This is a genomic window from Actinomadura violacea, from assembly GCF_017573465.1.
Classification (GTDB): Bacteria; Actinomycetota; Actinomycetes; order Streptosporangiales; family Streptosporangiaceae; genus Spirillospora; species Spirillospora violacea.
Genome location: NZ_JAGEPF010000003.1, coordinates 343693 through 398606, shown reverse-complemented (window position 1 = coordinate 398606; position 54914 = coordinate 343693). Strand labels below are relative to the sequence as shown.

General features: G+C 74.4%; 52 protein-coding genes, 2 tRNA genes and 1 pseudogene (2 of these 55 only partly in view). 23 read left to right on the top strand and 32 right to left on the bottom strand.

Translation table 11 applies throughout. The annotated features are described in order from the left end of the window. The 11 genes from J4709_RS05850 to J4709_RS05800 form a co-directional block, all read right to left on the bottom strand. Positions 1–794, bottom strand: the 5' portion of a protein-coding gene (locus J4709_RS05850; protein WP_208237712.1) for an N-acetylglucosamine kinase. Its footprint begins 214 nt before the window's first position; 794 of the gene's 1008 nt are visible here — the first part of the coding sequence; the start codon lies at positions 792–794; the stop codon falls past the left edge of the window. After that, positions 794–2050, bottom strand: a complete 1257-nt coding sequence (locus J4709_RS05845; protein WP_208237710.1) for a family 4 glycosyl hydrolase — start codon at positions 2048–2050, stop codon at positions 794–796. Before J4709_RS05845 ends, J4709_RS05850 begins: the two co-directional genes overlap by 1 nt. Next, positions 2047–2889 carry a carbohydrate ABC transporter permease gene (locus tag J4709_RS05840; RefSeq protein WP_307801003.1) on the bottom strand — a complete coding sequence of 281 codons (843 nt, stop codon included), beginning with the start codon at positions 2887–2889 and terminating at the stop codon, positions 2047–2049. The genes J4709_RS05845 and J4709_RS05840 overlap by 4 nt, the downstream gene beginning before the upstream one ends. Next, positions 2886–3860 (bottom strand): carbohydrate ABC transporter permease, encoded by a 975-nt coding sequence (locus J4709_RS05835; protein WP_307801002.1) that lies wholly within the window; start codon positions 3858–3860, stop codon positions 2886–2888. Before J4709_RS05835 ends, J4709_RS05840 begins: the two co-directional genes overlap by 4 nt. A 4-nt stretch (positions 3861–3864) precedes the next feature. Beyond that, positions 3865–5193, bottom strand: coding sequence for an ABC transporter substrate-binding protein (locus tag J4709_RS05830; protein WP_208237708.1), 1329 nt, complete (start codon positions 5191–5193; stop codon positions 3865–3867). Between the two features lie 92 nt (positions 5194–5285). Then, the gene (locus J4709_RS05825; RefSeq protein WP_208237707.1) at positions 5286–6524 is read right to left on the bottom strand and encodes an ROK family transcriptional regulator; all 1239 of its coding nucleotides are present in this window, start codon (positions 6522–6524) and stop codon (positions 5286–5288) included. Positions 6525–6674: 150 nt separating this feature from the next. Then, the gene (locus J4709_RS05820; protein ID WP_208237705.1) at positions 6675–7214 is read right to left on the bottom strand and encodes an FHA domain-containing protein; all 540 of its coding nucleotides are present in this window, start codon (positions 7212–7214) and stop codon (positions 6675–6677) included. Between the two features lie 176 nt (positions 7215–7390). Then, complete coding sequence (locus J4709_RS05815; protein ID WP_208237702.1) at positions 7391–8608, bottom strand: acyl-CoA dehydrogenase family protein; 1218 nt, start codon at positions 8606–8608, stop codon at positions 7391–7393. A gap of 67 nt (positions 8609–8675) precedes the next feature. Continuing rightward, positions 8676–9755: a DUF3616 domain-containing protein gene (locus J4709_RS05810; protein WP_208237700.1), complete on the bottom strand. Its 1080-nt coding sequence runs from the start codon at positions 9753–9755 to the stop codon at positions 8676–8678. Between the two features lie 63 nt (positions 9756–9818). Beyond that, a complete protein-coding gene (locus tag J4709_RS05805) occupies positions 9819–11000 on the bottom strand; it encodes a cytochrome P450 (protein WP_208237698.1) in 1182 nt (393 codons plus the stop codon). 64 nt (positions 11001–11064) lie between these two features. Continuing rightward, positions 11065–12465, bottom strand: coding sequence for a KamA family radical SAM protein (locus J4709_RS05800; RefSeq protein ID WP_208237696.1), 1401 nt, complete (start codon positions 12463–12465; stop codon positions 11065–11067). Positions 12466–12623: 158 nt separating this feature from the next. On the opposite strand from J4709_RS05800, the gene kdd reads away from it, so the two are divergent. Both kdd and J4709_RS05790 read left to right on the top strand, forming a co-directional pair. After that, entirely contained in the window at positions 12624–13679 is a 1056-nt protein-coding gene (kdd, locus tag J4709_RS05795; RefSeq protein WP_232383013.1) for an L-erythro-3,5-diaminohexanoate dehydrogenase, read from the top strand. Between the two features lie 52 nt (positions 13680–13731). Beyond that, entirely contained in the window at positions 13732–15063 is a 1332-nt protein-coding gene (locus J4709_RS05790) for a DUF2252 domain-containing protein (RefSeq protein WP_208237694.1), read from the top strand. A gap of 21 nt (positions 15064–15084) precedes the next feature. Here J4709_RS05790 and J4709_RS05785 read toward each other — a convergent pair whose 3' ends face one another. Then, a complete protein-coding gene (locus J4709_RS05785) occupies positions 15085–16698 on the bottom strand; it encodes a PP2C family protein-serine/threonine phosphatase (protein ID WP_208237692.1) in 1614 nt (537 codons plus the stop codon). A 102-nt stretch (positions 16699–16800) separates the two neighbouring features. Between J4709_RS05785 and J4709_RS05780 the strand changes: the two genes are divergently transcribed. Beyond that, positions 16801–17601, top strand: coding sequence for an SAM-dependent methyltransferase (locus J4709_RS05780; RefSeq protein WP_208237690.1), 801 nt, complete (start codon positions 16801–16803; stop codon positions 17599–17601). A gap of 55 nt (positions 17602–17656) precedes the next feature. Then, a complete protein-coding gene (locus tag J4709_RS05775; protein WP_208237688.1) occupies positions 17657–20005 on the top strand; it encodes an ATP-binding cassette domain-containing protein in 2349 nt (782 codons plus the stop codon). Between the two features lie 112 nt (positions 20006–20117). On the opposite strand, the gene J4709_RS05770 is transcribed toward J4709_RS05775, so the two are convergent. Both J4709_RS05770 and J4709_RS05765 read right to left on the bottom strand, forming a co-directional pair. After that, complete coding sequence (locus J4709_RS05770; RefSeq protein WP_208237686.1) at positions 20118–20753, bottom strand: hypothetical protein; 636 nt, start codon at positions 20751–20753, stop codon at positions 20118–20120. A gap of 2 nt (positions 20754–20755) precedes the next feature. Then, positions 20756–21526 (bottom strand): bestrophin-like domain, encoded by a 771-nt coding sequence (locus J4709_RS05765; RefSeq protein ID WP_208237684.1) that lies wholly within the window; start codon positions 21524–21526, stop codon positions 20756–20758. 373 nt (positions 21527–21899) lie between these two features. On the opposite strand from J4709_RS05765, the gene kamD reads away from it, so the two are divergent. The 6 genes from kamD to J4709_RS05735 all read left to right on the top strand — a co-directional run bounded on the left by kamD (position 21900) and on the right by J4709_RS05735 (position 28607). Next, a complete protein-coding gene (kamD, locus tag J4709_RS05760) occupies positions 21900–23525 on the top strand; it encodes a lysine 5,6-aminomutase subunit alpha (protein WP_208237682.1) in 1626 nt (541 codons plus the stop codon). Continuing rightward, the gene (gene kamE, locus J4709_RS05755) at positions 23522–24376 is read left to right on the top strand and encodes a lysine 5,6-aminomutase subunit beta (RefSeq protein WP_208237680.1); all 855 of its coding nucleotides are present in this window, start codon (positions 23522–23524) and stop codon (positions 24374–24376) included. The genes kamD and kamE overlap by 4 nt, the downstream gene beginning before the upstream one ends. Further along, the gene (kal, locus tag J4709_RS05750; RefSeq protein WP_208237678.1) at positions 24373–24768 is read left to right on the top strand and encodes a 3-aminobutyryl-CoA ammonia lyase; all 396 of its coding nucleotides are present in this window, start codon (positions 24373–24375) and stop codon (positions 24766–24768) included. Before kamE ends, kal begins: the two co-directional genes overlap by 4 nt. 695 nt (positions 24769–25463) lie before the next feature. Then, a complete protein-coding gene (gene lnt / locus J4709_RS05745; RefSeq protein ID WP_307801000.1) occupies positions 25464–27182 on the top strand; it encodes an apolipoprotein N-acyltransferase in 1719 nt (572 codons plus the stop codon). Between the two features lie 5 nt (positions 27183–27187). After that, on the top strand, positions 27188–27934 hold the full coding sequence (locus J4709_RS05740) for a polyprenol monophosphomannose synthase (protein ID WP_208237676.1): 747 nt from the start codon (positions 27188–27190) through the stop codon (positions 27932–27934). Positions 27935–28058: 124 nt separating this feature from the next. Next, a complete protein-coding gene (locus J4709_RS05735) occupies positions 28059–28607 on the top strand; it encodes an FxsA family protein (RefSeq protein WP_232383012.1) in 549 nt (182 codons plus the stop codon). A 73-nt stretch (positions 28608–28680) separates the two neighbouring features. On the opposite strand, the gene J4709_RS05730 is transcribed toward J4709_RS05735, so the two are convergent. Continuing rightward, positions 28681–29025, bottom strand: coding sequence for an RNA polymerase-binding protein RbpA (locus J4709_RS05730; protein ID WP_067472838.1), 345 nt, complete (start codon positions 29023–29025; stop codon positions 28681–28683). A gap of 160 nt (positions 29026–29185) precedes the next feature. Next, entirely contained in the window at positions 29186–29830 is a 645-nt protein-coding gene (locus J4709_RS05725) for a ClpP family protease (protein WP_208237674.1), read from the bottom strand. A 95-nt stretch (positions 29831–29925) separates the two neighbouring features. On the opposite strand from J4709_RS05725, the gene J4709_RS05720 reads away from it, so the two are divergent. Beyond that, positions 29926–30222, top strand: a complete 297-nt coding sequence (locus tag J4709_RS05720) for a type II toxin-antitoxin system Phd/YefM family antitoxin (RefSeq protein WP_232383011.1) — start codon at positions 29926–29928, stop codon at positions 30220–30222. Between the two features lie 42 nt (positions 30223–30264). On the opposite strand, the gene J4709_RS05715 is transcribed toward J4709_RS05720, so the two are convergent. Then, positions 30265–31071: a glycerophosphodiester phosphodiesterase family protein gene (locus J4709_RS05715; protein ID WP_208237672.1), complete on the bottom strand. Its 807-nt coding sequence runs from the start codon at positions 31069–31071 to the stop codon at positions 30265–30267. A gap of 117 nt (positions 31072–31188) precedes the next feature. On the opposite strand from J4709_RS05715, the gene J4709_RS05710 reads away from it, so the two are divergent. Next, complete coding sequence (locus J4709_RS05710) at positions 31189–31404, top strand: EF-hand domain-containing protein (protein WP_208237670.1); 216 nt, start codon at positions 31189–31191, stop codon at positions 31402–31404. Positions 31405–31482: 78 nt separating this feature from the next. On the opposite strand, the gene J4709_RS05705 is transcribed toward J4709_RS05710, so the two are convergent. Beyond that, entirely contained in the window at positions 31483–32082 is a 600-nt protein-coding gene (locus tag J4709_RS05705) for a TetR/AcrR family transcriptional regulator (protein ID WP_208237668.1), read from the bottom strand. Between the two features lie 151 nt (positions 32083–32233). Between J4709_RS05705 and J4709_RS05700 the strand changes: the two genes are divergently transcribed. Together J4709_RS05700 and J4709_RS05695 are read left to right on the top strand one after the other, a co-directional pair. After that, positions 32234–33769 (top strand): MDR family MFS transporter, encoded by a 1536-nt coding sequence (locus J4709_RS05700; protein ID WP_208237666.1) that lies wholly within the window; start codon positions 32234–32236, stop codon positions 33767–33769. 113 nt (positions 33770–33882) lie between these two features. Continuing rightward, positions 33883–34242, top strand: a complete 360-nt coding sequence (locus tag J4709_RS05695) for a MerR family transcriptional regulator (protein WP_208237664.1) — start codon at positions 33883–33885, stop codon at positions 34240–34242. Positions 34243–34300: 58 nt separating this feature from the next. On the opposite strand, the gene J4709_RS05690 is transcribed toward J4709_RS05695, so the two are convergent. The 6 genes from J4709_RS05690 to J4709_RS05665 form a co-directional block, all read right to left on the bottom strand. Then, positions 34301–36208 (bottom strand): MFS transporter, encoded by a 1908-nt coding sequence (locus tag J4709_RS05690; RefSeq protein WP_208237662.1) that lies wholly within the window; start codon positions 36206–36208, stop codon positions 34301–34303. 151 nt (positions 36209–36359) lie between these two features. Then, positions 36360–36911: a TrmH family RNA methyltransferase gene (locus J4709_RS05685; RefSeq protein ID WP_208237660.1), complete on the bottom strand. Its 552-nt coding sequence runs from the start codon at positions 36909–36911 to the stop codon at positions 36360–36362. Then, a complete protein-coding gene (locus J4709_RS05680; RefSeq protein WP_208237658.1) occupies positions 36908–37522 on the bottom strand; it encodes a class I SAM-dependent methyltransferase in 615 nt (204 codons plus the stop codon). Before J4709_RS05680 ends, J4709_RS05685 begins: the two co-directional genes overlap by 4 nt. A gap of 64 nt (positions 37523–37586) precedes the next feature. Continuing rightward, complete coding sequence (locus J4709_RS05675; RefSeq protein ID WP_208237657.1) at positions 37587–38534, bottom strand: VWA domain-containing protein; 948 nt, start codon at positions 38532–38534, stop codon at positions 37587–37589. Then, a complete protein-coding gene (locus J4709_RS05670) occupies positions 38531–39559 on the bottom strand; it encodes a DUF58 domain-containing protein (protein ID WP_208237656.1) in 1029 nt (342 codons plus the stop codon). Before J4709_RS05670 ends, J4709_RS05675 begins: the two co-directional genes overlap by 4 nt. Beyond that, positions 39556–40572, bottom strand: coding sequence for an AAA family ATPase (locus J4709_RS05665; RefSeq protein ID WP_208237655.1), 1017 nt, complete (start codon positions 40570–40572; stop codon positions 39556–39558). Before J4709_RS05665 ends, J4709_RS05670 begins: the two co-directional genes overlap by 4 nt. A gap of 184 nt (positions 40573–40756) precedes the next feature. On the opposite strand from J4709_RS05665, the gene J4709_RS05660 reads away from it, so the two are divergent. Together J4709_RS05660 and J4709_RS05655 are read left to right on the top strand one after the other, a co-directional pair. Beyond that, positions 40757–41488: a hypothetical protein gene (locus J4709_RS05660; RefSeq protein WP_208237654.1), complete on the top strand. Its 732-nt coding sequence runs from the start codon at positions 40757–40759 to the stop codon at positions 41486–41488. 52 nt (positions 41489–41540) lie between these two features. Beyond that, positions 41541–43180, top strand: a pseudogene (locus J4709_RS05655) (DUF885 domain-containing protein). A 25-nt stretch (positions 43181–43205) separates the two neighbouring features. On the opposite strand, the gene J4709_RS05650 reads toward J4709_RS05655, so the two are convergent. Together J4709_RS05650 and J4709_RS05645 are read right to left on the bottom strand one after the other, a co-directional pair. After that, complete coding sequence (locus tag J4709_RS05650) at positions 43206–43472, bottom strand: hypothetical protein (protein WP_208237652.1); 267 nt, start codon at positions 43470–43472, stop codon at positions 43206–43208. A gap of 141 nt (positions 43473–43613) precedes the next feature. Beyond that, the gene (locus J4709_RS05645; RefSeq protein WP_208237651.1) at positions 43614–44603 is read right to left on the bottom strand and encodes an alpha/beta hydrolase; all 990 of its coding nucleotides are present in this window, start codon (positions 44601–44603) and stop codon (positions 43614–43616) included. A 420-nt stretch (positions 44604–45023) separates the two neighbouring features. On the opposite strand from J4709_RS05645, the gene erm reads away from it, so the two are divergent. Then, positions 45024–45896: an ErmE/ErmH/ErmO/ErmR family 23S rRNA (adenine(2058)-N(6))-methyltransferase gene (gene erm / locus J4709_RS05640; protein ID WP_208237650.1), complete on the top strand. Its 873-nt coding sequence runs from the start codon at positions 45024–45026 to the stop codon at positions 45894–45896. A 15-nt stretch (positions 45897–45911) separates the two neighbouring features. Here the strand turns inward: erm and J4709_RS05635 are convergent, their stop codons facing one another. After that, the gene (locus J4709_RS05635; protein ID WP_208237649.1) at positions 45912–47114 is read right to left on the bottom strand and encodes an FAD-dependent monooxygenase; all 1203 of its coding nucleotides are present in this window, start codon (positions 47112–47114) and stop codon (positions 45912–45914) included. Positions 47115–47188: 74 nt separating this feature from the next. Here J4709_RS05635 and J4709_RS05630 point away from each other — a divergent pair, with 74 nt between their 5' ends. Further along, the gene (locus tag J4709_RS05630) at positions 47189–47848 is read left to right on the top strand and encodes a TetR/AcrR family transcriptional regulator (RefSeq protein ID WP_208237648.1); all 660 of its coding nucleotides are present in this window, start codon (positions 47189–47191) and stop codon (positions 47846–47848) included. On the opposite strand, the gene J4709_RS05625 is transcribed toward J4709_RS05630, so the two are convergent. Then, positions 47836–49293 carry a benzaldehyde dehydrogenase gene (locus J4709_RS05625; protein ID WP_208237647.1) on the bottom strand — a complete coding sequence of 486 codons (1458 nt, stop codon included), beginning with the start codon at positions 49291–49293 and terminating at the stop codon, positions 47836–47838. The two genes, J4709_RS05630 and J4709_RS05625, sit on opposite strands and share 13 nt — an antisense overlap. 397 nt (positions 49294–49690) lie before the next feature. Between J4709_RS05625 and J4709_RS05620 the strand changes: the two genes are divergently transcribed. From J4709_RS05620 to J4709_RS05610, 3 genes are all read left to right on the top strand, one after another. Then, positions 49691–49765: transfer RNA gene (locus J4709_RS05620), tRNA-Cys, on the top strand. Between the two features lie 37 nt (positions 49766–49802). Further along, positions 49803–49875 (top strand) — tRNA-Arg (locus J4709_RS05615). Between the two features lie 54 nt (positions 49876–49929). Beyond that, positions 49930–50490, top strand: a complete 561-nt coding sequence (locus J4709_RS05610) for a hypothetical protein (protein ID WP_208237646.1) — start codon at positions 49930–49932, stop codon at positions 50488–50490. A gap of 53 nt (positions 50491–50543) precedes the next feature. Here the strand turns inward: J4709_RS05610 and J4709_RS05605 are convergent, their stop codons facing one another. Together J4709_RS05605 and J4709_RS05600 are read right to left on the bottom strand one after the other, a co-directional pair. Beyond that, positions 50544–51320 (bottom strand): class I SAM-dependent methyltransferase, encoded by a 777-nt coding sequence (locus tag J4709_RS05605; RefSeq protein WP_208237645.1) that lies wholly within the window; start codon positions 51318–51320, stop codon positions 50544–50546. Positions 51321–51382: 62 nt separating this feature from the next. Next, positions 51383–51721: an ArsR/SmtB family transcription factor gene (locus J4709_RS05600; protein WP_208237644.1), complete on the bottom strand. Its 339-nt coding sequence runs from the start codon at positions 51719–51721 to the stop codon at positions 51383–51385. Positions 51722–51864: 143 nt separating this feature from the next. On the opposite strand from J4709_RS05600, the gene J4709_RS05595 reads away from it, so the two are divergent. Next, positions 51865–52863 carry a zinc-dependent alcohol dehydrogenase family protein gene (locus tag J4709_RS05595; protein WP_208237643.1) on the top strand — a complete coding sequence of 333 codons (999 nt, stop codon included), beginning with the start codon at positions 51865–51867 and terminating at the stop codon, positions 52861–52863. Positions 52864–52945: 82 nt separating this feature from the next. Here the strand turns inward: J4709_RS05595 and J4709_RS05590 are convergent, their stop codons facing one another. Next, positions 52946–53644 carry an iron-containing redox enzyme family protein gene (locus J4709_RS05590; RefSeq protein ID WP_208237641.1) on the bottom strand — a complete coding sequence of 233 codons (699 nt, stop codon included), beginning with the start codon at positions 53642–53644 and terminating at the stop codon, positions 52946–52948. A gap of 540 nt (positions 53645–54184) precedes the next feature. Between J4709_RS05590 and J4709_RS05585 the strand changes: the two genes are divergently transcribed. Continuing rightward, entirely contained in the window at positions 54185–54733 is a 549-nt protein-coding gene (locus J4709_RS05585) for an AAA family ATPase (protein WP_208237639.1), read from the top strand. Between the two features lie 30 nt (positions 54734–54763). Here the strand turns inward: J4709_RS05585 and J4709_RS05580 are convergent, their stop codons facing one another. Further along, positions 54764–54914, bottom strand: the end of a protein-coding gene (locus J4709_RS05580; RefSeq protein WP_208237637.1) for a TetR/AcrR family transcriptional regulator. Its footprint extends 560 nt past the window's final position; only the last 151 of its 711 coding nucleotides appear in the window; its start codon lies off the right edge, out of view; the stop codon is at positions 54764–54766.

Sequence of the window (54914 nt, the reverse complement as noted above, 5' to 3'; positions counted from 1 at the left end):
ACGTCGGCGGGGGCGTCCAGCAGGCCGAGGCGGCGCAGCGCGACGGAGCCGAGCAGGGCGATCTCCTCGGCGAGGCGCAGCACGACGCCGCGGGCGACCGCGTCGCCCGCCTCGGCGGTGCCGATCAGGACCGGGGCGAGGGCGGTGAGCCGGCCCTCGTCGAACTCGCCGAGGTGGACGCCGAGCCCGACGTCGATGGCACGGTCCACGCCGAAGTGCGCGGCGACCGCCCCGGTCAGCGCGGTGGCGGGGCCGCGGCCGTCCTCGCCGCGGATGGCGTGCCAGAGCGCGGCGCGGCCGAGCGCGCCGCCGCCGCCCCAGTCGCCGGTGTGCTCGCCGAGCGAGGGGAAGCGGGCGGTGCGGCCGTCGGGGGCGACACCGGCGCAGTTGATGCCGGCGCCGCAGACGACCGCGACGCCCCACCCCTCGGTGACCGCGCTGCGCAGCAGCGCGAACGTGTCGTTGCCGACGACCGCGGTGGGCGCGAGCCCCCGGTCCAGCAGCAGCCCTTCGAGCCGCTCTTCCTCGCCCGGCAGATCGACGTTGGCCATGTAGGCGGCGAGGTGGACGACCTCGCCCGGCGGGACGCCGGCCTCGGCGAGCGCGGCGCCGATGACGGCCGCCAGCGCGTCCAGCGCGCCGTCGAGCCCGGCGACGTGCGGCCGGAACCCGGCGCCGCGCACGGTCGCCAGCAGCTCCCCGCCGGTCCCCGCGACGGCCGCGTCGATCTTGCTGTTGCCGCCGTCGACGGCGACCAGCACCCCGTCCCGGCGGCGCGCCGGCGCGGCCGCCATCAGGCGGCCCACGGCAGGTGGGCGCGGTTGGCGGCGACGAGGTCGCGGGCCAGCCGGTCGGCGGTGTCGAGCTGCCCGACGAGCGGGTGCGCCAGCAGCGCGTCCGCGACCCGGCCGACGCCGCCGCGCAGCGCCGCGTCCAGCGCCAGCTCCTCGTAGCCGGCCACGTGCGCGACCAGGCCGGAGAACAGCGGCTCGAGCGGCGGGACGGGCAGCGGGACCGGGCCGGACGAGGTGATCCGCGCGGGCACCTCGATCACGGCCCGGTCGTCCAGGAACGGGAGCGCGCCGTTGTTGCGGACGTTGACGACCTGCGCGTCGCCGCGGCCGGCGAGCAGCGACACCGCGAGCTGCACGGCGGCCTCGGAGTAGTAGGCGCCACCGCGCTCCTCCAGCCGTGCGGGCTTGGTGTCGAGCGCCGGGTCGGCGTACATGGCGAGCAGGTCGCGCTCCAGCGCGGCGACCTCCTCGGCGCGCGTCGGCGCGCCGCGCTGCTCCCGCACGACGCGGTCGTGCTCGTAGAAGTAGCGCAGGTAGTAGGAGGGGAGGGCGCCAAGCCGCCGCAGGAACGGCTCGGGCAGCCCCGCCATCGCGGCCAGCTCGGCGGCGTGCCCGTCCAGCAGGCCGGGCAGGACGTCGCGCCCGTCCAGCTCGAGCGAGCGCACCCAGGTCAGGTGGTTGAGGCCGGCGTGGCCGAGCGCGATCCGCTCGGGCGCCGCGTCCAGCAGCGCGGCGGCGCGGCGCTGCACGCCGATCGCGACGTTGCACAGGCCGACGGCGCGGTGCCCGGCGTCCAGCAGGGCGCGGGTGACGATGCCGACGGGGTTGGTGAAGTCGATGATCCACGCGTCCGGTGCACGGGCGGCGACGCGCTCGGCGATGTCCAGCACCACCGGGACGGTCCGCAGCGCCTTGGCGAGCCCGCCCGCCCCGGTGGTCTCCTGCCCGACGCAGCCGCACTCCAGTGGCAGCGTCTCGTCGACCCGCCGGGCCGCCTGCCCGCCGACCCGCAGCTGGACCAGCACCACCGCGGCGCCGGTGACGGCCTCGTCGAGGTCGCCCGTCGTGACGACCTTCGCCGGATGCCCGGCGCGGGCCAGCATCCGCGCGGCGAGGCCGCCGACGAGCTCCAGCCGCCGCGCGTCCGGGTCGGCGAGGACCAGCTCCGACACCGGCAGCGCGGCGCGCTCGCGGGCGATCCCGTCGACCAGCTCCGGGGTGTAGGTGGACCCGCCCCCGATGACCGTCAGCTTCAACCCTTCACTCCCGTCAACGTCACACCCTGGATGAACACGCGCTGGGCGAGGAAGAACACCACCAGCACCGGCATGATGGTCAGCAGCGTCGCCGCCATCGTGAGGTTCCACTCGACGTGGTGCGCGGCGCGGAACGTCGCCACGCCGATCGCGAGGGTCCAGTTCTCCGGCTTGGCGTACACCAGCGGCCCGTAGTAGTCGTTCCAGCAGTAGAAGAACTGGAACAGCGCTACGGCCGCGAGCGCGGGCTTGGCCATCGGCAGCACGACCCGCAGCATGGTGCGCAGCTCCCCGCAGCCGTCGACCCGCGCCGCGTCGGCGTACTCGCGCGGGATCGTGACGAGGAACTGGCGCAGCAGGAAGATGGAGAACGCGTCCCCGAACGCCTGCGGGATGATCAGCGGCCAGAGCGTCCCGGTCAGGTGGAAGCGGGACCACACGATGTACAGCGGCACCATCGTCACCTGCGGCGGCAGCATCATCGCCGAGATCACGACGACGAGCGCGAGGTTGCGGCCGCGGAACCGGAACCGGGCCAGCGCGTAGGCGACCGGGACGCTCGACACCAGCATCAGCACGGTCGACAGCGCCGCGTACACGGTGCTGTTGACCGTCCAGCGCACCATGTCGCCGCTGAACGCGCGGCGGAAGTTCTCGAAGTGCCACTGCTTCGGCCACAGCGACGTGCTGAGCGCCTGCGAGTCGCTCATCACCGCGGTCAGGAACATGAACGCCAGCGGCGCCAGGAAGATCAGCGCCAGGACGATCGCGGCGGCGTGCGTGGCGATCCACATCAGCGTGCGCCGGGACCGGCCGCCGTAGGCGATGGGGGCGGTCACTGCGCCTCCTCTCCGGCGAACGCGCGGAACCGCCGCAGCAGCAGCAGCGTGAACGCCATCGCGATGACGAACATGACGAGCGCGAGCACGCACGCGTATCCCATGTTGAACTGCCGGAATCCCTCGTCGTAGAGCCACTGCGGGAACGTCAGCGTCGACCCGCCGGGGTAGCCGGGGGCGAACTGGGAGCCGGGCAGGTCCGCCTGCCCGGCGGCGACCTTCCCGGCGACCATCGCCTGAGTGAAGTACTGCAGCGTCTCGATCACGCCGGTGACGGCGGCGAACGCCAGGACGGGCGAGACGGTCGGCAGCGTGATGTGCCGGAACCGCGCCCAGGCACCGGCGCCGTCGATGGCGGCGGCCTCGTACAGCGACCGCGGCACGTTCAGCAGCGCCGCCAGCAGAATGATCATGACGTCGCCGACCGCCCACAGCCCGAGCAGCGACAGGCCGGGCTTGGCCCACGCGGAGTCGTTGAAGAAGTCCGGCAGCGAGAACCCCAGGTGCCGGGCGATCACCGGGAACGGGCCGGTGCCGGGGTTCAGCACGAACACGAACGCGACGGTCGCCGACACCGGCGGGATCAGGTAGGGGACGTAGAACACCGCGCGCAGCAGGTTCCCGCCGCGCCGGATCCTGGTGAGCAGCTGCGCGACGCCGAGGCCGAACAGCACCCGCAGCGGGACGAGCACCGCGACCAGCCACAGCGTGTTGCGCATCGCCGTCCAGGCGTCGTCGTCGTGCAGCAGGTACTTGTAGTTGTCCAGGCCGACGTACTTCAGCGTGAACAGGTTGTAGCGGGTGAAGGAGAAGTAGACGGTCGCGGCGAGCGGGTAGGCGAAGAACAGCCCGAACCCGGCCAGCCACGGCGACAGGAACGCCAGCACCCGCAGCCGCCGGCGGCGGCCGGCCCGGGACACCGTCCCGAGCCGGCCGCGCCGCAGCGGCAGGCGCAGCGAGCCGGAGGCCACGGCGTCAGCCCCCGGCCAGCTTCAGCGACGCGTCGACCTTCCCGTCGAGCCCGGCGAGCGCCTTGCCGAGGTCGCCGGCCTTGCCGGGCTCCCACTGGTCCTGGACGAACTGCTGGAACTTCACGACGTAGTCGTTGCCGTTCGGGGTGGGCGGCGTCGTGGCGCTCGCGGGGTTCTTGAAGACGTCGAGGAACGTCTTGAACTGCGGCGGCAGCCTCAGATCCGGCGACGACAGCGACGCGATCGTCGTCGGGACGTTGCCGAGCGCGTTGGCGAAGGTGACGAGCGCGCCGGTGTCGGTCGTGAGGTACCGGATGAACTCCCACGCGGCGGCGCGGTGCTTGGCGCCGCGCGGGATGCCGATGACGGTGCCGGTGACGAAGCCGCCGCCGTAGCGGGCGTCCTGCCCGTCGGGGACGGGCGCGGGCGCGGTCCCGTAGTCGACCTTCGGCGCCTCCTCCTGCATGAACTTGGTGCGCCACTCGCCGTCGACGGCCATGGCGACCTTGCCCTTCTCGAACGGGTTGGAGGACTCGAACTCCTGGCCCATCGAGTGCAGGAACTTCTTGACGTTGTCGTAGCCGTACCAGTCGATGAGGCTCTTGTCCCACTGCAGGTACGCCTTGACGGCGGGGTCGGCGGCGAAGTCGGCGCGCCCGTCGGGCGTGAGCCACTTCGCTCCGAACTGGGTGGCGAGGTGCTGCACCTGGTGCTCGTAGTACTGCGCGGACGGCATGAACCCGGCGACCTTGATGGTCCCGTCGGGGTTGCGGACGGTGAGCTTCTTGGCCAGCGCCGTCAGCTCGGAGAAGGTGCGCGGCGGCTGCTCGCCCTTCATCAGCGCCTTGTTGTAGTAGAGGCCGTAGGCGTCGGCGAGCAGCGGCATCGCGCACCGGCGGCCCTTGTACCGGGTGTACTGCTGCACCGGCTTGGGGAACTGGTTCATGTCGAGCTTGGACCCGGATATGTCGCCGGACAGGTCCTGCCACGAGCCGCTCTGGCACCACTGCCCGACGCTGTCGGTGGTGAACGACGACACCACGTCGGGCGGGTTGCCGCCGCGGATGGCGTTGGTGATGCGGTCGTCGGTCTGGTCCTTGACGAGCTTGACGGTGATGTTGGGGTGCAGCCGGTGGAAGCCCGCGACGGCGTCTTGGAACGCCTTCACCTCGTGCGGGGCGCTCCAGCCGTGCCAGACCTCGATCGTCTGCTTCTCCCCGGCCTTCGGGCCGCCGGACGGGCCGCCGCCGCTTCCGCCGGCCGTGCAGGCCGTGAGGCCGAGCCCGGCGGCGGCGAGGGCCGCGGCGAGCCGGCGCGTTGTCGATGTGCGCACTCCGGTTCTCCTTCGGGGGAGGGACGGCCGGTGCCGCCGTCCGCTGTGGGGGAGTGGGGGGTGGGATGGGTGCGGGTCGGGAACGGGGCGGTTCAGGAACGGGTCGTGTCGGGGACGGTGGTGGAGAACACCTCGTCGCGGGTCTCCTGGAGCGCCTGCTGCAGGGCGCCGGCCAGGACCGGGTTGCCCTGCAGGGAGCTGAGCCGCACCTTGGGGCGCGGGATCGTCAGGCTGTGCAGGTGCTGCTCGACGCGCGCGCGCAGCGGCTCGCCGCCGGCGCGCAGGACGTCGCCGGTGAGCACGACCAGGGCCGGGTCGAGGACGGCGACGACGGTGGCCAAAGTGGCGCCGAGCCGGGTCGCGAGTTCGGTGAGGGCGCGCTCGGCGCGCGCGCCGGCGTCGGAGGCGGTGCGCGTCCCCGCGCGGCCGGCGCCGACCTCCGCCGCGGCGCGGCCGAGCGCGGTGGCGGCGTCGCGGCCGCGGAACCCGTGCTCGCGCATCAGCTTGAGCACGGCCGCGCCGCCGGTGAGGCTGTGCACGCCGCCCGTGTGGGTGCGGCGGACGTCGCGCATCAGCGGCGCGCCGACCGCGGGCGCGTAGCCGATCTCGCCGGCGCCGCCGGTCGCGCCGCGGTGCAGCGCGCCGTCCAGGACGACGGCCATGCCGACGCCGTCGGCGACCCACAGCAGCACGAAGTCGCGCGTTCCGGCGGCCTGCCCGCCCGCGCGCTCGGCGAGCGCGGCGAGGTTGACGTCGTTCTCGATGGCGATGCGGACGCCGAGGCCGCCGGCGAGCGTGCCGGCGAGGTCGGGGATGTGCCAGCCGGGGATGTGCGCGGCGTAGCCGAGCCGCCCGGTGGCCGGGTCGATCGCGCCCTGGATGCCGATGACGGCCCGGTGCAGCGCGGTGCGGGCGAGGCCGGCCGCCGCGGCGGCCTTGTCGAGCGCCTCGGACATCCGGGCGACGACGTCCACGCCGGTGCGGGCGGGCGTGGGCAGGGTGTGCTCGCCGACGACCGTCCCGGTGAGGTCGGCGACACTGGCCCTGATGCGGGTCGGGGTGACGTCGGCGCCGGCGACGTGCGCGGCCGCCCCGTTGATCCGGTACAGCTCGGCGGTCCGCCCCGGCAGCCCCTCGCGCAGGCCGTCCCGCACGACCAGCCCGGCCTCCTCGAGGCGGGCGAGCAGCTGCGAGGCGGTCGGCTTGGAGATTCCGGTGAGGTCGGAGATCTGCGGGCGGGTCAGCGGGCCGCGGGCGAGCAGCGCCTCCAGCGCGGCGCGGTCGTTGATGGCGCGCAGCAGGCTCGGGGTCCCGGGGACGGGCGCGGGCACGGCGGCTCCTCGGAGTTAAGAAGGTTTCCTAACTTGGAGGAGAAAGTAAGGACTCTTAACGAACACGTCAAGACCCTGAGGCGGTCCGGTTCCGGGCAGGGCGGGTTCGCAGGAGCCCGAGGAGGGCCGGGAAAGGCGCCGGCGGGTGAGTCAGGGGGCGGCGACGATGAAGCCGACGCTGCCGAACCCGATCTCGTCGCCGGGACGCACCCGGGCCGGGCCGGTGAGCCGCCAGCCGTTCACCCGGGTGCCGTTCATCGACCCCAGGTCCGAGACCATCCAGCCCTCCTCGGCCCGGTACAGCTCGGCGTGGAAGCGCGAGACCGTCAGGTCCGTCAGCACGAACTGGCAGGCGGGGGCGCGGCCGACCACGATCCGCGTCGACTCGGCGGGCGGCAGGACGAAGCGCGGCAGCCGGGGGCCGCGCCAGGCCGCCTCGATCCGCGCGGTCACCTGCGAGACGGTCGCCACCAGGCCGGTGAGCCGGCCGACGACGCGGCTGGTCGGCGGCAGGTCGTGCACGATGTCGTCCAGCTCGGCGCGGCTGCGCGCCTGCAGTACCTGGTCGACGCGGCGCTCGAACGTCTCGTGCGACATCCGGCCCTCGGACACGCGGTCGCTGAGGACGCGCAGCACCCGGTCCCGCTCGGTGTCGGACGCTCGCACCGGGTAAGAGGGCTGACCGTCCATGGCTGTGAGTATCCAGTCCCCGTCGTCGGCTGTCCAGAAGGCCGTCAGGTGGAGGGCGGGCGATCGCCCTCACCCGCCCTCCACCTTTTCGATGCCGCGCGGTCGCCGGAAGTTCGGGGACTTTCAGCGAAGATCCCCGCGGCGTCCGCCGCGGGGATCCCCGGTGCCGTGCCGGGTCAGCGGGACAGCAGGTCGCGCGCGATGTGGGTGATCTGGATCTCGTCGGTGCCGGCGTAGATCTGGAACGACTTGGCGTCGCGCGCCAGCTGCTCCACCCGGTACTCGCTCATGTAGCCGTTGCCGCCGAACAGCTGGACCGCCTCCTGTGCGACCTCGCTGGCGGCCTGCGCGGCGTACAGCTTCATCGCCGACGCCTCGGCGAGCGTCGGGGTGCGGCCCGTCCGCTGCATCTCCACGTGCCGGAACACCAGGTTCTGCACGTTGAGGCGGGCCACCTCCATCTTGGCGAGCTTGAGCTGGATGAGCTGGAAGTCGCCGATCCGCTGGCCCCACAGCTCGCGGGTCTTGGCGTACTCCACCGACAGCTTCAGGCACTCCTCGATGACGCCGAGGGCCATCGCGGCGACGCCGGCGCGCTCGGTGACGAAGTTCTGCTTGGCCGACTCCTTGCCGCCCTGCGAGCCGGACGCCAGCAGCCGGTCGGCGCCGGCGCGCACGTCGTTGAGGAACAGCTCGCCGGTGGGGGAGGAGTGCAGGCCCATCTTGCGCAGCGGCTTGCTCTGCTCCAGGCCCTCCATCCCGCGGTCGAGGACGAACGTCAGGATCTCGCGGTCGCGGGGCTCGCGGCCGTCGTCGAGCTTGCAGTAGAAGACGATCGTGTCGGCGTAGGGGCCGTTGGTGATGAAGGTCTTGCTGCCGTTGATGACGTACTCGTCGCCGACCTTCTTGGCGGTGGCCTGCATGCCGCCGAACGCGTCCGACCCGGAGTTCGGCTCGGTGATCGCCCACGCGCCGACCTTCTCCATGGTCAGCAGCGGCAGCGCCCAGCGCTCCTTCTGGTCGGGCGTGCCCCGCTTCATGATGGTCCCGGCGGCGAGGCCGAGGCCGACGCCCATCGCCGAGACCATGCCGGGGGCCACCTTGCACAGCTCGATGACCGGCAGCATGGCCATCGCCGCGTTGCCGCCGCCGGGGCCGTCGGCGTCCTTCTTGTCCGCCTTCCCCGCGTCGCCCTCGCGCTCCTTGGCGATCCGCGCCTGGAAGGACGAGCGCGCCATCTCGTCCATCCCGAACGTCTTGTACAGGCTCCGGATCAGGTCGTAGGGCGGCAGCTCACCGGAGTCCAGCGCGTCCAGGTTCGGCCGGACCTCCGCGTCGATCCAGCCGCGCACGGCGTCCCGGATCATCAGGTCTTCCTCGGACCACTCGATCATGCTCGCTTCGCCCTTTCGGTTCCCGCAGGTTGCGGCCACCATCCAAGCAGATCGGGCAAGCGAGCGCTTATTCGGGTAGCCGGACCACGTCGGCCAGCACGCCGCCGTCCGCGGTGAGCCGCTTGGCCGACGGGCTGTCGTGGACGATCATCAGCCGGGCGCCCTCCCCGTGCAGGCCGTCCAGGACGGCCAGGCCCTCGGGGTGGTCGTCGCCGTCGCCGTAGGGCAGGTCGGCGAGCCGGGGGAGCTGCTCGGCGGTGACGATCTCGGGCGCGTCGACCGCGGCGATCCCCGGCCAGCGGTGCACCCGCGCCGGGCCGTCCAGGTCCATGCTCGGGCCGGTGAGGATCAGCAGGTCGTCGCCCTGCGGGCACAGGTCGCGGATGCCGAGGCCGCCGAGGTCCAGGAAGTGCGTGCGGTACAGCGCCCTGCCGTCGCCGACCGGCAGCAGCCGCAGCCGGCCCGGCTCCTCGGGGTCGGTGTCCGGGCGGATCTCCACCAGGACGGCCCAGCCGCGCAGCACCGGCCCGCGCAGCCCGATGTAGAGCCGGTCGCGGTGCGCGGCGATGCCCTCGATGTCGATGCCGTTGTCCTTGCTGGGGATCGACAGGAACGGCGCCAGGTGCGGGTCGTCCTTCAGCAGGTCGGTGACGGAGTCGCCGTGCAGCCCGAGCACGGCGGCGGTGCGCTCGCCGTCCTCGCGGACGACCTCGGGCAGCCCGTCCGCGCCGGCGGCCAGCGGGAGGCGGGCCAGCACGAAGCGGTTGTCCTCGCGCACGACGGAGCCGAGCCGCTTGCGGGCCTTCGCGCCGCTCTGCCCCGGCTTGATCTTCTTGCGTTTGAGGCTGTGCGAGCCGATCGCCCACAGCCATCCGTTGCTGCGCGCCAGGCCCTCGATGTCGGCCTCCTCGTCGGGGCCGGCGGGCAGGTCGACCAGGTCGGCGAGCGCGACCGTGGTGTGGCCCTCGTAGCCGGTGACGAGCCCGTCCGCGTCGAGCGTCGCGGTGAGCCGCTCGATGGTGGCCGTCTCGTCGCCCGCCACCCACAGGCAGCGGCCGTCCTGGCGCACGGCGGACAGGTTGGTGTGCGTCCCGGCTTCCCGGCTCTCGAGCCCGAAGCGCAGCTCGACCTGGCGTTCCACGATCATGAGCGGAATGCTCCCATAAAACGGGCGCCGTTCCGGCCCGCCGCGCCCGTCCTCGGACGGCCGCTACCGGTCCCACAGGACATGCAGATGCGGCGGCTTGCGGAAGACCAGCCCGTGCGCGCGCGGGGCGCTGGACGGGTCGAGCCGCAGTCCGGGCAGCTCCAGCAGCGCGGCGACCGCGGTGCGGGCCTCCAGCCTGGCCAGATGCGCGCCGAAGCAGAAGTGCGGGCCGTGCGCGAACGCCAGGTGCTCGCCTGCGTTGGCGCGCCGCACGTCGAACCGGTCGGGGTCGGGGAACACGGCGGGGTCGCGGTTCGCGCCCGCGAGCGACACCCGCACCAGGTCGCCCGCGCGCACCGTGACGCCGCCGAGCGCGGTGTCACGGGTGGCGTAGCGGTCGACGACCGACGCCGACGGCTCCAGCCGCAGCGACTCCTCGATCGCGGCGGGCAGCAGGCCGGGGTCGTCCAGGACGAGCCGCAGCTGATCGGGGTGGCCGAGCAGGTGCAGCGCCGTGTTGGCGATCATCCCCTCGGTGGTGTCGATGCCGCCGAACATCAGGATCGCCGCGTTCGCCACGACCTCGGCGGTGGTCAGGCCCGCCTCGTCGGCGGCGGCCTCGGCCAGCAGCGACCCGGGCCCGTCCGCGGTGATCGCTTTCTCTACGGCCGCGCGCAGCAGCGCGTACGCCTCGTCCGCGCGCGCGGGCGCGTCGCCTCCCGCGGTGATGGCGGAGACGGCGTCGACGAACGCGCCGTACCAGGACCGGATCGTCGCGGCGTCGACGCCCTCCAGCCCGAGCGCCTCGGCGACGACCGCGACGGCCAGCGGCCCGGCCAGCTCGCCGCGCAGCTCCGCGCGGCCCGCCGGCGCGAGCCCGCCGACCAGCCGCGCGACCTCCGCCTCGACGAACGCGGTGAACCGCTCGCGGGTCCGCGCGGGCCGCAACGGCCGGGCGAACGGGTCGCGGTGCCGGGTGTGGACGGGCCCGTCCAGCGACAGCATGCTCGGCCCGACGACCCGCGCCGTGGAGAAGCGCGGGTCGTCGACGGTGAACGCGGCCGCGTCCCGCATCACCCGCTGCGCGAGCTCGCGCGAGGTCACCAGCCAGCCGCCGAGGGCGGGCAGCCAGGAGACGGGCTCGGCGGCGCGCAGGCGGGCGAGGAGCGGGTGCGGGTCGTCCTCCAGTTCGGCCACGCTCGCCGCGGCGCCGATCGGGAAACGGGACGTCGGATCAGAGGTCACCCGTCCGAGGATATTCCGCCCGGACGCCCCGCTACCTGATCTACATTGTAAAGGCGTCGGGCGGTCACGCCGCCTCGGCCCGCTCCCGCCACCACTCGCGTCCACGCTCGGGCAGCGTGTGGATCGGGTCGTAGTACTCGTACTGGCGCGTCAGCGCGTCCGGGTCCGACATCTCCAGCCCGGTGCGGTAGTTCTTCGTCCAGTAGGAGACGCCGCGCTCGCGGTCGTAGTCCGACAGCTGGTGCACCCAGCGCTTGCCGACGTAGGGGACGTCGCACACGATGCGCGGCGTCGCGAAGCCGGGCAGGTACCCCATGATCGCGTGCTGCAGCTCCTGCGCCTCCCAGACGGCGAGCCGCCAGTGCTCGCTGCCCGGGATCATGTCGCACATGTAGAGGTAGTACGGCATGATCCCGGCCTCGTCGAGCAGCGCGAACGACAGGTCGAGCAGCGCGGCGGGGGAGTCGTTGACGCCGCGCAGCAGCACCCCCTGGTTGCGGACGTCGCGGATGCCGGTGTCGAGCATCGCCCGCGCCGCCTTCGCGACCAATGGCGTCACCGACGAGGCGGCGTTGACGTGGGTGTGGATCGCGATCTGCGCGCCGCGCCCGTGCGCCTTGGCCGCCAGCCGCTCCATGCCGGCGCGGACCTCGTCCTGCAGCCAGTGCTGCGGCAGGCCCATGAGCGCCTTGCTCGCCAGCCGGATGTCGCGGATGTTGTCGATGTCCAGCAGCGCGTCGACGAACGACTCCAGCCGCGGCCACGGCAGGTTCGCCACGTCGCCGCCCGACACCACGACGTCGCGGACGCCCGGCGTGCGGCGCAGGTAGTCCAGCATCGCCTCGTGCCGGTCGGTCGGCCGGATGGTGAACTTGTGCTTGTCGACGTTCGGCGTGGAGTTGCCGACCAGGTCCATCCGCGTGCAGTGCCCGCAGTACTGCGGGCAGGTCGGCAGCAGCTCCGCCAGCACCTTGGTGGGGTAGCGGTGGGTCAGCCCCTCCACGGCCCACATCTCCGCCTCGTGGAGCGAGTCGCGCGTGGCGTAGGGGTGCGACGGCCAGTCGGTGCGCCGGTCGCTGAACACCGGGAGCATGTAGCGGCGCACCGGGTCGGCGTAGAAGGCCTCGGTGGACGAGGTGTCCATCGTGTTGAGCATCTGCGGTGGCAGCAGCATCGACATCGTCGCCCGCTCCGCCTGGTCGCGCTCGAGGTCGGCGTAGAACGACTCGTCCAGCAGGTCGCCCATGACCGCGCGGAGCTGGCGGAGGTTCTTCACGCAGTGCGCCCGCTGCCACTGCGCCGACTCCCACTCCGCGTCCGTGACCTCGCGCCACCCGGGCAGCCGCCGCCAGTCGGGCTCCTCCAGCGGCCGGCGCCGGTAGCCGTAGGGCTGGCCCGCCGCGTCCCGGCCGGCCACCGGGGTCCGGACGGCCGCGTCCGGGTCCGGATGCAGGGCAGTGGTCATCGTCGACCGCCTCCTCGCGTCACATCGATCGCATAAAAGTCTTGTATGGAGCCGACGTTACGGGAAGACTTCCACTGAAACCAGGGGTGCTCGGTATATCTTCCGGGACATCACCATTGGACGGCACCGGACACGGACGTTGGCGGAGGGGCGCGCGCATGAGCGGAACCGGGACGGCGGCGGGGGCGGGGACCGCGGTGGGACTGCACCGGGTGCTGGAGCCGGCGGGCGTGCTCCCGCAGGCGGCGGCGCGGCTGGACACCGACCCGGCGATCCGCCCCGACGAGGTGCGCGTCCGGGTGGAGCGGCTCAACCTGGACGCCGCGTCCTACCGGCAGCTGCACACCGCGCACGGCGGCGACCCGGACGCGATCCGCGCCGACGTGCTGCGGATCATCGGCGAGCGCGGCAAGATGCACAACCCCGTGACCGGGTCGGGCGGCATGCTCGTCGGCACCGTCGAGGAGGCCGGGCCCGACTCGCCGCTCGGGCTGGAGCCCGGCGACCGCATCGCCACCCTCGTCTCCCTCACCCTGACCCCGCTGGCGATCAGTGACGGCCTGGCCCGCTGGGACGGGCGCTCCGAGCAGATCCCCGCCGACGGCCACGCGATCCTGTTCGCCCGCTCCATCGCCGCCGTCCTGCCGAGCGACCTGCCGGTGCCGGTCGCGCTCGCGGTCATGGACGTGTGCGGCGCGCCCGCGCTCACCGAGCGGGTCGTCGCGTCCCGCGAGCGGCCGGTCGTCGCGGTGCTCGGCGGCGCCGGCAAGAGCGGCTCGCTGTCGCTGGCCGCGGCGCGCCGCGCCGGCGCGTCCCGCACGATCGGGCTCGTCCCGACCGCCGAGGAGGAGGAGCGGCTGGCCGCGACCGGCCTGGCCGACGCCGTGGTGCGCGCCGACGCCCGCGACCCGGTCGCGGTCGCCGCCGCACTCGGCGAGCCCGCCGACGTCACCGTGGTCTGCGTGGACGTGCCCGGCTGCGAGCACGGCGCGATCCTCGCCACCGCGCCCGGCGGGACCGTGGTGTTCTTCTCGATGGCGACCTCGTTCTCCGCCGCCGCGCTCGGCGCCGAGGGCCTCGCCGCCGACGTCACCATGCTGATCGGGAACGGCTACGTCCCGGGGCACGCCGAGACCGCGCTCGGCCTGCTCCGGTCGGAACCCGCCCTTCTCCCGCTGTTCACCGCCCGGGCGGGAGCGGATTCGGCAGAATGATCGTCTAATCCCCCGGAAGCGGCGGGGATCGGGCGATCATCGAAGGAGAGACATGGCGAGCGTCATCGGGGAACTGCGCGGGCGCGATCCGAAGGAGCGGCAGACCCAGATCGTGGACGTGCTGGTCCAGGCGTTCGCGGACCTGATGGAGCGCAGCCCGGCCGAGTTCCGCCGCCGGTTCCGCAAGATGGCCTCCGACCCGTTCGCGTTCTACCGGGGCAGCGCGTGCCTGTTCTACGCCGACGTCCAGCACGACGACGACCGGTGGGCCGACGAGCGGACGGGCCGCGTGTGGATCCAGGGCGACCTGCACGCGCAGAACTTCGGCACCTACATGAACGACGACGGCGTGTTCGTGTTCGACGTCAACGACTTCGACGAGGCCTACGTCGGGCACTTCACCTGGGACGTCAAGCGGCTCGTGGCGAGCCTGGCGCTGCTGGCCTGGCAGAAGGCGATCTCCGACGCCGACATCCGGCGGCTCATCGAGGCCTACGTGCGCGCCTACGTCGACCAGGTCCGCCAGTTCGCCGCGCATGAGGGCGACGAGAAGTTCGCGCTGACCCTGGACAACTCCGACGGCTACGTGCGCGAGGTGCTGGTCGAGGCGATGGGCGGCACCCGCATCGGGCTGCTGGAGGGCATGACGGTCGTGGACGGGCCCGACCGCAGGTTCCGCGACCGCGCCGGCGTCCGCCGCCTCGACGACGCCGAGCGCGCCAAGGTCGAGGCCGCCTACCAGGACTACCTGCGCACCATCCCGAGCGAGAAGCGGTTCGGCAGCCTCACCTACCAGGTGAAGGACATCGTCGGCGCGTCCGGCTTCGGCATCGGGTCGGCGGGGCTGTCGGCCTACAACATCCTGGTGGAGGGCAACACCCAGGCGCTGGAGAACGACGTCATCCTGTCGATGAAGCAGGGCAACGTCGCCGCGCCGAGCCGCGTCGTCGACGACGAGCGGATCCGCGAGTACTTCCAGCACCACGGGCACCGCACCGCGGTGTCGCGGCGGGCGCTGCAGGCCAACACCGACCCGTGGCTCGGATACACCCAGATCGACGGGGTCGGCTACGTGGTGCAGGAGCTGTCGCCCTACGAGGAGGACCTGGACTGGGGCGGCCTCACCGAGCCGGAGGACATGTTGTCGGTCCTGGACGACCTCGGCCGCGCGACCGCGAAGGTGCACTGCGTGTCCGACACCGACTCCGACCACACCCTGGTCGGGTTCCAGGTCGAGGACGCCATCAACGCGGTGATCGGCGACGACGAGTCGGCGTTCGTGGAGGACATGGTCGCGTTCGGCACCGGCTACGCCGAGATCGTCCGCCGCGACCACGAGTACTTCGTCGACGCGTTCCGCAACCACCAGCTCCCCGGCCTGTAGCGGCCCCCGGCCCCGGTCCGGTCAGCCGGCTCCGGGGCCGGTGGCGCGGACGAGGAGGAGGGCGATGTCGTCGTGGCCCTGCTGGTCGGCCAGCAGGGTCAGGACGCCGTCGGCGGTCGCGTCCAGCGACGCCGACTGCGAGGCGACCAGCGCGGACGCCAGCCGCGCGATGCCCTCGTCGACGTTGCGCATCCGGCTCTCCACCAGCCCGTCGGTGTAGAACGCGAGGGTGGCGCCCGCCGGGATGGTGCCGGAGACCTGCTCGTACTCGGCCGGGTGCGCCGGATCCGACACCCCGAGCGGCAGCCCGTGCGGGACGGCGAAGTGCCGGGCCGTCCCGCCGGGCAGCGCCAGCAGCGGCGGCGGGTGCCCTGCGCACGCCAGCTCGCAGCGCATCGTCACCGGGTCGCAGACCAGGCACAGGCAGGTGGCGAACTGCGCGGCGTCCAGGCCCTGCGCGATCGCGTCCAGCCGGGCCAGCACCTGCGCGGGCGGCAGCCCGCCGCGCGCGAGGGTGTGCGCGGCGATCCGCAGCTGCCCCATCGCGGCGGCCGCGGTCACCCCGTGCCCGACCGAGTCGCCGATGACGACCGCGACCCGTCCGTCGGGCAGCGGGACGACGTCGTACCAGTCGCCGCCGACGTCGCCGCCCGCCGGCACGTACCGGTGCGCGATCTCCAGCCCGGCGGGGGCGGCGACGCGGCCCGGCTTCAGGCCCGCCTGCAGCGCCGCCACCGTGCGGTGCTCGCGCCGGTACAGGCAGGCGTTGTCGACGCAGGTCGCGGCGCGCGAGGCCAGCTCGGCGGCCAGCGCGGTGTCGGCGGGCGCGAACGGCATCCGGCCGCGCTTGCGGCTGAACACCGCGAACCCCAGCACCCGGCCCCGCGCGACCAGCGGCACCGCCAGCAGCGACACGTGGTCCAGCAGGCCGGCGGCGGTCTCGGGGGTGCGGTGCAGGATCGTGTCGGGGATGGCGTCGCTGCCGAACTCCACCATCCGGCCGGAGGCGACGCACCGCGCGTACGGGGTGCCGGGCGGGTAGACGATGACCTCGTTGACGGGGAACTCGCGGGTCCAGGAGCTCGGGTCGTCCTCGGCGAAGGCGACCGCGAGCCGCCGGACCACGGCCGAGCTCGCGCCCGGTCCGGCGGCGGACGGCGCGGGCCGGCCGTCGGCCAGCAGCGCCTCCAGCACGTAGATGGCGCCCGCGTCGGCGAACCGCGGCACCGTCACCCCGACGATCTCCGCGGCGGTGCGGTGCAGGTCCAGGGTGGAGCCGATCCGGCGGCCGGCCTCGTTCAGCAGCTCCAGGCCGTCCGCCCACGGCGGCGCGACGGTCAGCGCGACCAGCGTCCGGCCGGAACCGGCCGCCATCGGGTCGCACGACACCTCCAGCGCGCCGCCGTCGAGCGGCAGCGCGCCGCGCCACGGGCGGCCCGCGGCGGCCTGCTTGAGCGCCGCCGCCAGCGGCTCGGCGCAGGCCCGCCCGAGGAGGTCGGCCAGCCGCGCGCCCACGGCGGCGGGCGCCGCGCGGCCGAACAGGCGGGCCGCGCCGTCGCTGCAGGCGGTGACCGTGCCGTCCGGGGTCGCCAGGACGGTCACCGGCCCGGGGTGCGCTGCGAGTGGCTCTGACATCGGTCCTTCACTGTCGGCTGCGCCAGGGTCGTCCCGGTGTGATTCGCGTTACGCTGAATCCCCCCGCGGACGACGCCCCTCGGCTGAAAAGGGAGACGATGCATGGACTCCGAGTGGATCCCACCCGAGGTCGACGGTCAGAGACCAAGCGTCGCACGGGTGTACGACTTCCTGCTCGGAGGAGAGCACAATTTCGCGTCCGATCGTGACCTGGCGACCGGGCTGCTGCGGATCGAGCCGCAGGCGCGGGAGCTGGCGCACGCGAACCGGGCGTTCCTGCGCCGCGCGGTCCGCACGGCGGCGCGGGCCGGCGTCGACCAGTTCGTCGACATCGGGTCGGGGATCCCCACACAGGGCAACGTGCACGAGGTCGCACAGAGTGTCAACCCGGACGCGCGGGTGGTGTACGTCGACAACGACGACGTGGCCGTCGCGCACAGCCGGTCGATCCTGGCGGGCAACGAGCGCGCCACGGTGATCCAGGCGGACATGCGCCGGCCCGCGGAGATCCTGGCCGACGGCGAGCTGAACCGGGTCGTCGACCTGGCCAAGCCGGTGGCGTTCCTGCTGGTGGCGGCGCTGCACCTGGTGAAGGACGAGGAGGATCCGGCGGGCATCGCGGCGGCGCTGCGCGACGCGGGCGCGCCGGGCAGCCACCTGGTGCTGTCGCACCTCACGCACGAGGCGCAGCCGGGCAAGACCGCCGCGATCGGCAAGCTGTACGACCGGGCGACCTCCCCGGCGGTGTCGCGGTCGCATGCGGAGATCCTGCGCTTCTTCGACGGCTGGGACCTGCTGGACCCGGGCCTGGTGTACGTGCCGCTGTGGCGTCCCGACGACGGCGACGAGGTCGCCGACCCCGAGCGGTTCCTGGTGTTCGGCGGGGTGGGCCGCCGCCCCTGACCTGCGGTGACCCCGCGGCGGCCGGCCGCGGCGGCGGGCCGGTAGTGTGCTGATCATGCAGGCCGCCGACGACCCGTTCGTGCGGGTGCGCGGCGCCCGCGAGCACAACCTGCGCGGCGTCGACGCCGCGATCCCGCGCGACGCGCTGGTGGCGTTCACCGGCGTGTCCGGGTCGGGCAAGTCGTCGCTGGCGTTCGGCACGCTGTACGCCGAGGCGCAGCGCCGCTACCTGGAGTCGGTCGCGCCGTACGCGCGGCGGCTGCTGCACCAGGTCGCCGCGCCCTCCGTCGAGGAGGTGACGGGGCTGCCGCCGGCGGTGGCGCTGGAGCAGCGCCGGTCGGTGCCGTCGTCGCGGTCGTCGGTCGGCACGGTGACGACCCTGTCGAACTCGCTGCGGATGCTGCTGTCGCGCGCGGGGGAGTACCCGCCGGGCGCGGAGCGGCTGGACTCGGACGCGTTCTCGCCGAACACCGCCGCAGGCGCGTGCCCGAACTGCCACGGCCTCGGCGAGGTGCACGAGGTCACCGAGGAGTCGCTGGTCCCCGACCCGTCGCTGAGCGTCCGCGACGGCGCGATCGCGTCGTGGCCGGGCGCCTGGCAGGGCAAGAACCTGCGCGACATCCTGGACGCGCTCGGCCACGACATCGACCGGCCCTGGCGGGACCTGCCGCGCGAGCAGCGCGACTGGATCCTGTTCACCGACGAGCAGCCCGTCGTGACCGTCCACCCGGTCCGCGAGGCGCACCGCATCCACCGCCCCTACCAGGGCACCTACTCCAGCGCGAAGAGGCTGGTGCTGCGCGCCTACGCCGATTCCAAGAGCGAGAGCCGCCGCAGGCGCGCCGAGTCGTTCCTGGTCTCGGCGGTGTGCCCGGTGTGCGGCGGGCGGCGGCTGCGGCCGGAGGCGCTCGCTGTCACCTTCGCCGGCCGCACCATCGCCGAGCTGGCCGGGCTGCCGCTGTCGGCGCTGGCGGACGTGCTGCGCCCGCACCTGGCCGGGGACGGCCCCGCCGCCGTCCTCGCCCGCGACCTGACCGCCCGCATCGAAGTGCTGGAGGAACTCGGCCTCGGCTACCTCGCCACGTCCCGCCCGGCGCCGACGCTGTCGGCGGGGGAGCTGCAGCGGCTGCGGCTGGCGACGCAGCTGCGGTCCGGGCTGTTCGGGGTGGTGTACGTGCTGGACGAGCCGTCCGCCGGGCTGCACCCCGCCGACACCGAGGCGCTGATGACGGTGCTGGAGCGGCTGAAGGCGGCGGGCAACAGCCTGTTCGTCATCGAGCACGACATGGAGGTCGTGCGCCGCGCCGGCTGGGTCGTGGACGTCGGCCCCGGCGCGGGCGTGCACGGCGGCCTCGTCCTGCACAGCGGCCCCGTCGCGGGCCTGCGCGACGTCCCGGAGTCGATGACGCGCCGGTTCCTGTTCGGCGAGCGGACGCGTCCCCGCCGCGAGTCGCGGGCGCCGTCGGGGACGCTGGAGCTGCGCGGCGTCACCCGCCACAACCTGCGCGGCCTGGACGCCGACGTGCCGCTCGGGGTGTTCACCGCGGTCACCGGCGTGTCCGGGTCGGGCAAGTCGACGTTCGTGGACGTCCTCGCCGAGCGCGCCGAGACGAGCGAGGACGTGCAGCGGGTGGTGCGGGTCGACCAGCGGCCGATCGGGCGCACGCCCCGCTCCAACCTGGCGACCTACACCGGCCTGTTCGACGCCGTCCGCAAGCGGTTCGCCGCCACCGCCGAGGCGAGGGCGCGCGGCTACGACGCCGGGCGGTTCTCCTTCAACATGCCGGAGGGCCGCTGCGAGAACTGCCAGGGCGAGGGGTACGTCTCGGTCGAGCTGCTGTTCCTGCCGTCCACCTACGCGGTCTGCGAGGTGTGCCACGGCGCCCGCTACGACCCCGCGACGCTGGAGATCACCTGGCACGGCGCGAACATCGCGGACGTGCTGGCGATGACGGTCGAGGAGGCCACCGGGTTCCTCGCCGAGGTCGCGCCCGCCGCCCGCTCCCTGGCGGCGCTGCGCGACGTCGGCCTCGGCTACCTGCGGCTCGGCCAGCCGGCGACGGAGCTGTCGGGCGGCGAGGCGCAGCGCATCAAGCTCGCCGCCGAGCTGCAGCGGGCCCGCCGCGGCCACGTGCTGTACCTGCTGGACGAGCCGACCACCGGCCTGCACCCGGCCGACACCGAGCTGCTGGACCGGCAGCTGCACGCCCTGGTGGACGGCGGCGCCACCGTCGTGGTGGTCGAGCACGACATGGACGTGGCCGCGTCCGCCGACCACGTCATCGACCTCGGGCCGGGCGGCGGCGGCGAGGGCGGCCGCATCGTCGCCGCGGGGACGCCCGCGCAGGTGGCCGCCTCGCCCGCGAGCCGCACCGCCCCCTACCTGAAGCCGCGGCTGCCCTGACCCGGCGCGCGGCGCGGCCGGGTGCGGGCGCGCCCCCGCCCGACCCCGGCGCGGCGGGACGGGCGGGGACGCGCTGGTCGCGAGGCCCCCGCGTCAGCCCTCGAGTACCGCGTCAGCGGGCGAACGCGATGGCCGTGCCGGCGCTGACCACGACCGCGATCACCACCAGGACCAGCGAGGTGCTGAGCGGGTTGCGGCGCCGCTGCATCGTCTTCGGCTTGGACGTCGCGGCGCGGTTGACCGGGCGCGGCGAGGCCGACGGCTTCTTCGGCCGCGGGTGCGGTGCGGCCGGGACCGCCGGGGCCGGGGCCGCCGCCCGCACGGGATGCCGCGCCGGCACCGGCGGGCTCGGCACCGGTGCGGGCGGCGGCGCCTCCGGGACGTGCACGGGCGGTGCGGCGTGCGGAGGCGGCTTCGCCGCCGGCGGCGGCGCCGGGTGGGTCTCCGGCGGCGTGGGCGGCTCGGGCGGCGGCGGGGCGTGCGTCGCCGGCGGCGGCGTGTGCGGGGGCGGCTCGGGCGGCGGCTTCGGTGACGGGGCCGGCGGCTCCGCGCAGCCCGGGGCGCCCGGGCCGACGTTCACGTGCACGGTCCCGTCGATGCACACGCTCACCCCGCCCCCGCCGGCCCCGGTGACCGTGACCGAGGACGACGGGTCGGGCGCGGGGTCGGCGAACGCGCAGGCCGGCAGGGCCAGCGCGCCGGCGAGCGCACCGCAGAGGGCGGCGGGGAGCAGCGGCGTGCGGCGCACGCTCAGCCACCGCCCGCGATGCGCCGCAATTCGGCCGCCGCGCCCGTGAACGCGTCGGGATGGACGGCGAGACCGCCGCGGAACACGTGCGCGATGTCGAAGACCAGGTAGATGCCCGCGGCGAGCAGCCCCGCCATGAGCCCGAGCGGGACCAGCGCCATCCCGCGCGGGCGGGCGCCGGCGAACAGCGGCAGCAGCATGACGACGATGCCGGTGAGGACGGTGACGGCCAGCAGCCCGGCGGGCGGGGTGGTCTTGGCGTCCATCTCCCGCTGGTGCCGCGCCGCGGAGATCTCGGTGAGGTGGTCCAGGACGGCGCCCTGGGCGTTCTGGAGCTCGTCGGTGGGGGTGTTGACCGCGATCACCTCGCGGCGCAGCGTGTCCAGCTTGGCCCAGCCGGTCGCGCTGAGCCGGCCGTGGTCGCGCATCCGGCGCCATTCTGGACCGCGGACGAACTGCACGTAGTCGCTCAGGCCCGCCTGGATGTGCTGGGCGTCGGCGGCGGGGAGTCTGGAGGCCGCCCAGTACGCCTCGACGACGGCCTGGCTCTCGGCGTAGGTGTTGGACCGGGCGGAGTCGGCGGAGGTCCACGGCACCACGATGGCGATGGCGAACGCGAGCAGGAACAGCGCGGACAGCATCGCCCCGGTGTGCGCGGTGGTGGGGCCGTCGGGGTCGGCGTCGTCGACGCCGAGCCGCCCGCGCCGCACGAGCCGGCTGGCGAGGATCACGACGATGACGGCGCAGACCGCGGCCGCAATATAAATGATCATGTTCCTCCTGGGGGGACCGGGCGTGCGGGGCGGGGCCGGGTTCCCCGCCCGCAGGCGACTGTCGGTGATTCTAAGCTCACCAAGCGTGGCCGGACATGGTTTCGCCGTGGCCGTCACCTGGAAGTGACCTGACCGTCCGGGGCGGGAAGCAAAGGCTGGCCCCGCCCGGGCTTTCGCGCGGCGGGGGAGCGGGCCGGGCGCGCGGGGAATGCCTGACGGGGAGGCGGTGCCCGGCGCTCCTCTCCGCGGGATCTGCTGTTGGTTCTTGCGATTTGCCGTTCAGATGCCGGAAGATCTGCGGTAGACAACACGCATAGAAGGACGATTGTCGGCAACCGGCCTGAGAGGGGCGGCAGCGTGAGGGGAGACGGCAATGGCGCCGCAGGGAAAGCTGGACCTCGATCCGCAGGTGGTGGACACCGCCCGGCGGCTCGCCGCCCGGGCCGCGGAACCGATCATCCGGATGGCCCGCTCCCACACCACCGTCTCGGTTGAGCGGGCGCTGCTGCGGCTGACCGGGCTGACGGGCGCCGACGACGAGGGCCGGCCGTGGGCCAACCACCTCGCCGACGCCGTCCGCGACCAGGTCGGCCTCGAGCACGGCCTCGCGCTGCCGGTGTGGGACGCGCTGCTGAACGGGCCGCACCGGACGCTGCGCGAACTCGCCGAGGCCGCCGCCCGCGGCCGGACGTCGTTCCGGCTGCCCGCCGGCACCGACGCCGCGCACGCCCGCGAGGCCGCGTCCGCCGCCGCCCGCGGCGGCATGGACCGCATCGACCGGCGCCGCGCCGAGCGCGACGAGCTGCTGGTGCAACTGCCGACCCCCGACGCCGCGGACCCGCCGCGTCCCCTCGTCTACCTGATCGTCGCGACCGGCGACATCTACGAGGACATCCCGCAGGCGCAGGCCGCCGCCCGCGAGGGCGCCGACGTCGTCGCGGTGATCCGCTCCACCGGGCAGTCGCTGCTGGACTTCGTCCCCGAGGGCGCCACCCGCGAGGGCTACGCCGGCACCTACGCCACGCAGGAGAACTTCCGGCTGATGCGCGCGGCGCTGGACGACGTCTCGCGCGAGCTCGGCCGCTACGTCCGGCTGACCAACTACGCCTCCGGGCTGTGCATGCCGGAGATCGCCACGCTGGCCGGGCTGGAGCGGCTGGACATGATGCTGAACGACTGCATGTACGGCATCATCTTCCGCGACATCAACCCCCGCCGCACCTTCATCGACCAGCGCTTCTCCCGGCAGATCCACGCCCGCGCCGGCATCGTCATCAACACCGGCGAGGACAACTACCTCACCACCGCCGACGCGGTCGACGCCGCGCACACCGTGATCGTCAGCCAGCTGCTCAACGAGCGGTTCGGGCACGAGGCGGGCCTCGCCGACGCCCAGCTCGGCCTCGGCCACGCCTTCGAGATCAACCCGGCGATCCCCGACTCGTTCCGGCTGGAGCTGGCGCACGCCCAGCTCGTCCGGGAGCTGTTCCCCGGCGCGCCGCTGAAGTACATGCCGCCCACCAAGCACATGACCGGCAACATCTTCGCCGGCTACCTGCTGGACGCCTTCTTCAACCTCGCCGGGGTCCTCACCGGGCAGTCGATCATCCTGATCGGGATGATGACCGAGGGCATCCACACCCCGTGGCTGTCGGACCGCGACCTGGCGCTGGAGAACGTCCGGTACGTCCGCGACGCCTGCGGCGCCCTCGCCGAGGACTTCATGCCCCGCCCGGACGGGATGATCGTCCAGCGGGCCAAGCAGGTGCTGTCGGAGTCGGTGGAGCTGCTGGAGCGCGTCAACGACGAGGGGCTGCTCACCGCGATCGCCGAGGGCACCTTCGGCGTCACCCGCCGCCCGCCCGACGGCGGCAAGGGCCTGGACGGCGTCGTCGAGCGCGCCGACGGCTACTACAACCCCGCCATCGAGATCCTCGACGGCGAGGACCCGCACGCCCGCCACGCCACGGCCGACTCCGGCCAGGAGGTGCCCGCATGACCGTCGAGACGACCGGGGGGACGCAGGCCCCGGCCCAGCCCGCCGACACCCGCCAGGTGATCCGCCCCTACGGCGACACCACCGGCGACGGCATGGTCCAGATGTCGTTCACGCTGCCCATCCCGGCGGGCAAGCGCGCCGACGCCGCCGCGCTGCAGCTGGCCGGGAAGATGGGCCTTGACCCCGCCAGTGTCGTGCACGCCAAGCCGATGGGCCCCGACTTCACCTACTTCATCGTCTACGGGCGGGTCGGCCACCTCATCGACTACGCCTCTATCCCCGTCCCCGAGGAGCGCGCCTACCCGCTGCTGTCCTCGCAGGAGGTCAACCTCGCCGTCCGGGGTGCGCTGAACCGGCGGCTCGTCGTCGTCGGCGCCTGCATCGGCACCGACGCCCACACCGTCGGCATCGACGCGATCCTCAACGTCAAGGGGTTCGCGGGGGAGAAGGGCCTGGAGTACTACCGGGAGATCCAGGTGGTGAACATGGGCGCCCAGGTCACCGTCGAGGAGCTCGTCGAGCGCGCCAAGGCCGAGGACGCCGACGCCGTCCTGGTCTCCCAGGTCGTCACGCAGAAGAACGCGCACCTGCACAACACCAAGCAGATGGCCGCCGCGTTCCACGCCGAGTACCCGACCGCCGTCGCCGCCGGCGTGGGGCGGCCGCTGCTGGTCGTCGGCGGGCCGCGCTTCGACACCGTCACCGAGGAGGACCTCGGCGTCGACCGGATCTTCGGCAAGGGCACCACCCCCGCCGAGGTCGCCAGCTACCTCGTCCACGCCCTGCTGCCCGGCCACGCCGTGGACGACGCCCGGCAGGCGGCCGGCGAGGAAGGAGAGGACGGACGATGAGCGACCCCCGCGAGGGCCTGACCGTCACCCACCGCCGCTACGTGCCCTACGCCCACGCCCACTACGCCGGCGACCTGGTCGACGGCGCGTACATGCTCGGCCTGTTCGGGGACGTGGCGACGGAGGTGTGCATCCGCACCGACGGCGACGAGGGCCTGTTCGCCTCCTACTCCGACGTGCAGTTCCGCGCGCCCGTCCGGGCCGGCGACGTGCTGGAGGCCAGCGCCGTCGTCACCCGCGTCGGCACCCGCAGCCGCACCCTGGACTTCGAGGCCCGGGTGGTGTGCCGGGGCCGCCCCGACAAGGGCGAGTCGTCCGCCGAGGTGCTCGCCGAGCCGATCGTCGCGGTCACCGCCACCGGCACCGTCGTCGTCCCCTCGGCGGGCGGCTGACAGGTAGGCGGCTGACAGGTAGGCGGCTGACAGGTAGGCGGCTGACAGGTAGGCGGCTGACAGGGCCGCTGGGACGGGCCTGCCGAGCCCCGCGGCGCCGCGCGCCGCGGGGCCGGACCCGCTCGTCCGGGACGGAATTGGCCGCCACCTGCGATCATGGTGCTGAACTGGGAGAACAGAGAGTCGCCGCAGAACATGCGGCGGTTGACAAGGGCCGCGAAGCCGGTAGTTTTGCTGCAGTCCAGCACGGGACTCACCGATCGGCCGCCCGGGTCGCCACCGGGCACCGCGCCGCGGCGGGGCGAGAGCGGGCCACACCGGTGGCCGACGCCGTGCCCGTCCGAGCCAGCGCGGTGGTCCGGGGCCGGTGTCCGGGCGGAGCCGCCCGATCGCGCGGGGGGTTGGACCCGGGAAGGGCCCGGACATCCAGTAGAAAACGGAGACCCGCTCTCACCGCCTGTGGGACGGCTCCGGCCCGATGGATGTCACGGGCCCTCTTCCGCGTCCGCGCGCCCGCTTTCCGCGCGGTGCCGCAGCCTCTCCCGCCACGCCCTCCGCCTTCGTGCCGCCCCGGAGCCGTCCGCGAGCGCATACCGTTGCCGCATCAGCGGGAACACCGTGACCGGGGCGTGGTCGCCCCGGCCGCCGCGGGCCGGTAGCGTTCGGCGGACGGATCGAGCGAACGAGGGGTGCACGTGGCCCAGGAGACCCTCCCGGACCGGCCGCCGGTCGGCGGACCGGCGGACGCCGGCGCGGCCGCGCGCCCCGGGCGCGCCGCCCGCCTCGGCCGGGCCGCTCGGCGCTTCCTGCGCACCGGCGGGCGCGCCGGCTGGCCCCGCACCCTCGTGGCGGTGGCCGCGGGCGCCCTGCTGTGCCTGGCCTTCCCGCCGTTCGACCTGACCCCGCTCGGGCCGGTCGCCATCGCCGCCCTCACCCTCGCGCTGCGCGGGCAGCGGGCCCGCACCGGCGCCTGGCTCGGCTTCCTCGGCGGCGCCGCGTTCTTCCTGCCCACCCTCGACGGCCTGATCCCGGTCGGCCCGGACGCCTGGGCCGCGCTGAGCCTCGTCCAGGCGCTGTACTTCATCCCCATGGGCGCCGCGATCGCGCTGGTCACCCGGCTGCCCGGCTGGCCGGTGTGGACGGCGGCGCTGTGGGTCGCCCAGGAGGCGCTGCGCGGCCGCGAGCCGTTCGGCGGGTTCCCGTGGGCGCGGCTGGCCTTCTCCCAGACCGCCACGCCCCTCACGCACTACGCCTCGGTCGGCGGCGCGCCCCTGGTCACCTTCCTGACCGCGCTGCTCGGCGGGCTGCTCGCCGCCGCCGCCGTCGCCGCCTGGCGGCTCCGCCCGCCCCGCCGCGGCACCGCCGCCGATGAAGGCACCACCGACGACGAAGGCACGGGCGAGGGCACGGGCGGCACGGCGAGCCGCCCCGGCAGGCGCCGCGCCGCCGTCTCCGCGGGCCTCGCCCTGGTCGTCGCCGGCGCCGTCACCGGCGCGGGCGCGCTCATCCCCACCCCCACCGATGGCAAGCACGTCACCGTCGCCGTCATCCAGGGCAACGTGCCCCGCCTCGGCCTGGACTTCCTCGGCCAGCGCAAGGCCGTCCTGAACAACCACGTCAAGGCCACCCACGAGCTGGCCGCCGAGGTCCGCGCCGGCAAGGTCGCCCGGCCGCAGTTGGTGGTGTGGCCGGAGAACTCCAGCGACCTGGACCCCTACACCGAGCCCGACGCCTACCGCGCCATCGACGGCGCCGTGAAGGACGTCGGCGTCCCCGTCCTGGTCGGCGCCCTCACCGACACCCCCGACCGCAAGATGGTCGAGAACCGCGGGATCGTGTGGGACCCGGTGACCGGCCCCGGCGACTACTACGTCAAGCGGCACCCCGTCCCGTTCGGCGAGTACCTGCCGTACCGGGACGTCCTCACCAAGATCATCAAGCGGTTCGAGCTGATCCCCCGGGACTTCGCCAAGGGCACCCGGTCGGGGGTCATGCGGCTCGGGCCCGTCGACATCGGCGACGTGATCTGCTTCGAGGTCGCCTACGACCGGGAGGTCCGCGACGTCTCCCGCGGCCGGATCCTGATCGTCCAGACCAACAACGCCACCTACGGCCGCACCAGCCTGCCGCCCCAGCAGATCGCCATGTCGAGGCTGCGCGCGGTCGAACATGGCCGTACGATCTTGGTTGCCGCGACGAGCGGGATCAGCGCGATCGTCGCCCCGGACGGCCGGATGATCGACCGCTCCAGGGAGTTCGTGCCCGACATCCAGGTCGCGAGCGTCCCCGAGCGCACCGAGCGCACCCTGGCCGACCGGGTCGGCGAGGTGCCGGAATGGGTGCTGGTCGCGGTGGGTATCGGGGCGCTGTGCGCCGCGGCATGGACGACGGCCAGGAAGAACGAGGAGAATTGACACCGATGGAGATCCCAGCCGACCTCGGCAGGGTGCTCGTGATCATCCCGACCTACAACGAGCGGGAGAACATCGAGCGCATCACCGGCCGGGTGCGCAAGGCCGTCCCGTCGGTGGACGTGCTGGTCGTGGACGACGCGAGCCCGGACGGCACCGGCGAGGCCGCCGACGCGATGGCCGCCGCGGACGACCAGGTCAAGGTGCTGCACCGCACCGGCAAGGAGGGCCTCGGCCCCGCCTACATCGCCGGCTTCCGCTGGGCCGCCGAGCAGGGCTACGACGTCATGGTCGAGATGGACGCCGACGGCTCCCACCAGCCGGAGGAGCTGCCCCGGCTGCTGGCCGCGCTGGAGGACGCCGACCTGGTCATCGGCGCCCGCTGGGTGCCCGGCGGCAAGGTGGAGAACTGGCCCAAGCGGCGCGAGGCGCTGTCGCGCGGCGCCAACACCTACGCCCGGCTGATGCTGCGCATCCCGCTGCACGACGCCACCGGCGGCTACCGCGCCTTCCGCGCCGCCACCCTGGACAAGATCGGCCTGGAGGGCGTGGACTCGCGCGGCTACTGCTTCCAGATCGACCTCGCGCTGCGCGCGCTGCACAAGGGTCTGCGGGTCGTCGAGGTGCCGATCACCTTCGTCGAGCGGGTCCACGGCACCAGCAAGATGAGCCGCGACGTGATGATGGAGGCGGCGCTGCGCATCACCCAGTGGGGGATGGCCGAGCGCACCGGCAAGCAGGACGGTACGCGCTGACGCGCGGCGAGCGCCGGTAGTCCCGGAGGCCCGGGGGGCCCGGCGGCCGTCCGGGGGAAACGTTCGGGGGCGTCCTGGCGTTGACACCGGTACAGGAGAAGCTCGCAACCCCGAAAATGGAGCCATGCTGCCGCTCGCACTGGTCCTGGCGTTCCTGCTGATACCGGTCGTGGAGATCGTCCTGCTCGTCCAGGTCGGCGGGGTGATCGGCGTCTGGCCGACGCTCGCGCTGCTGGCGGCCGAGACGCTGCTCGGCGCCTGGATCGTCCGCCGGGAGGGCCGCCGCGCCTGGCGCGTCCTGCAGGACACGCTGCGCCGCGGCACCGTGCCCGACCGGGAGCTCGGCGACGCCGCGCTGGTCATGGCCGGCGGCGTCCTGCTGCTGATCCCCGGGCTCATCACCGACGTCCTCGGCCTGCTGTTCGTGCTGCCGTTCACCCGGCCGCTCGTCCGCCGCGTCGGTTCCCGGTACGCCGCCCGGCGGATGCGCCTGGCCGGTGACCGCGCGTCCATGACCTTCCCGCCCGGTGCCGGCGGCCCCGGGTTCGGCCCGCTGGGCGGCGGGTTCGGCCCGTTCGACCCGGACGGGGAGGCCCGCGACGCCGGCACGCCCCGCGGCCCGGTCGTGCGCGGCGAGGTCGTCGAGGAGGACGACCACCCGTCCCGCACCTGACGCACTCGCTTTTCGGGGCGCATGCGAAAGGGCCCGCACCTTCCGGTGCGGGCCTTTCGCCGATCTCAGACGGTCAGGCGGATCTCCGCCGGCCCGCCCGCAGGATCTCCAGCCGCTCGGCGAGGACCTCCTCCAAGTCCTCCACGGTTCTGCGCTCCATGAGCATGTCCCAGTGGGTGCGCGGCGGCTTCCCCTTCTTGGCTTGGGGCAGCTCCCCGTCGACCCGCAGGGCCGTGGCGCCGCAGCTGCGGCATTCCCAGGTCATCGGCACCTCGGCCTCGGCTGCGAGCGTCACGGTGAACCGGTGGCCCTTGGTGCAGGTGTAGTCCACCTCTTGCCGAGGGGCCAGATCGGTGTTGCGATCGTTCTCGTAGCTCGTCGCTCCGAGTCGGGTGCCGCGAAGTGCGCGCTCGGCCATCGTCACGTGCCTCCCAGACGGCTTGCGGTCTTGCCCTGACCAACGCTCCAGACCGTGACAAGATTCCCGCAACCCGTCCGGTCCAACCCTGCTGTTTGCGGCCGTGCCGTGCCGCGCCCGCCGATCGTCCGGCGGCGCCCCCCGCGGCGCCCCGGCGGGGTCACGATCCGACGCGGTCCGTGCTGTCGATGACGTGGTCGACGAAGCCGTACTCGCGGGCCTGCTCGGCGGTGAACCAGCGGTCGCGGTCGCCGTCCTCCTGGATCCGCTCCAGCGGCTGCCCGGTGTGGAACGCGGTGCGCTCGGCCAGGGTCCGCTTCAGGTACAGCGACTGCTCGGCCTGGATCTTGATGTCGGACGCGGTGCCGCCGATCCCGCCGTGCGGCTGGTGCATCATCACCCGGGCGTGCCGCAGCGCGTACCGCTTGCCGGCCGTCCCCGCGCACAGCAGCGTCTGCCCCATCGAGGCGGCCATGCCCATCGCCACCGTCGAGATGTCGTTCGGGACGAACTGCATCATGTCGTAGATCGCCATCCCGGCGTCGACCACGCCGCCGGGGGAGTTGATGTAGATCGTGATGTCGCGCTGGGCGTCGTGCGCGGCGAGCAGCAGGAGCTGCGCGTTGACCCGGTTGGCGACCTGGTCGTCGATCTCCGTGCCGAGGAACACGATCCGCTGCGCCAGCAGCCGCTCGGACAGCTGCGCGTCCGCGAACTGCGGGGCCTCTGCCACCTTCGCCGTCGTCCGCGGCGCGAACGTCTCCGCCCGTCCCGCGGGGCGGTCGCCTTCCGGTCGTTCGAACATGCGCCCTCCTCTTTGATCTGTACGGAACGTACGCTCTGTACATCTCGTGAACCTACAGTCGCGCGCCCGGAGGGGCCAGGGGAGTTCGCTATACGATGAACAGCGTGGAAAAGCCGGTGACGGAGGCACGCAAGGAGTTCGCCGACCTGGTGAACCGGGTCGCCTACACGGGGGAGCGCGTGGCGCTGACCCGCCGTGGGAAGGTGATGGCCGCCCTCGTGTCGGCGGAGGACCTGGAGCTGCTGGAGAGCCTGCGCGCCGGGCGCCTTGACCTCACCCAGGCCGGCCCCGCCGCGCCCCACCAGCCCGAGCGCCCGCAGCACGCGCCGCTGCGGATCGCCGCGGAGTACCGCCCGGGCGGCCCGCAGCACCCGCCGGGCTTCGGCCGCTGACGCCGCGGCCCGCTCGCGGCCCTCAGGGCCGGGAGGCCCGGGTCAGGACGCCGGGGTCGGGCGCGGCCACAGGTCGCGGGACGCCATGACGTGGCGCAGGGCGACCAGGTCGTCGGTCATGATGCCGTCGATCCCGATGTCGAGGAGCCGGTTCATCGCGGCGGGGTCGTTGACCGTCCAGGCGTGCACCTTCAGGCCCAGCCGGTGCGCCTCGGAGATGAACGCCTCGGTGACGAACGGGACGGGCCCGAGCCCGTAGGGGACCTGGGCGCAGGCGACACCGGTCGCGGCCAGCCGGACGAGCTTGGCGGTCGGGCCGCCGTAGGACTTGGCGCGCAGCGCCATCAGCCCGCGCGGCCCCAGCGCCATGCACACGTCCCGCGCGTCGAACAGCGGCAGGCGCGCCCGCATCTGCGCGAGCCGGCGGGTGGAGAACGAGGTGATGCACACCCGGTCCCAGGCGCCGGTGCGGTGCAGCACCTCGGCGAGCGGGCCGATCACCGGGGCGTCCTTGAGGTCGATGTTGACGCGGGCGTCCGGCCAGGCCGTCAGGACGTCCTCGAGGCGGGGGATGGGCTCGGTGCCGCGGATGCGGGCCTTGGCGACCTCGGCGTAGGGCAGCCGCGCGATCGCGCCCGTCCGGTCGGTGACCCGGTCGAGGGTGCGGTCGTGGAAGGCGACGACGACGCCGTCCGCGGTGGCGTGGGCGTCGGTCTCCAGGTAGCGGTAGCCGAGGTCGATCGCGCGCTGGAAGGCGGCCATCGAGTTCTCCGGCCGGCCGCTCGCGCCGCCGCGGTGGGCGAACGGGATCGGGCCCGGATGGTCGAGGAAGGCGTACGAGCGGGGCACCCGTCCGATTATGGCCGACGCCCGCCGCCAGCCTTACCTTACTGCGTAAAGGCGCCGGGCCCGGGACTGTGACTGCTAACGTCGCCTCCCCAGACGATCAGCAAGAGGAGCAGCGCCATGGCCGACGTGAACGAGTACCGGGCGACGTTCGAGCTGGTGGACGTGGACGGCGACGGGTACATCTCCACGGCCGAGCTGAAGAACCTGATGACCAAGCTCGGGCAGGGCATCACCGAGACGCGGGCCGTGGAGGTCGTCGTGGCGGCCGACGCCAACCATGACGGCAAGATCTCCCTGGAGGAGTTCGCGGCGCTCATGGAGCAGACCGCGTAACCCACCCGTAGACCGAAGGGCCCGGCCGCGTCGACGCGGCCGGGCCCTTCGGTGTTCGTGGCATCATGGCCGGCCGCGTCAGTCGGTCGGGCGAGCGGCGCCGGCGGTGGCGTGCCAGCCGTTCTCCAGCAGGTCGAACGCGCGCTCGACCGTCTCATGGCGGTCGGCGCGGCCATGGACGAGGGCGGCGGTCTCGAGCGCGAAGTGGGCGAGGGCGGCGCAGGCGGCATCGTCCTCGGGGAGTCCCGCGTCCTCGGCGATGGCGCGGGCCAGGGCGGTCTCGTGGCGCATCCACATGCGGTGCGCGTAGTCGCGCAATGCCTGGTTGCCGTCGACGAGCCGACCGAAGCGGTCCGCGGCGGGGTCGCCCGTGACGAACTTGCGGCGCAGGACGTGCGCGCGCAGCGCGGCCGGTACCGAGGTGCCCGCCGGCCGGTCGCGGACGGCGGCGACGAGCGCGGCCTCGACGTCGGCGTCCAGGTCGAACACCAGTGCCTCTTTGCTGGGGAAGTGCTTGAACAGCGTGGTGGTGGAGACGTCGGCGGCCTCGGCGACGTCCTTGATGCCGACGTTGTCGTAGCCGTGCTCCAGGAACAGCCGCAGCGCCGCGTCGGCGAGCGCCTTGCGGGTGGCGGCCTTCTTGCGTTCGCGGCGGCCCATCGTCTCCGTCTCCGTCATGCCGCCATCCTAGCCTCTCGGTTGCCTCAATAGAAAAGTTGACTCGTTGCACTTTTGTATCGAGTGTGCTTTTGTGGGAGCGCCGGGCCCGGCGGCGATGCCCGAGGCGGCCCGGCGCTCCCCGATTCCCGCATGAGTGAGGTGATCAGCCATGTCCGCACCCGATCCGTCTCCGCCCGCGCCCAGGGCCGTCCGGTGGGCCCTGCTGGGCGTGATGCTCGCGATGCTGCTGTCGATGCTGGACAACATGGTCGTCGGCACCGCGATGCCGACGATCGTCGGCGACCTCGGCGGCCTGGAGCACATCTCCTGGGTCGTGACCGCCTACACGCTGGCCACCGCCGCGTCCACGCCCGTCTGGGGCAAGTCCGGCGACCTGTTCGGACGCAAGAGCGTCTACCTGCTGGCCGTCGTGGTGTTCGTGGCGGGGTCCGCGCTGTCGGGCGCCGCGCAGTCGATGGTGCAGCTGATCGTGTTCCGTGCCGTGCAGGGGCTCGGCGCGGGCGGCATCGGCGCCCTGGCGTTCGCGCTGATCGGGGCGCTGGTGCCGCCCCGGGAGCGGGGCCGGTACCAGGGAATGACCGCCTCGGTGATGGCCGTCGGCACGATCGGCGGCCCGCTGGTCGGCGGGTTCATCACCGGTCACGCCGGCTGGCGGTGGGCGTTCTACGTCAACCTGCCGCTCGGCGCGGTCGCGCTGGTGTGGTGCTGGTTCCTGCTGAGGCTGCCCGCGGACCGCGCCAAGGCCCGCATCGACTGGGCCGGCATCACGCTGATGACGGCGGTGGTCTCCGCGCTGGTGCTGGCCACGACCTGGGCCGGCAGCACCTACCCGTGGACGTCGTGGCAGGTCCTCGCGCTGATCGCGGCGGCGGCCGCGGGGACGGCGGCGTTCGTGGCGGTGGAGCGGCGGGCCGCCGAGCCGCTGCTGCCCCTGCGGATCTTCACGGGGCACCGCAACTTCCCGCTGATGTCGGTGCTGATGCTGGTGTCGGGGGTGACGATGTTCGGGTGCGCGCTGTACCTGCCGCTGTTCCAGCAGACCGTCCAGGGCGCGTCGGCGTCGGACTCCGGGCTGCTGCTCCTGCCGATGATGGCGCCGGTCCTGGTGGTCTCGCAGATCGGCGGCCGGGTGATGTCGGCGACCGGCCGGTACAAGGTCTTCCCGGTGCTCGGCACGGTGTGCATGACCGCGGGCCTGCTCCTGCTGTCGACCATGGACGCCTCGACGCCCCGCGCGGTCACCGGCTGCTACATGGCGCTGGTGGGCGTGGGGACCGGGTTCCTGACCCAGATGGTCACCACGATCGCGCAGAACAGCGTCGAGATGCGCGACATGGGGGCCGGGTCGGCGGCGATCACCCTGTTCCGGACGATCGGCGGGTCGGTGGGGGTGGCGGTGTTCGGGTCACTGTTCAACCGGGCCATCCACGGGCCGGTGCCGGCGGACGGGGCGTCCCCGGCCGGACTGCCGCCGGCGGCCAGGGACGCCTACCTGCACTCGTTCGTCACCGGCACGCACCAGATCTTCCTGCTCGGGGCGGTGGTGTGCGCCGTCTCGCTGGCCGCGGCGCTGCTGGTGAAGGAGGTTCCGCTGCGCGGCAGGCCGCAGCCCTCGCCCGGCCCCGGGGCCCGCGCGGACGAGGCCGGTGCGAGGGTGCCGGACGCGGGGCAAGCCGCGAGCTAGCCGATCGGGTGGCTGCGCCGCGCGGACCGCGATGTGCGTGCCGGGAGTGGTGTCGTGTGCGTCGCCCCGGTACGGTCGAAGTTGTCATCGATGTCAGGTTCAAGGGCGGGGATATGCGGATCGGTGAGCTGGCCCGGCGGACCGGGGTGAGCGAACGGTCGCTGCGCTACTACGAGCAGCAGGGGCTCCTGGTGGCCGAGCGCACGCCCGGAGGCCACCGCGAGTACCGCGAGGGCGCCGTGGACCGGGTGATCCGCATCCAGGAGCTGTTCGCTGCCGGGCTGCACAGCGAGAAGATCGCGCGGCTGCTGCCGTGCATGCGCGACGCCGACGGCGGCCCGTCGGAGCGGGCGACGCCGCGGCTGGTGGCCGATCTCACCGCAGAGCGCGACCGCATCGACCGCATGATCACCGACCTGGTCCGGTCCCGGGAGGTGCTGGACGAGGTCATCGAGACCGCCTCGGCCGGCTGAGACGCCCCGCCGCGTCCCCGGGCCGTGCGCGCGGCCGGGGACGCGGCGGGAGGCGGGGTCAGGCGAGGCGGCGCAGCTTGAGGGCGTTGTCCATGCGGGTGACGGTCTCGCCGTCCGGGGCGGTCTGGACGCGTTCATGCTCGCCGCTGTGCTGCACCTCCCACGCGTCCTGCGGGAGCCGCAGTGACTCCAGCACCTCGTCGGGGGTGGGCAGGTGCATGTCGTGGTGGTGGTCGTGCCCGCCGGCGTGCTCGTGGTCGGGCTGCTCCCACGGCGGCGGCCCGGCGTGGCCGACGATCAGCAGCGTGCCGCCGGGCGCGACGGCTGCGGCGGCCGAACGCAGAATCTCCGCGCGGGGCATCTCGCGGGGCGAGTGCAGGAAGTGCGCGGACACCAGGTCGAACTCGCCCTTGGGAAAGGACACGGCGAGGTCGTGGTGCTGCCAGTCGACGCGGTCGCCGACGCCGGCGTCCGCGGCATGCCGGGCGCCGCGCTCCAGGGCGACCCGGGAGATGTCGACCGCGGTGACGCGCCAGCCGCGGCCGGCGAGCCAGACGGCGTCGGCGCCCTCGCCGGCGCCGAGGTCGAGCGCGGTGCCGGGCGGGAGGTCCGCGGCCTCGCGGACCAGGACGGTGTTGGGGTCGCCGCTCCAGATCCGGTCGCTCTCGCCGTAGCGGGCGTCCCAGAACTCCTCGGCGGTGGTGCCGTCGTCGTCGCTCATCATGCGTCCTTGGGGATGTGTCGTGGCCGTTTCCGCTGCCATGCTCGTTCCCGGGACCGGATCCGGCGAACTCCTTTGCCGTTTCCGCAAAATCCGGGGGGCCGCCAGGACGAGGGCGGCGACGGCGGCCGGTGCGGCGGCGACCGCGAAGCACGCGGGCAGCGGCAGCGCGTCCAGGCAGGCGCCGATCGCGCCGGTCCCGGCGGACGAGCCGAGGTTCACCGCGGTGTTGACCCAGGCACCGGCGCGGACGCGGTCGCGGGGCGTCGCGTCGGCGTCGGCCAGCAGGTAGGCGGTGGTCAGCGACGGTCCGACGAACGCGCCCGCGGCGAACATCGCGGCGGCGAGCACGCCGACGCCCGGGGCGAGCCCGGCCGCGGCGATGGTGGTGCCGAGCGCGGCGGCCAGGAAGGCCAGCCGCACGCGCGGTGAGGGCCGCCAGCCGATGGCGCCGTAGGCGAGGCCGCCGAGGGCGCTGCCGGCCGACATCGCCGCCATCACCCAGGCGCCGCCGGTGGCGTGGTGGTGGTGCCGGGCGGACGCGACGGCCAGCAGGTCCATGCATCCGAGGGCGGCGCCGGTCGCGGCCGCGGCGATGACGGGCGCGAACTGCAGTGCGCGGCCGCCGCGTCCCGGGCGGTGCCCGGCGGGGTGCGGGCGGACGGCGGGGGAGGTCACCAGCCCGACCGTCCCGGTGGCGACCAGGACGGCGCTCGCGGCGACGCCGAGGGAGGGGGACGCCACCGCGGTCGCCAGCCCGGCCAGCAGCGGGCCGGTGATGTACAGCAGTTCCTCGGCGACGGCGTCGAGGCTGTAGGCGCGCCGGCGGAGCGCTTCGCCGGGGACGAGGTCGCTCCACAGCGTCCGCATGACGGGGCCGAGCGGGGGAGCGGACGCGCCGGCGGCCGCGATGAGCGCCACGAGCAGCGCGACGGGCGCGCCGGGGCGCCAGGTGCAGGCGGCGAGGCCGAGCAGCGCCAGCGCGTAGGCGCCCGCCATGGGCGGCAGGGCGGCGCGCGGCCCGTACCGGTCGATGAGGCGGGCCCGCAGCGGCGACAGCACCGAGATGGTCAGGCCGAGGGCCGCCATCAGCGCGCCGGCGGTGGTGTAGGAGCCGGTGGAGGCGGTGAGCGCGAAGGTGAGGGAGAGGAGGATCGTCCCGTAGGACAGGCGGCCGAGCAGGGCCGCGCCGAAGGTGCGGCCGGCGTGTGGGGTGCGCAGGACAGCCGTGTAGGAGGGTGCCATGGGGGTGTTCCTCTGAAGGGCCCGCGTGGTCGCGCGGAGGGACGTGCGTGGACGCCGGGATGCGCGGGCCGCCCTGGGGGCGGGCGGCTAGCGCGGCGCTTTACGCACGGAAGAGGAACGGCACGCGGTGATCATAACCCGGTGCGGCGGGTCAGGACGACCATTCGCGGCGGCGGGCCTCGGCGAGCGCGATGGCGGTGGCGACGGCGACGTTGAGCGAGCCGACCCGTCCGATCTGGGGGATGTAGGCGACGGCGTCGGCGGCGGCGAGCAGGGCGGGGGAGCAGCCGTGGTCCTCACCGCCGACGGCGAGGCAGACGTCGCCGTCCAGGGGCGCCTCGTGCAGCGGGACGGCGTCGCCGGTGAGCTCGATCGCGATGATGCGCAGTCCCTCCTCGCGGATGGCGGCGGCGGCCTTGGCGGGCGTGCCGGCGTGCTCCCAGGGGACGAGGCGTTCGGTGCCGAGCGCGGTCTTGGCGACGTTGCGCTGGTCGGGGGGCGTGGCGTTGCCGGCGAGCCAGAGCCGCTCGACGCCGAACACCGCTGCGCTGCGGATGATCGAGCCCATGTTGAACGGCTGGGTGACCGACTCCACCAGCAGGCCGAGGCGGCCTTCGGTGCGGCGCCGCCAGTCGCGGTTGAGGCGCTTGACGTCGGTGGGACGCAGCTGCCTGCGGCCGGGCGCGGAGTCGGTGGTGCTCATCGGGTGTGGCCTTCCGTGCGGGACGAGACGCGCAGGACGCGGTAGGCGGAGCGGGAGGCGATCCGTTCGGTGGGGAAGCCCTGGTCGTTCAGCCAGCGCTGGAGGGAGTCGGAGCCGAGGTGCTTCTGCACGACCAGGTGGGCGAGGGCGCCGGGGGACAGGCGGGGCAGCCAGGCGAGCAGGAGGTCGTGCAGGGCGGCCTTGCCGATCCGGATCGGCGGGTTGGACCAGATCGCGGCGAAGCGCAGGCCGGGGTCGACGTCGTCCGCCAAGCTGAACCTTACATTGTCAAGGCCGGCGGCTTGAGCATTCAAACCCGCGAGCTCCAGCGCTCGCTGGTTCACATCCACACCCCACACGCTCGCCTGCGGCGAGCGGCTCGCCAAGGTGAGCGCGATGGGGCCGTAGCCGCAGCCGAGGTCGAGCAGGTCGCCGGCCTGCGGCGGCGCGGGGACGGTCTCGAGCAGGACGCGGGTGCCGGCGTCGACGCGGTCGGGGGAGAACACGCCGCTGTCGGTGTCCAGCCGCAGGTGCAGGTCCGGCAGGACCAGGTCCACGGTGCGGCGGCGGCTCGCGGCTCCCGGCCGCTCGGCGAAGTAGTGTTCCCCCACGTCGGCCGACCGTATCAGCGTTCGGGACGTCCCCGCGCCGCCACGGTCCCGGCGGCGGGCGGGGTCAGGGCAGGCGGGAGAACCAGGCGAGGGAGAACCCGCCGGCGGCCAGCGCGAACAGCAGCGCGATGCCGGTGTAGCGGGCGGCGACGTCGCGGTGCTCGATCTTGAAGCCGAGGGAGCTGCCGATGTTGGTGTACACCTCGCGCAGCTGGCCGGCGTCGGCGGCCTCGTAGGCCTTGCCCTGGGTGCTGGTGGCGAGGGTCTTCAGCGCCTCCTTGTTGACCGAGACGCTGGTGGTCTCCCCTTCGATGTCGACGGTGCCGTACGGCGTGCCGAACGCGATGGTGGACACCGGGACGTGCGCGGCGCGGCTGGCGTCGACGGCCTCCTGCACGGACCGTCCGGTGGTGTTGTCCCCGTCGGACAGCAGCACGATGTGGGCGGGCGGCGGATCGTGCGCGGCCTGGGTGTCGAAGGTGCGGATGGCCTGCAGGGAGGTGAAGACGGCCTCGCCGATCGCGGTGCGCTTGGCGAGGCTGAGCTGGTCGAGGGAGGCGATCGCGGTGTCGCGGTCGGCGGACGGCGCGGCGATCAGGTTGGCGTTCCCGGCGAAGGAGACGACGCCGACGTTGAAGCGGGACGGCAGCTCGCGGATGAACTTCTTGGCGGCGGCCTTGGCGGCCTCCATCCGGTTCGGCGCGACGTCCTGGGCCATCATCGACAGGGACACGTCGACCGCGACCATGATGGTGGCGCGGTCGCGGGGCACCTTGACGGAGCTGGCGGGGCGGGCGAACCCGATCATCATCAGGATGATCATGGCGAGGAACAGCACCGCGGCGACGTGCCGGCGCCAGCCGGGCCGCTTGGGGGCGACCTGGGACAGCAGGGCGAGGTTGGTGAAGCGGACGGCGTAGTTGCGGCGCCGCATCTGCAGCACGATGTACAGGCCGGCGAGGATCGGCGCGAGGGCCAGCAGCCAGAGGCGGTCGGGCGACAGGAAGGTCATGGGCGCACTCCCGCGGTGCTGACGGCCCGCCCGGCGGCGCGGCGCTGGCGGACGGCGAAGCGGGCGACGTCGGTGATCCAGTCGCGGTCGGTGCGCAGCACGAGGTGGTGGACGCCGCAGCGGCGCAGGGCGGCGCGGGTGTGCGCGCGTTGGGCGGCGGCGGCCTCGGCGTAGCGTTGGCGGGTGCGGCGGCTGAGGACGATCTCGTGGACGGCGCCGGTCTCGGGGTCGGTCATCTCGACGAGGCCGATGTCGGGGAGGTCGAGTTCGCGGGGGTCGATGACCTCGACGGCGAGGACCTGGTGGCGGGCGGCGAGGCGGCGCAGCGGGCTCTCCCAGGCGGGTTGCTCGTCCGGGTCGGTGACGGGGTCGGCGCCGGCGGGCGGGAGGAAGTCGGAGATGACGACGCGCAGGCCGCGGCGGGTCTGGCCGCGGGCGAGGGAGGTGATGGCGGCGGCGAGGTCGCCGTGCGGCGCGCCGGCGGTGGCGGTGGTGCCGGACATGCGGGCGGGCGGGCCGGTGCCGGGGTCGGTGCGGGCGTCCAGGACGGCCTGCAGGAGGGCGTAGAGGGCGGCCTTGCCGGTGCGGGCGGGCCAGCGGCGCAGGCCGCCGGGGTGCTGGAGGTAGGCGCCGACGCGGTCGCCGAGGCGGACGGTGAGGAAGCCGACGGCGGCGAGGGCGGCGACGGCGAGTTCGCGTTTGACCATGCCGGCGGTGCCGAAGTCCATGCTGGGGGTGAGGTCGACCAGGGCCCAGGCTTCGAGTTCGTGGTCGGCGACGAGGTCGCGGACGTGGGGGGTGGTGGTGCGGGCGGTGACGGCCCAGTCCATGTGCCGGACGTCGTCCTCGCCGGGCTGGTAGAGGCGGGCTTCGGCGAGTTCGGTGCCGGGGCCGGGGAGCAGGCCGAGGTGCTCGCCGTTGAGCAGGCCGTCGAGGCGGCGGGTGACCTGGAGTTCCAGGCGGCGCAGGGTGCGTTCGGGTGCGAGCTGGGCGAGTTTGTCGTCGTCGCGGCGCGGGGCGGTCATGCGGTGGTCACCGCCGCGGCGCCGTGGTTCCACACGACGCGGGGCGGGGGGACGGCGGCGAGGATCTGGTCGATGACCTCGGCGGGGTCGGTGCCGTCGGCGAGGGCGTCGAAGGACAGGACGAGGCGGTGGGAGATGACGTCGCGGGCGACGGCCTGGACGTCGTCGGGCAGGACGTAGTCGCGGCCGGACAGCAGGGCGAGGGCGCGGGCGGTGGAGACCAGGCCGAGGGTGGCGCGGGGGCTGGCGCCGATCTCGATGACGGGGCGCAGGTCGGGCAGGCGGTACTGCTCGGGTTCGCGGGTGGCCATGACGAGGCGGACGATGTAGTCGGCGACGAGTTCGTGGACGGAGACCTCTTCGGCGGCGCGCTGGAGTTCGGCGAGGCGGTCGGCGTCCAGGACGGGGGTGGCCTCGGGCGGGTCGATGCTCATCCGCTGGAGGATGTGGAGTTCCTCGTGGGCGGAGGGGTGGTGGACGTCGATCTTCATCAGGAAGCGGTCGCGCTGGGCTTCGGGGAGGGGGTAGACGCCTTCGGACTCGATGGGGTTCTGGGTGGCGAGGACGATGAAGGGGCGGGGGAGGGGATAGGTGTTGCCGCCGAGGGAGACCTGGCGTTCGGCCATGACCTCCAGGAGGGCGGACTGGACCTTGGCGGGGGCGCGGTTGATCTCGTCGGCGAGGACGAAGTTGACGAAGACGGGGCCGAGTTCGACGTCGAACTGCTCGGTGGAGGGGTGGTAGATGCGGGTGCCGACGATGTCGGAGGGGACGAGGTCGGGGGTGAACTGGAGGCGGGCGAAGGTGCCGCCGACGACTTTGGCGAGGGTGCCGACGGCGAGGGTCTTGGCGACGCCGGGGACGCCTTCGATGAGGCAGTGGCCGCGGGCGAGGAGGGCGACGACCATGCGCTCGACCATGTGGTCCTGGCCGACGATGACCTTCTTGACCTCGGCGAGGGTGGTCTGCAGCAGCGCGGCGGCCTCGTCGACGTCGTTGGCGGCGATGGTCATGTGGGTGTCCCTCACTGTGCGACGGGTGTGAGCGGGCGCGTTCCGACCCTACGCGATCACCTTTACCCGTTCGTGCGCGATCCGTGCGTGCGGGGTGGATGCCGGTGCGGGTGGGGGTGCCGGTGGGGGGCGGGGGCGGTCGTGGTGGGGTCGCGGGCCGGGGGCGGTTGTTAGGGTTGCGGCCATGTCGAGGCCGTTGCCCCCGGGCGATCCCGCGCTGCTGGGGCCGTACCGTTTGTCGGCGCGTTTGTCGGAGTCCGCTGCCGGGATCGTGTTCCTGGGGGTGGACGGTGAGGGGCGGCGCGCGAGTGTGGCGGTGCTGAACCGGGGTGCGGCGGAGGACGCCGCGGCGCGGGACCGGTTCCGGGCGGCGATCGTGGCGGCGGTGCCGGGTCCTGATGGTGTGGCGCGTGGTGGTGGGGCGCCGGTGGTGGCGGCGCAGCCGGATGGTCCGGCGCCGTGGGTGGCGACTTCGTACGAGGCGGACGTGCCGGGTGCGGAGCGGTTCTTGGAGCCGGTGCTGCTGGGTGGTGGGCGGCGTTGGGGGTTGCGGCGCGGTCCGCAGTTCCAGCCGCATTGGCTGGGGTCGTCGGAGGCGGCGCTGGCGCGTCCGGGGCCGAGGCCGGTGGGCGGTGGGCCGGTGCAGGGTCCGGAGCGTCCGCCGGAGCGGAGTCTGGTGGCGGCGGTGCTGGCGTTGGCGGGGGCGTTGGTGGTGTTGGTGTTGTTGATGGCGGTGCTGTTCGCGTGTCAGCCGCGGCCGAAGGATCCGCCGGCGGAGCCTCCTGAGCCGACTCCGTCGGTGCAGGCGCCGTCGGTGGCGCCGTCGACGCCGGCGCGTCCGTCGCCGCCGCCGTCGTCGGGGTCGCCGTCGCCTTCGCCGACGGGGTCGGGGGGCGGTGATGGGGGTCCGCTGTGATCGGGGCCTTTGCTTGATCGCTTTGTGGGGCGGGTGGTCCTAGCCTGGGGCGATGACTGCTTCTGGGACCGCTGTGGACGCGCTGGCCGACCGGTATGTGGATGCTTTCGCGGCGTTGGATCCGTGCCGGGCGGCGTTGATGGGGATCGCGGGGCAGGAGTCGCGGCTGACCGATTTCGGGCCGGAGGGGCGGGCGGCGCGTGCGGAGTTGACGCGGGTGACGCTGGCGGAGCTGGACCGGATCGCTCCTGCGGGGGGCGGCGGGGTGGCGGCGGCGGTGCTGCGGGAGCGTCTGGAGTGCGAGCGGGCGCTGGACGAGGCGGGTGTGCGGGCGTGGGAGCTGGACACCATCGACGGTCCGGTGCAGCGGTTGCGGACGGCGGTGGATCTGCTGGATCGGGGGGCGGCGACCGACTGGGACGCGGTGGCGGCGCGGGTGGGCGGGCTGGCGGGGGCGTTGGCGGGGCTGCGGGTGTCGCTGGAGGAGTCGCTGCGCGGCGGCAGGTGCTGCGGAATGTGCGGGAGTGCCGGGAGATGCCGGGGTTCTTGGCGGGGTTCGCGGGGCGGTACGGGGACGGGCCGTTGCGGGGGCGGTTGGAGTCGGCGGTGGCGGCGGCGTCGCGGGCGCTGGAGGACTTCGCGGGGTTCCTGGCCGGTGAGGTGGTGCCGCGGGCGCCGGAGCGGGATGCGCTGGGCGCGGACCGGTATCGGCTGGGGGTGCGGAACTTCCTCGGGACGGAGCTGGATCTGGAGGAGGTGTACGCGTGGGGGTGGCGGGAGCTGGCGCGGATCGAGGCGGAGATGGGTGAGGCGGCCGCGGCGATCCGTCCGGGGGAGCCGGTGGCGGCGGTGCGGGCGGTGCTGGACGCCGATCCGGCGTACCGGGTGCGGGGTGCGGAGGCGTTCCGGGTGTGGATCCAGGAGCTGGCGGACGGGGCGATCGCGGATCTGGACGGGACGCATTTCGACATTCCGGAGCCGTTGCGGCGGGTGGAGTGCCGGATCCCGGCGGTGGAGTCGGGGGTGTACTACCTGGCGCCGGCGGAGGATCTGTCGCGTCCGGGGACGGTGTGGTGGACGGTGGCGGATCCGGACCAGGAGATCGTGACGTGGACGGTGCCGGCGACGATGTTCCACGAGGGGGTGCCGGGGCATCATCTGCAGCTGGGTGTGACGACGCTGAACACCGGGGTGCTGAACCGGTTCCAGCGGTTGTCGGGTGAGCTGTTCCCGGGGCATGCGGAGGGGTGGGGGCTGTACGCGGAGCGGTTGATGGACGAGCTGGGGTATTACGGGGATCCGGCGTACCGGCTGGGGATGCTGGCGGGTGGTCAGCAGTTCCGGGCGGCGCGGGTGATCCTGGACATCGGGATGCATCTGGAGCTGGAGATCCCGGCGGGGTCGGGGTTCCATGAGGGGGAGCGGTGGACGCCGGAGCTGGGTTTCCGGTTCCTGCGGGCGCATACGGGGCCGGAGACCGATGCGTCGATCGCGTATGAGATCGACCGGTATCTGGGGTGTCCGGGGCAGGCGATCGCGTACAAGGTGGGGGAGCGGGTGTGGCTGGAGGGGCGTGCGGAGGCGCGGCGCCGTGCGGGCGGGGCGTTCGATTTGAAGGAGTTCCATCGGCGGGCGCTGGATCTGGGGCCGATGGGGCTGGATCTGCTGCGGCGGGAGTTGGCGCGCCTTTGACGGGTGCGGTGTGCGGGTGGTGGGGTCAGACGGGGGCGGCGGGGTCGACGCCGGTCTCGCGGAGCCAGCGGCGCGGCGTGTCGCAGGCCGGGGTGCCGGGGGCGGGTTGCTCGCCGGGCAGGTCGGTGGAGGAGCCGACGTGGGTGGCGCTCTCGTCGCCGGGGTCGAGGATCTGCTTGCTGTAGTGGGGCGGCCATTGCAGCAGCATCCGGCGGCCGCAGGTCGGGCAGGCCCATTCCTCGGTCCCGGACGCTTCGGCCCGGACCATGCGCATCTGGTGCGTCGCCCTCAAGACGGGTCCTCCTCAACCGTTGGCGAGGTTCGGCGAAAATCCCGCTCCGTATGGTGATTGCCCACGTCAAGGCGGTTAAACGGGCGGGGCAAGCGACGTCGACGGCCGTCCCGGCGGCGCGGCGGGGACGGTCAAGGCCGGTCAAGCGGGGGGCGGCGGCGGTTCCGCGGGTGCGGGCGGGGCGGTGAGGGCGGCGCGGACGGCGGCGCCGATGCGGGCGACGGTGTCGGCGGGGCGGCGCGCGAACGAGCCCCAGCCGAGGAAGCCGTGGTCCAGGCCGGTGCCGGGGATGAGGGTGACGGGTACGCCGGCGGCGCGCAGGCGGGCGGCGTGCTGTTCGGCCTGCGGGCGGAGCCGGTCGTGTTCGGCGGGCGCGATGATCGCGGGCGGCAGGCCGCGGGGGTCGGGGTCCAGCAGCGGGGACGCGTCGGGGCGGGCGGGGTCGGCGCCGTCGAGGTAGAGGCGCAGGGCGCGGCGGACGTCGGAGGGCGGCCAGGGCAGGCCGTCGGGGTCGGGTGGTGCGGGCGGGACGTCGCGCAGGTCCAGCGCCGGGTACACCAGCAGTTGCAGGGCGGGGCGGGCGGGTCCGGGGGCGCGCAGCAGGCTCGCGGCGGCGGCGGCGAGCTGCCCGCCGGCGCTGTCGCCGGCGACGCCGGTGCGGGCGGGGTCCACGCCGAGGCGGGCGGCGTGGGCGGTGGTCCAGCGGACGGCGGCGACGGAGTCGTCGACCGCGGCGGGGAAGGGGTCCTCGGGCGGGCGGCGGTAGCCGACCGACAGCCAGGCGACCCCGCTGGCGGCGGCGAGGGCCCGTACGACGGGGTCGTAGGAGTCGACGTCGCCGAGGACCCAGCCGCCGCCATGGAAGTACACCATCGCGGGCGCGGGCCGGTCGCCGCCGGGATGGTAGAGGCGGGCGGGCAGGGGCCCGGCGGGGCCGTCGACGGTGAGGTCGCGGACGAGGGGGACGGGCGGGCGTGGGGAGCGTGCGAGGTCGGCGGCGTGCTCGCGGCGCGCCGCTTCGATCGCGCGGGCGCGGGCGTCGCCGCGATCCGCGGCGCCGGGCCCGGTCGGGGGCGCGGGTTCGGTGAGGCGGCGGCGCAGGAACGCCAGGTAGTCGGGATCGCGGCCCATGGCTCCCCCTGGCGGCGTGGCGGACGGGGTCGGGCCGCCCAGCCTACGAGGGCGCCGCCGCGCCGGGCCTGGCCGGGGCCGGGGAAAACCTGTTGGGGGCGGGGCGGGTGGTCTCCTACGATCGCCGGCATGGCCTGTTTCATCAAGAGCGCGGTCCTGGGGACCGGCCACGCCGCCTATGTCCGGCTGCGTGTGGCCCGTCCCGTCCTGGACCGGCCTGGGGCGCGTGCCCGCGCCTGATCTTCTCTGCGGGGCCGTGTAGGCGTCCCGCCTTTTTTCTCGTGCTGGTGCGGCGGTCTGTGAGGCCGTGCGCCGTCGCCGGTGTCCCCTGCGGTCCAGGGCTTTCGAGCGTCCATTGACCATCTCGGACGGGCCCGGCCGCGCTTTGCCGCCTTTCGTCGGCAGGTCACGCTCGCGGTGATGCCGCCGCGTGCTGCGTGGTGCCTTCGGTGCCCGTCCGGCCGGCCCGCCTGGGGCCGCAAGCCGAGGACGGCGACCCTGAACCAGCACCACCACGGCGGCTCGCGCGCGCATGCGCGGCGCGCGCTGTCGCAGAACTTCCTGTCCGATTCCGCGGCGATCGCCCGGTACGCCCGTGCCGTGGTGCCCGCGTCCGGCGCGCTGGTCGTGGAGGCCGGCGCGGGCGACGGCCGCATCACCGCCGCGTTGGCGGCCCGCGCCGGGCGGGTGATCGCCTACGAGATCGATCCGCGGCTCGCGGCGCGGCTGCGGGCGCGGTGCGCGGCGCTGGAGAACGTGCGGTGCGTGAGCGGGGACTTCCTGGCGGCGCGTCCGCCGGCGGGCCCGTTCCACCTGGCGGGCAACATCCCGTTCGCCGCGACGTCGCGGATCGTCGGGTGGGCGCTGGCGGCGCCCGGCCTGGCGTCGGCGACGCTGATCACGCAGCTGGAGTACGCGCGCAAGCGGACCGGCGGGTACGGGCGCTGGTCGCGGCTGACGGTGCGGACCTGGCCGGAGTTCGGCTGGGAGATGGGCGGGCGGGTGCCGCGGGGGCTGTTCCGGCCGGTGCCGCGGGTGGACGGCGCGGTGCTGCGGCTGGTGCGGCGGCCGCGGCCGCTGCTGCCGGCGGCGTCGATGGGCGAGTACCTGCGATGCGTGGACCTGGGGTTCACCGGGCGGGGCGGGTCGCTGCGGGCGTCGCTGCGGGAGCGGTATCCGCGGCGGCGGGTGGACGCGGCGCTGGCCGCCGCGGGGATCGCGCCCGGTGCGCTGGTCGCCGACGCCCACCCCGACCGGTGGGTGGTGCTGGTGCGCGCGCTGACCGGCGGGTGATGCGGGGCCCGGGGGTCAGGCGGGTTCGGTGGGCGGCCGCCACCGGAAGATCATGTCGCCCTGCCGGACGAGCGCGGTCGGCCCGAGCAGCCCGGCGAGGCGGACGGCGGTGTCGCGGGCGGCGACCGGCACGGCGCCCGTCAGGGCGGTGAGGCGGGCGAGGTGGTGGGAGCGCCGCATCACCTGGGTGGTGCGGCGCCGCCGCGCCGCGGTGTAGTCGGCCAGTGCCCGCGGCAGGTCACCGGTGCCGGTGCCGGTGCCGGTGCCGGTGCGGGTCGCGGCGGTGGCGTGGTGGGCGAGGACGACGGCGTCCTCGATGGCCTGGCAGGCGCCCTGGCCGAGGTTGGGGGTCATGGGGTGCGCGGCGTCGCCGAGCAGCGCGGCGCGGCCGCGGTGGAAGGCGGGCAGCGGCCGGGGCATGTGGTAGACGTCGTTGCGCAGGACCGCGGCCGGTTCCACGGTCTCCAGCAGCGCGGGGACGGGGTCGTACCAGCCGCCGAACAGGCGGATCAGTTCGGCGCGCTCGTCGCCGCCGGGGGCGCTGGCGCCTTCGGGGGCGGGGGCGGTGGCGTACAGGTAGGCGCGGTCGCCGGCGAGGGGGTTGATGCCGAACACCAGGCCGCGGCCCCATGCCTCGGCGGGGGTGAGGCCGCCGGCGGGGGCGCGGGTGACGGCGCGCCAGGCGGTCAGGCCGGTGTAGCGGATGGGGGAGCGGCCGGGGAACAGGGCGGTGCGGGTGGGGGAGTGGATGCCGTCGGCGGCGACGACGAGGTCGGCGGTCTGCTCGCCGGCGGTGGTGGTGACCGTGGCGGGGGTGGTGGCGTCGCCGGGGGAGGCGAGGGCGGCGGTGGAGTCCAGGTGCAGGGCGCCGGCGGGGAGCCGGTCGGCGAGCAGGTCGACCAGGGCGGCGCGCAGCGTGACGACGAGCGGGTCGCCGTAGCGGTCGGCGGCGGTCTGGATGGAGGTGCGCGACAGCCAGCGTCCGTCGGCGCGGCGGACGCCGCCTTCGCCGTGGAAGGCGTGGAGGGCGCGGACGGGGTCGCCGGCGCCGATGGTGTCCAGGGCGCGCAGCGCGTTGGGGCCGATCGCCAGGCCGGATCCGACGGGTTCGAGGGTGGCGGCGCGTTCGTGCAGAGCCACCGTCCAGCCGTGGGCGTGCAGGGCCGCCGCGGCGGTGAGGCCGCCGATTCCGCCGCCGATCACGATCGCGTGCGCCATGGGGGAACACCCTTTCTCACTACATCCGTAGTTCCGATACTACGCCTGTAGTGAGCGGGCGGTAGGATCGGGGTATGACGTCCCCGCGCGCCGAGCTGGTCGCCGACACCGCCATCGCGCTGCTCGCCGCCGCCGGGATGCGCGGCCTCACCCACCGCGCCGTCGACCGGGCCGCGGGGCTGCCCGCCGGGTCCACCTCCAACCTGGCCCGCACCCGCGCCGCGCTGCTGGAGCTGGCGCTGCGGCGCCTCACCGAGCTGGACCGGCGCCGCTTCGCCGGGTTCGAGGCCCTGTCGGGCGCGGACCTGCGCGGGCCGCGCCGCGCCGCGCTCATCGACGCCGTCGCCGTGATGCTGGAGGTGCAGCTGCGCGAGCACCGCGCCTGGGTACTGGCCCGCTACGAGCTGGCGCTGGAGGCGACCCGCCGCCCCGCGCTGCGCGCCATATACGACGAGCTGGGACGCGGGTACCGCGCCGGCGCGTCCGAGCTGATGCGGCAGGCGGGGTCGCCCGACCCCGGCCGGCACGGGCCGCGGCTGATCGCCTTCATCGAGGGCGTGCTGTTCGACGCGGTCGCCGGCGCCGGACCCGAACCCGGCGGCGGCGACCTGCGCGCCGCCGTCACCGAGTACCTCGACGGCGTCCTGCCCGGCGCCGCCGCGCCCGCGCAGGGCGCGCCCGCGCAGGGCGCGCCCGCGCAGGGCGGGGCGCCGGCGGGGCGTCAGAACGGGTAGGGGGCGATCTCCCCGCGCACCGTCACCCACTGCGTCTCGGTGAACGCCTCGATGTTGGCGTCCGGGCCGCCGAACCGCGACCCGTTCCCCGACGCCGCCAGCCCCCCGAACGGCACCACCGGCTCGTCGTTGACGGTCTGGTCGTTGATGTGCACCAGCCCCGTCGGGACCGCGTCGGCGATCGCCATCGCCTGCCCCACGTCGCCGAGGATCCCCAGCGACAGCCCGTACTCGCTGTCACGCGCCAGCGCGACCGCCTCGTCCACCCCCGCGAACGGCACGACCGGCGCGACCGGCCCGAACACCTCGCGCGCGTAGGCGGGCATGTCGGGGGTGACCTCCGCCAGCACCGTCGGCCGGTAGAACAGTCCCTCGTGGGTGCCGCCCGCAGCCAGGCGCGCCCCGGCGTCGACGGTGTCGCGGACGAGGGCGTCGACGTGCGCGAGCTGCCCCGCGTCGATGATCGGGCCGAGCGCGACCGGCCCCGCCGCGGGGTCCCCGACCGGCAGCCCGTCGGCCTTTTCGGCCAGCGCGGCGACGTACTCCTCGTGCAGGCTCTCGTGCACCAGATGCCGGCCGGTGGTCATGCAGATCTGCCCCTGGTGCAGGAACGACCCCCACGCGCCCGCCGACACCGCCTTGCCGATGTCGGCGCCCGGCAGCACGATGAGCGCGTTGTTGCCGCCGAGCTCCAGGTGCGCGCGCTTGAGCAGCCGCCCGCACGTCTCCCCGATCCTGCGGCCCGCCGCCGTCGACCCGGTGAACGACACCACCCGCACCTGCGGCGCCGACACCACCGCCTCCCCGGCCTCCAGCCCGCCCGGCAGCAGATGCAGCAGCCCCTCGGGCAGCCCCGCCTCCTGGAACACCCGCGCGAGGCTGACGCCGCCGCACACCGCGGTGCGCGGATCGGGCTTGAGCAGCACCGCGTTGCCGAGCGCCAGCGCCGGCGCCACCGACCGCATCGACAGGATCAGCGGGAAGTTGAACGGCGCGATCACGCTGACCACCCCGGCGGGGCGGCGCCGCGCCAGGCTCCACCGCGGCTGCGCCGACGGCAGCACCAGCCCCTGCGGATGGGAGGCCAGCGCCGCCGCCTCGTAGCACAGGCCCGCCGCGAAGTGCGCCTCCAGCTCCGCCTTCGCCGGCACCGACCCCGCCTCCCGCACGATCCAGTCCTGGATCTCGGCGGCGTGCTCCTCGAACAGCCGGCCCGCGCGGCGCAGCACCGCCGCGCGCTCCTCGTAGGTGCGGGCCGCCCAGTCGCGCTGCGCGGCGGCGGCCGCCGCGGCCGACGCGGCGACGTCGCGCGCCGAGGCGTTCCCCAGCGTGCCGAGCTCCGCGCCGGTCGCCGGCTCGACGACCGGGAGCGTCCCGCCGTCCGCGGCCGCCCACCCGCCGGTGAAGATCTTCCCCGTCCACGTCCCGGGATCCAGCAACGCCATCGCCTGCTCCTCCTCGCACACGCGCCCGCGCCCGCGGGCGGCTCGGTCACCCCAGCCTCGCCGCGCCGCACCGCCGGCGGAACAGCGCGTTTCCGCTGAACGGAACCTCCCGCGGCGAACGCCGCCGAAACCGCGCTCACCACCGCCGGGCAAAACCCGTTGCGTCCCTCCGGCGGCGCCGCCCATACTCATCACATCGACCGGCCCCCGGGAAGGAGCAGACCATGACGCGCCGATGCCGCGAACGCACCTGCTCCCGGCCCGCCCGGCGGGCGGCCCCCTGACCCCAGGCGCGTCCCGCGCGTCACGGCCGCCCCTCCTTCCGACCGGAACGGTGGCCCTCTCCCCGGTCCAGGTCCCCTTGAAAGATCCCTGTGCCCGCTCCCTTGCGGGCCACGACGCCGTGGCCGAACGGTTCCCAGGCACCGGATTGCAGCTCCGGATCATGTGGGTTCGAATCCCACCGGCGTCTCCCGCCCCGCCCCCACGTCACCCGGGGGCGGGGCCCGCTCCCCGTAGCTCAGAGGACAGAGCACCGGTTTCCGGAACCGGGCGCCGCAGGTTCGACTCCTGCCGGGGAGGCCCCGCACCGCCGCCGCGGTGCGGCCGACCGGCCACCGGGAAGGCACCGCCCGCATGCGCAAGATCCCCACACTGTTCGTCCGCGACTGGGACGGCGACCCCCGCCACGTCACCCGCGTCACCGACCCGTCCTGCGCGTGGGTGGCGGCCGGCGAGGGCCGCGCCACCCGCAAGTACGACGGCACCTGCGTCCGCTTCGACGGCGCCCGCTGGCACGCCCGCCGCGAGGTGAAGGCCGGCCGGCCCGCGCCGCCCGGCTTCGTCCCCCTCAGCGAGGACCCCGCCACCGGCAAGACCATCGGATGGGAGCCCGCCGAGCAGTCGGCGTTCTGGAAGCACCTGCGCGCCGCCCTGGACGCCGCCGGCGGTGACGGCCGCGCACCCGGCACCTACGAGCTGATCGGCCCGAAGATCAACGGGAACCCGGAGGGCGCCGCCGAGCACACCCTCGTCCCGCACGGCGCCGACGACCTCGGCGAGGTCCCCCGCGACCACGACGGCCTGGCCGCCTGGCTGCACGCCCACCCCTACGAGGGCATCGTGTTCTGGCGCGACCCCGCCGACCCCGCCTGCGCCAAAGCCAAGATCAAACGCCGTGACTTCCCCACCCCCTGACCCCGCCGCGGCGCACGGCCAGGAGCGGCGGACGGCGAGGGGCGGCCCCCGGTTCACGCCGGGCGGGCCGCCACCGTCACCACATGCCCGCTCACCCCGATCAGCGACGGCACCGACTCCACCGCGCGCAGCGCCTCCAGCAGCGTCGCGCGATCCTCATCCAGCAGCTCGCCGAGGTTCCCGAACAGCCACGCCGTGCCCTCCAGCCCGTAGGAGCGGGCGCCGGGCAGCCCCGCGTCGGCGAACTCGCGCGGCGGCTCGTCCGCCTCGTGCAGGTAGGCGGTCGTGAACCCCATCCCGGGCGCGGGACGCAGCACACCGGTCGCGACCGAGGCGTCCACGACCGCCCGCTCGCCCTGGTAGCGGCGCGTGCGGAGCATGTCGTGCAGCGCCGCGTGCCGGCCGATCGTCGCCGCCGCCACCACACCGCCGGGCCGCACCACCCGCGCCGCCTCCCGCAGCGCCCGCACCCGGTCGGCGCGCTCCACCAGGTGGTACAGCGGCCAGAGCAGCAGCACCGCGTCCGCGGACGCGTCCGGCAGCCGCAGGTCACGGGCGTCGCCGAGCCGCGCGGTCACCCCGGGGATCCCCGCGGCCCGCTCCACGTGCAGCGGGACCGGGTCCACCAGCTCCACCTCATGGCCGTCGGCGGCCAGCCACTCGGCGTGCACCCCCGGGCCTCCGCCGACGTCCACGACCCGCGCCGGCGGCGCGGGCAGCACCCGGCGCAGCACGTCCTGCGTTCGCCACAGCTCCAGCCGGCCGTTGCCCTCGCGCAGCCGCCGGTCCTCCTCGCCGCGCTCGTAGTAGCGCAGAACCTCGCCGTCCATACCGCGACACTGCCCGCGCGCCCCCGGCCCCCGCAACCGAAAAACCGGCGGGCAGGGGGCTGTCAGGTGCGGGCGTGCTCGGCGGCCACGGCGTCCAGCAGCCCCGGGAACACCGCGTCGAACTCCTCGCGGCGCAGCGCGTTCATCCGCGACGTGCCGACGTAGTACTGGCGGATGAGCCCCGCCTCGCGCAGCACGTGGAAATGGTGGGTCGCGGTCGACCTGCTGACCGACAGATCGATCGCGCCGCAGCTCAGATCGGCGCCCGCCGCGTCCAGCGCGGCCACGATCCGCCGGCGGACCGGGTCCACCAGCGCCTCCAGCACCCGCTGCAGCCCCACCTCCCGCACGTCGGGATGCGGCGGGACCCGGTCCCGCCCGCCCTCGCGCACCACCGCCATGCCGCACCTCCCGCACCGCATCCTAGGACGACCATCAAAGTACGACAACCATCAAAGTTTGACAGTGATCGTACTTTCGGGTTGGGTGATCCCTCCCGGGCGGCGCGCCGCGCCGCCCGCCGGCACGGGAAGGGCGATGCGCGATGACCACCACGGTGCGGTTCCACGAACTCGGAGGACCCGAGGTGCTGCGGCTGGAGGACGCGCGGACCGGCGACCCCGGCCCCGGCGAGCTGCTGGTCCGCGTCGAGGTGATCGGGCTCAACCGCGCCGAGGCGCTGTTCCGCGCCGGCACCTACATCGAGCCGGTCAGGCGGTTCCCCGCCCGGCTCGGCGCCGAGGCCGCCGGGACCGTCGAGGCCGCCGGCCCCGGCGTCACCGCCTTCCGCGCAGGCGAGCCGGTCAGCGTCGTCCCAGCCTTCTCCATGAACGACTACGGCGTCTACGCCGACGAGGCGATCGTCCCCGCGGCCGCCGTCGTGCGGCGCCCCGAGGGCCTGGACGCCGTCGGCGGCGCTGCGGTGTGGATGCCGTACCTGACCGCCTACGGGGCGCTGGTGGAGACCGGCGGGCTGCGCGCCGGCGACACCGCCGTGCTGACCGCCGCGTCCAGCAGCGTCGGCCTCGCCGCGATCCGGGTCGCCGTCCGCGCCGGCGCCCGCCCGATCGCCGTCACCCGCACCCCCGCCAAGAAGGACGCGCTGCTCGCGGCCGGCGCCGCCGAGGTGATCGTCACCCGCGGGCACGACGTCGCCCCGCGCGTCCTGGACCTGACCGGCGGACACGGCGCGGAGCTGGTGTTCGACGCCGTCGCCGGGCCCGGCGTGCTCGACCTGGCCCGGGCCGTCGCACCAGGCGGCACCCTGCTGGAGTACGGGGCGCTCAGCGGCGAACCGACCCCCTACCCGGGGTTCGCGCTCGGCATGCCCGCGCTGAACATGCGGACCTACACCCTCCACGAGACGACCACCGACCCGGCGCGCCTGCGCCGCGCCGAGGCGTTCGTCGCCTCCGGCCTGCGCACCGGCGCGTTCACCCCCGCCGTCGACCGCCTGTTCGGCCTGCACGAGATCGTCGAGGCGCACCGCTACCTGGAGGCCGGCGCGCAGGTCGGCAAGATCGTCGTCACCACCGGCCGCTGACCGCCCCGGCACGCGACGACCCGCAGCGCGACGACCCGCGCGGCCCGGCGCCGGGCCGCGCGGGGGCGATTCAGGCGGAGGGTCAGGCCGGGGTGAGGGCGGGGGACAGGTGGGTGTACACCTCGTCCCAGAACGCGACGTGCTCGGCGATCTCCCGCCGCGCCGCGCCCAGCATCAGCGCCTCGTCGGCGAAGTAGCCGTTGAGCAGGATGTCCCACAGCGCCGCGAACTGCCCGGGCCCCTTGGTCTCGTGCAGGGTGAGGAACTCCAGCCCCGACGCCACCCCGTACCGGCCGGCGAGCGCGTCGATCACCACGCGGTTGCGGACGGGGCTGGCGATCTCCCGGCCCGCCAGCGCCGCGACCGCCTCCGCGCCGTCCCGCTCGGGCGCGAGGAACCGCGCCGGGAACGACGCGCAGTACGCGGCGGTCACCGGCAGCGGCGACACCGACGACGGCCGCTGCACGCCGAGCGCCCGCAGCATCCGCACCGCCAGCCCGTGGTGGTCCCCGCCGACCTCCTCCTCGATGTGCTCGGTCAGCCCGGACAGGACGCGGGAGGCGTCGAACTCGGTGCCGAACGCCGGGCTCTTCACCACGCACACGCCGAGCCACCGGTGGAATTGGTTCCGCCACAGGTAGTACTGCCCGAAAACGTCGCGGACCACTTCGATCGGCGCCTTTCCCGCCCGCAGGTCGGAAAAGAACGCGCTGTCGTCCAGCGTTCGGCGGGCGTGCGCGAGGAGGTCGGCCGATACGGCGGATCCAGCGAGCGAGGTCATGATTCTCCAATGATCTGCGGCCATTTCGTGCCCGACATCACCGCACGTCACAGCGGGCTCCGGCGGCATTTCGGCCCGGCGGCGCGCCCGAAGGGCCACCGCCCCGCGGACGCGCGATGCGACGCGCTAACAGCAGAACCTAACCGAAACACCGCACACACCCAATATCGCCTTCCCCGGTGCATTACCGTGGCCGCTTCGACACCTTGCGCGCCCGCGCCGGCCTATGGTAATTCCCGGCCGGGAACGGAACGTGCTGCGTCTTTAACGCAGCACCCCGCGCCCCATGAGTTCCTGCCGTGCGCCCGGCGCCCCGCGCCGGGGCCGATACTCCCCGCGCGCGTGGCCGGATCCGGACGTGGAATTCTCACCGAACCCGTCGCCCGACCCGACATGCGGCGTCCCCGGGCGCAAACGGACCCCGCCGCGGCCGCCCCCGGCGCCGGACCGGGCGGGAGCGGAAACCCGGTCGCCGGTGACGCCCTCGCGGGCGTAGCGTGGCCGGCGGGCGCGGCACCCACCGACCGCGCGGGGGAGCGGATGACGGATCGGGAACGCGGGACGGTCACCGTGCTGACCGGGCCGTGCGGCGCGGGCAAGAGCACCGTCGCCCGGCTGCTCGCCGCGCGGCTCGCGCCGAGCGTGCGGCTGCACGGCGACGACTTCTTCGCCTTCATCGCCCAGGGCGCCGTCCCGCCCTACCTGCCCGAGGCCCAGCGGCAGAACGAGACCGTCGTCGCCGTCCAGGCCGCCGCGGCCGCCGGATACGCCGAAGGCGGCTACCACGTGGTGTTCGACGGCGTCGTCGGCCCGTGGTTCCTCGACCCGTTCCGCCGCGCCGCCGCGGACGCCGGCGTCCCCCTGCACTACGTCGTGCTGCGCCCGCCCCGCGACACCGTCCTGGCCCGCGCCACCGGCCGCGGGCCAGGCGCGCTCACCGACCCCGGGCCCGTCCTGCGGATGTTCGAGGAGTTCGCCGACCTCGGCGACCACGAGCACCACGTCCTGGACTCCGCGGCGCTCACCCCCGAGCAGACCGCCCGTGCCGTCGCCGACGGGCTCGCCTCCGGCGCCTACCGCCTGCCCTGACCCCGGGCCGGCCGGCGCCGCGCGCGGGCGTCACAGGCGGGAGGCGATGCAGTCCAGGACGCGCTCCAGCCCGTAGGCGAACTGCTCGTCGGGCTCCATGTGCGGCAGCGCCGCGTCCTTCACCACCCGGGCGAACATCGGGTGCTCGCCGGCGTCGAGCAGCTGCTGGACGTAGGGGGAG

Excerpts from the sequence above, each read along its gene's own strand:
- J4709_RS05635 (WP_208237649.1), bottom strand. The coding sequence starts at position 47,114 with ATGGCGCACGCGATCGTGATCGGCGGCGGAATCGGCGGCCTCACCGCC.
- erm (WP_208237650.1), top strand. The coding sequence starts at position 45,024 with ATGCCGCCGCGTGCTGCGTGGTGCCTTCGGTGCCCGTCCGGCCGGCCC.
- J4709_RS05670 (WP_208237656.1), bottom strand. The coding sequence starts at position 39,559 with ATGACCGCCCCGCGCCGCGACGACGACAAACTCGCCCAGCTCGCACCC.
- J4709_RS05590 (WP_208237641.1), bottom strand. The coding sequence starts at position 53,644 with ATGACCTCGCTCGCTGGATCCGCCGTATCGGCCGACCTCCTCGCGCAC.
- J4709_RS05785 (WP_208237692.1), bottom strand. The coding sequence starts at position 16,698 with ATGTCAGAGCCACTCGCAGCGCACCCCGGGCCGGTGACCGTCCTGGCG.
- kal (WP_208237678.1), top strand. The coding sequence starts at position 24,373 with ATGAGCGACCCCCGCGAGGGCCTGACCGTCACCCACCGCCGCTACGTG.
- J4709_RS05730 (WP_067472838.1), bottom strand. The coding sequence starts at position 29,025 with ATGGCCGAGCGCGCACTTCGCGGCACCCGACTCGGAGCGACGAGCTAC.
- J4709_RS05725 (WP_208237674.1), bottom strand. The coding sequence starts at position 29,830 with ATGTTCGAACGACCGGAAGGCGACCGCCCCGCGGGACGGGCGGAGACG.
- kamD (WP_208237682.1), top strand. The coding sequence starts at position 21,900 with ATGGCGCCGCAGGGAAAGCTGGACCTCGATCCGCAGGTGGTGGACACC.
- J4709_RS05810 (WP_208237700.1), bottom strand. The coding sequence starts at position 9,755 with ATGATCGTGGAACGCCAGGTCGAGCTGCGCTTCGGGCTCGAGAGCCGG.
- J4709_RS05710 (WP_208237670.1), top strand. The coding sequence starts at position 31,189 with ATGGCCGACGTGAACGAGTACCGGGCGACGTTCGAGCTGGTGGACGTG.
- J4709_RS05685 (WP_208237660.1), bottom strand. The coding sequence starts at position 36,911 with ATGAGCACCACCGACTCCGCGCCCGGCCGCAGGCAGCTGCGTCCCACC.
- J4709_RS05820 (WP_208237705.1), bottom strand. The coding sequence starts at position 7,214 with ATGGACGGTCAGCCCTCTTACCCGGTGCGAGCGTCCGACACCGAGCGG.
- J4709_RS05595 (WP_208237643.1), top strand. The coding sequence starts at position 51,865 with ATGACCACCACGGTGCGGTTCCACGAACTCGGAGGACCCGAGGTGCTG.
- J4709_RS05765 (WP_208237684.1), bottom strand. The coding sequence starts at position 21,526 with ATGATCATTTATATTGCGGCCGCGGTCTGCGCCGTCATCGTCGTGATC.
- J4709_RS05625 (WP_208237647.1), bottom strand. The coding sequence starts at position 49,293 with ATGGCGTTGCTGGATCCCGGGACGTGGACGGGGAAGATCTTCACCGGC.
- kdd (WP_232383013.1), top strand. The coding sequence starts at position 12,624 with ATGAGCGGAACCGGGACGGCGGCGGGGGCGGGGACCGCGGTGGGACTG.
- J4709_RS05665 (WP_208237655.1), bottom strand. The coding sequence starts at position 40,572 with ATGACCATCGCCGCCAACGACGTCGACGAGGCCGCCGCGCTGCTGCAG.
- J4709_RS05775 (WP_208237688.1), top strand. The coding sequence starts at position 17,657 with ATGCAGGCCGCCGACGACCCGTTCGTGCGGGTGCGCGGCGCCCGCGAG.
- J4709_RS05660 (WP_208237654.1), top strand. The coding sequence starts at position 40,757 with ATGTCGAGGCCGTTGCCCCCGGGCGATCCCGCGCTGCTGGGGCCGTAC.
- J4709_RS05585 (WP_208237639.1), top strand. The coding sequence starts at position 54,185 with ATGACGGATCGGGAACGCGGGACGGTCACCGTGCTGACCGGGCCGTGC.
- kamE (WP_208237680.1), top strand. The coding sequence starts at position 23,522 with ATGACCGTCGAGACGACCGGGGGGACGCAGGCCCCGGCCCAGCCCGCC.
- J4709_RS05645 (WP_208237651.1), bottom strand. The coding sequence starts at position 44,603 with ATGGGCCGCGATCCCGACTACCTGGCGTTCCTGCGCCGCCGCCTCACC.
- J4709_RS05740 (WP_208237676.1), top strand. The coding sequence starts at position 27,188 with ATGGAGATCCCAGCCGACCTCGGCAGGGTGCTCGTGATCATCCCGACC.
- J4709_RS05675 (WP_208237657.1), bottom strand. The coding sequence starts at position 38,534 with ATGACCTTCCTGTCGCCCGACCGCCTCTGGCTGCTGGCCCTCGCGCCG.
- J4709_RS05720 (WP_232383011.1), top strand. The coding sequence starts at position 29,926 with ATGAACAGCGTGGAAAAGCCGGTGACGGAGGCACGCAAGGAGTTCGCC.
- J4709_RS05790 (WP_208237694.1), top strand. The coding sequence starts at position 13,732 with ATGGCGAGCGTCATCGGGGAACTGCGCGGGCGCGATCCGAAGGAGCGG.
- J4709_RS05705 (WP_208237668.1), bottom strand. The coding sequence starts at position 32,082 with ATGACGGAGACGGAGACGATGGGCCGCCGCGAACGCAAGAAGGCCGCC.
- J4709_RS05800 (WP_208237696.1), bottom strand. The coding sequence starts at position 12,465 with ATGACCACTGCCCTGCATCCGGACCCGGACGCGGCCGTCCGGACCCCG.
- J4709_RS05815 (WP_208237702.1), bottom strand. The coding sequence starts at position 8,608 with ATGATCGAGTGGTCCGAGGAAGACCTGATGATCCGGGACGCCGTGCGC.
- J4709_RS05780 (WP_208237690.1), top strand. The coding sequence starts at position 16,801 with ATGGACTCCGAGTGGATCCCACCCGAGGTCGACGGTCAGAGACCAAGC.
- J4709_RS05700 (WP_208237666.1), top strand. The coding sequence starts at position 32,234 with ATGTCCGCACCCGATCCGTCTCCGCCCGCGCCCAGGGCCGTCCGGTGG.
- J4709_RS05695 (WP_208237664.1), top strand. The coding sequence starts at position 33,883 with ATGCGGATCGGTGAGCTGGCCCGGCGGACCGGGGTGAGCGAACGGTCG.
- J4709_RS05605 (WP_208237645.1), bottom strand. The coding sequence starts at position 51,320 with ATGGACGGCGAGGTTCTGCGCTACTACGAGCGCGGCGAGGAGGACCGG.
- J4709_RS05610 (WP_208237646.1), top strand. The coding sequence starts at position 49,930 with ATGCGCAAGATCCCCACACTGTTCGTCCGCGACTGGGACGGCGACCCC.
- J4709_RS05690 (WP_208237662.1), bottom strand. The coding sequence starts at position 36,208 with ATGGCACCCTCCTACACGGCTGTCCTGCGCACCCCACACGCCGGCCGC.
- J4709_RS05600 (WP_208237644.1), bottom strand. The coding sequence starts at position 51,721 with ATGGCGGTGGTGCGCGAGGGCGGGCGGGACCGGGTCCCGCCGCATCCC.
- J4709_RS05630 (WP_208237648.1), top strand. The coding sequence starts at position 47,189 with ATGACGTCCCCGCGCGCCGAGCTGGTCGCCGACACCGCCATCGCGCTG.
- J4709_RS05735 (WP_232383012.1), top strand. The coding sequence starts at position 28,059 with ATGCTGCCGCTCGCACTGGTCCTGGCGTTCCTGCTGATACCGGTCGTG.